48 protein-coding genes and 2 tRNA genes (1 of these 50 running past the window's edge) are annotated in these 57,671 nt (G+C 33.4%); 28 read left to right on the top strand and 22 right to left on the bottom strand.

The window, feature by feature from the left end; all coding sequences use genetic code 11:
* A protein-coding gene (gene ilvA / locus AC4FRF_RS11535; RefSeq protein WP_491159708.1) for a threonine ammonia-lyase IlvA crosses the window boundary here: on the top strand, nucleotides 1-369 show its final stretch. 876 nt of this gene lie to the left of the window's left edge; only the last 369 of its 1,245 coding nucleotides appear in the window; the start codon falls outside the window, past its left edge; its stop codon occupies nucleotides 367-369.
* Nucleotides 370-406: 37 nt separating this feature from the next.
* The gene (locus AC4FRF_RS11530) at nucleotides 407-805 is read left to right on the top strand and encodes a group III truncated hemoglobin (RefSeq protein WP_491159901.1); all 399 of its coding nucleotides are present in this window, start codon (nucleotides 407-409) and stop codon (nucleotides 803-805) included.
* Between the two features lie 16 nt (nucleotides 806-821).
* Here AC4FRF_RS11530 and AC4FRF_RS11525 read toward each other — a convergent pair whose 3' ends face one another.
* On the bottom strand, nucleotides 822-1,778 hold the full coding sequence (locus AC4FRF_RS11525) for a GSCFA domain-containing protein (protein WP_491159707.1): 957 nt from the start codon (nucleotides 1,776-1,778) through the stop codon (nucleotides 822-824).
* Nucleotides 1,779-1,811: 33 nt separating this feature from the next.
* Nucleotides 1,812-2,582, bottom strand: a complete 771-nt coding sequence (locus tag AC4FRF_RS11520; protein ID WP_491159706.1) for a hypothetical protein — start codon at nucleotides 2,580-2,582, stop codon at nucleotides 1,812-1,814.
* Nucleotides 2,583-2,938: 356 nt separating this feature from the next.
* Here AC4FRF_RS11520 and AC4FRF_RS11515 point away from each other — a divergent pair, with 356 nt between their 5' ends.
* Nucleotides 2,939-3,322 carry a hypothetical protein gene (locus tag AC4FRF_RS11515; RefSeq protein ID WP_491159705.1) on the top strand — a complete coding sequence of 128 codons (384 nt, stop codon included), beginning with the start codon at nucleotides 2,939-2,941 and terminating at the stop codon, nucleotides 3,320-3,322.
* Nucleotides 3,323-3,441: 119 nt separating this feature from the next.
* Here AC4FRF_RS11515 and alaS read toward each other — a convergent pair whose 3' ends face one another.
* A complete protein-coding gene (gene alaS, locus AC4FRF_RS11510; protein ID WP_491159704.1) occupies nucleotides 3,442-6,078 on the bottom strand; it encodes an alanine--tRNA ligase in 2,637 nt (878 codons plus the stop codon).
* A 222-nt stretch (nucleotides 6,079-6,300) separates the two neighbouring features.
* On the opposite strand from alaS, the gene AC4FRF_RS11505 reads away from it, so the two are divergent.
* The 5 genes from AC4FRF_RS11505 to AC4FRF_RS11485 all read left to right on the top strand — a co-directional run bounded on the left by AC4FRF_RS11505 (nucleotide 6,301) and on the right by AC4FRF_RS11485 (nucleotide 9,723).
* The gene (locus AC4FRF_RS11505; protein ID WP_491159703.1) at nucleotides 6,301-7,278 is read left to right on the top strand and encodes a M23 family metallopeptidase; all 978 of its coding nucleotides are present in this window, start codon (nucleotides 6,301-6,303) and stop codon (nucleotides 7,276-7,278) included.
* A gap of 49 nt (nucleotides 7,279-7,327) precedes the next feature.
* The gene (locus AC4FRF_RS11500; protein ID WP_408081145.1) at nucleotides 7,328-7,660 is read left to right on the top strand and encodes a MerR family transcriptional regulator; all 333 of its coding nucleotides are present in this window, start codon (nucleotides 7,328-7,330) and stop codon (nucleotides 7,658-7,660) included.
* 55 nt (nucleotides 7,661-7,715) lie between these two features.
* On the top strand, nucleotides 7,716-8,309 hold the full coding sequence (locus AC4FRF_RS11495; RefSeq protein ID WP_491159702.1) for a LemA family protein: 594 nt from the start codon (nucleotides 7,716-7,718) through the stop codon (nucleotides 8,307-8,309).
* A gap of 98 nt (nucleotides 8,310-8,407) precedes the next feature.
* Nucleotides 8,408-8,845, top strand: coding sequence for a TPM domain-containing protein (locus tag AC4FRF_RS11490; protein ID WP_491159701.1), 438 nt, complete (start codon nucleotides 8,408-8,410; stop codon nucleotides 8,843-8,845).
* A gap of 8 nt (nucleotides 8,846-8,853) precedes the next feature.
* Nucleotides 8,854-9,723: a TPM domain-containing protein gene (locus AC4FRF_RS11485; RefSeq protein WP_491159900.1), complete on the top strand. Its 870-nt coding sequence runs from the start codon at nucleotides 8,854-8,856 to the stop codon at nucleotides 9,721-9,723.
* A 70-nt stretch (nucleotides 9,724-9,793) separates the two neighbouring features.
* Here AC4FRF_RS11485 and AC4FRF_RS11480 read toward each other — a convergent pair whose 3' ends face one another.
* On the bottom strand, nucleotides 9,794-12,571 hold the full coding sequence (locus AC4FRF_RS11480; RefSeq protein ID WP_491159700.1) for an outer membrane beta-barrel protein: 2,778 nt from the start codon (nucleotides 12,569-12,571) through the stop codon (nucleotides 9,794-9,796).
* A gap of 217 nt (nucleotides 12,572-12,788) precedes the next feature.
* Here AC4FRF_RS11480 and AC4FRF_RS11475 point away from each other — a divergent pair, with 217 nt between their 5' ends.
* From AC4FRF_RS11475 to AC4FRF_RS11460, 4 genes are all read left to right on the top strand, one after another.
* Nucleotides 12,789-13,202, top strand: coding sequence for an RrF2 family transcriptional regulator (locus tag AC4FRF_RS11475; RefSeq protein ID WP_073241047.1), 414 nt, complete (start codon nucleotides 12,789-12,791; stop codon nucleotides 13,200-13,202).
* A gap of 238 nt (nucleotides 13,203-13,440) precedes the next feature.
* The gene (locus tag AC4FRF_RS11470; protein ID WP_491159699.1) at nucleotides 13,441-15,984 is read left to right on the top strand and encodes a TonB-dependent receptor; all 2,544 of its coding nucleotides are present in this window, start codon (nucleotides 13,441-13,443) and stop codon (nucleotides 15,982-15,984) included.
* A gap of 161 nt (nucleotides 15,985-16,145) precedes the next feature.
* Entirely contained in the window at nucleotides 16,146-16,394 is a 249-nt protein-coding gene (locus AC4FRF_RS11465; protein ID WP_491159698.1) for a DUF2798 domain-containing protein, read from the top strand.
* A gap of 55 nt (nucleotides 16,395-16,449) precedes the next feature.
* Nucleotides 16,450-17,016, top strand: coding sequence for a Crp/Fnr family transcriptional regulator (locus AC4FRF_RS11460; protein ID WP_491159697.1), 567 nt, complete (start codon nucleotides 16,450-16,452; stop codon nucleotides 17,014-17,016).
* Between the two features lie 20 nt (nucleotides 17,017-17,036).
* On the opposite strand, the gene AC4FRF_RS11455 is transcribed toward AC4FRF_RS11460, so the two are convergent.
* Nucleotides 17,037-19,769: an outer membrane beta-barrel protein gene (locus AC4FRF_RS11455; protein ID WP_491159696.1), complete on the bottom strand. Its 2,733-nt coding sequence runs from the start codon at nucleotides 19,767-19,769 to the stop codon at nucleotides 17,037-17,039.
* A 232-nt stretch (nucleotides 19,770-20,001) separates the two neighbouring features.
* Here AC4FRF_RS11455 and AC4FRF_RS11450 point away from each other — a divergent pair, with 232 nt between their 5' ends.
* Entirely contained in the window at nucleotides 20,002-20,247 is a 246-nt protein-coding gene (locus tag AC4FRF_RS11450; protein WP_491159695.1) for a hypothetical protein, read from the top strand.
* A 491-nt stretch (nucleotides 20,248-20,738) separates the two neighbouring features.
* Here the strand turns inward: AC4FRF_RS11450 and AC4FRF_RS11445 are convergent, their stop codons facing one another.
* The 5 genes from AC4FRF_RS11445 to era form a co-directional block, all read right to left on the bottom strand.
* The gene (locus AC4FRF_RS11445) at nucleotides 20,739-23,162 is read right to left on the bottom strand and encodes a TonB-dependent receptor (RefSeq protein ID WP_491159694.1); all 2,424 of its coding nucleotides are present in this window, start codon (nucleotides 23,160-23,162) and stop codon (nucleotides 20,739-20,741) included.
* Between the two features lie 90 nt (nucleotides 23,163-23,252).
* Nucleotides 23,253-24,287: a helix-turn-helix domain-containing protein gene (locus AC4FRF_RS11440; RefSeq protein WP_491159693.1), complete on the bottom strand. Its 1,035-nt coding sequence runs from the start codon at nucleotides 24,285-24,287 to the stop codon at nucleotides 23,253-23,255.
* A 159-nt stretch (nucleotides 24,288-24,446) separates the two neighbouring features.
* Nucleotides 24,447-24,992, bottom strand: a complete 546-nt coding sequence (locus AC4FRF_RS11435; RefSeq protein ID WP_491159692.1) for a hypothetical protein — start codon at nucleotides 24,990-24,992, stop codon at nucleotides 24,447-24,449.
* 285 nt (nucleotides 24,993-25,277) lie between these two features.
* Nucleotides 25,278-26,588 carry a ribosome biogenesis GTPase Der gene (der, locus tag AC4FRF_RS11430; RefSeq protein WP_491159691.1) on the bottom strand — a complete coding sequence of 437 codons (1,311 nt, stop codon included), beginning with the start codon at nucleotides 26,586-26,588 and terminating at the stop codon, nucleotides 25,278-25,280.
* Between the two features lie 268 nt (nucleotides 26,589-26,856).
* Entirely contained in the window at nucleotides 26,857-27,741 is an 885-nt protein-coding gene (gene era, locus AC4FRF_RS11425; protein WP_491159690.1) for a GTPase Era, read from the bottom strand.
* A gap of 119 nt (nucleotides 27,742-27,860) precedes the next feature.
* On the opposite strand from era, the gene AC4FRF_RS11420 reads away from it, so the two are divergent.
* The 4 genes from AC4FRF_RS11420 to AC4FRF_RS11405 all read left to right on the top strand — a co-directional run bounded on the left by AC4FRF_RS11420 (nucleotide 27,861) and on the right by AC4FRF_RS11405 (nucleotide 28,726).
* Nucleotides 27,861-27,933 (top strand) — tRNA-Met (locus AC4FRF_RS11420).
* Between the two features lie 35 nt (nucleotides 27,934-27,968).
* Nucleotides 27,969-28,041, top strand: a tRNA-Met gene (locus AC4FRF_RS11415).
* Nucleotides 28,042-28,101: 60 nt separating this feature from the next.
* Complete coding sequence (locus AC4FRF_RS11410; RefSeq protein ID WP_491159689.1) at nucleotides 28,102-28,356, top strand: GIY-YIG nuclease family protein; 255 nt, start codon at nucleotides 28,102-28,104, stop codon at nucleotides 28,354-28,356.
* 115 nt (nucleotides 28,357-28,471) lie between these two features.
* Nucleotides 28,472-28,726, top strand: a complete 255-nt coding sequence (locus AC4FRF_RS11405; protein ID WP_491159689.1) for a GIY-YIG nuclease family protein — start codon at nucleotides 28,472-28,474, stop codon at nucleotides 28,724-28,726.
* Nucleotides 28,727-28,922: 196 nt separating this feature from the next.
* Here AC4FRF_RS11405 and AC4FRF_RS11400 read toward each other — a convergent pair whose 3' ends face one another.
* A complete protein-coding gene (locus AC4FRF_RS11400) occupies nucleotides 28,923-30,602 on the bottom strand; it encodes a GH39 family glycosyl hydrolase (RefSeq protein WP_491159688.1) in 1,680 nt (559 codons plus the stop codon).
* Between the two features lie 228 nt (nucleotides 30,603-30,830).
* On the opposite strand from AC4FRF_RS11400, the gene AC4FRF_RS11395 reads away from it, so the two are divergent.
* Together AC4FRF_RS11395 and AC4FRF_RS11390 are read left to right on the top strand one after the other, a co-directional pair.
* Nucleotides 30,831-31,403, top strand: a complete 573-nt coding sequence (locus tag AC4FRF_RS11395; RefSeq protein WP_491159687.1) for a helix-turn-helix domain-containing protein — start codon at nucleotides 30,831-30,833, stop codon at nucleotides 31,401-31,403.
* Nucleotides 31,404-31,688: 285 nt separating this feature from the next.
* Nucleotides 31,689-34,304 (top strand): beta-glucosidase, encoded by a 2,616-nt coding sequence (locus AC4FRF_RS11390; RefSeq protein ID WP_491159686.1) that lies wholly within the window; start codon nucleotides 31,689-31,691, stop codon nucleotides 34,302-34,304.
* A gap of 103 nt (nucleotides 34,305-34,407) precedes the next feature.
* Here the strand turns inward: AC4FRF_RS11390 and AC4FRF_RS11385 are convergent, their stop codons facing one another.
* The 8 genes from AC4FRF_RS11385 to AC4FRF_RS11350 all read right to left on the bottom strand — a co-directional run bounded on the left by AC4FRF_RS11385 (nucleotide 34,408) and on the right by AC4FRF_RS11350 (nucleotide 45,652).
* Nucleotides 34,408-35,388, bottom strand: a complete 981-nt coding sequence (locus tag AC4FRF_RS11385; RefSeq protein WP_491159685.1) for a pectinesterase family protein — start codon at nucleotides 35,386-35,388, stop codon at nucleotides 34,408-34,410.
* A 27-nt stretch (nucleotides 35,389-35,415) separates the two neighbouring features.
* Nucleotides 35,416-36,399, bottom strand: coding sequence for a pectinesterase family protein (locus AC4FRF_RS11380; protein ID WP_491159684.1), 984 nt, complete (start codon nucleotides 36,397-36,399; stop codon nucleotides 35,416-35,418).
* Nucleotides 36,400-36,412: 13 nt separating this feature from the next.
* The gene (locus tag AC4FRF_RS11375; protein ID WP_491159683.1) at nucleotides 36,413-37,222 is read right to left on the bottom strand and encodes a rhamnogalacturonan acetylesterase; all 810 of its coding nucleotides are present in this window, start codon (nucleotides 37,220-37,222) and stop codon (nucleotides 36,413-36,415) included.
* A gap of 8 nt (nucleotides 37,223-37,230) precedes the next feature.
* The gene (locus tag AC4FRF_RS11370; RefSeq protein ID WP_491159682.1) at nucleotides 37,231-38,220 is read right to left on the bottom strand and encodes an alpha/beta hydrolase fold domain-containing protein; all 990 of its coding nucleotides are present in this window, start codon (nucleotides 38,218-38,220) and stop codon (nucleotides 37,231-37,233) included.
* 509 nt (nucleotides 38,221-38,729) lie between these two features.
* The gene (locus AC4FRF_RS11365) at nucleotides 38,730-40,337 is read right to left on the bottom strand and encodes a RagB/SusD family nutrient uptake outer membrane protein (protein WP_491159681.1); all 1,608 of its coding nucleotides are present in this window, start codon (nucleotides 40,335-40,337) and stop codon (nucleotides 38,730-38,732) included.
* Between the two features lie 4 nt (nucleotides 40,338-40,341).
* The gene (locus AC4FRF_RS11360) at nucleotides 40,342-43,704 is read right to left on the bottom strand and encodes a SusC/RagA family TonB-linked outer membrane protein (protein ID WP_491159680.1); all 3,363 of its coding nucleotides are present in this window, start codon (nucleotides 43,702-43,704) and stop codon (nucleotides 40,342-40,344) included.
* Nucleotides 43,705-43,802: 98 nt separating this feature from the next.
* Entirely contained in the window at nucleotides 43,803-44,966 is a 1,164-nt protein-coding gene (locus AC4FRF_RS11355; protein WP_491159679.1) for a FecR family protein, read from the bottom strand.
* A gap of 101 nt (nucleotides 44,967-45,067) precedes the next feature.
* The gene (locus tag AC4FRF_RS11350) at nucleotides 45,068-45,652 is read right to left on the bottom strand and encodes an RNA polymerase sigma factor (RefSeq protein WP_491159678.1); all 585 of its coding nucleotides are present in this window, start codon (nucleotides 45,650-45,652) and stop codon (nucleotides 45,068-45,070) included.
* 264 nt (nucleotides 45,653-45,916) lie between these two features.
* Here AC4FRF_RS11350 and mgrA point away from each other — a divergent pair, with 264 nt between their 5' ends.
* The 3 genes from mgrA to AC4FRF_RS11335 all read left to right on the top strand — a co-directional run bounded on the left by mgrA (nucleotide 45,917) and on the right by AC4FRF_RS11335 (nucleotide 49,352).
* Complete coding sequence (gene mgrA, locus AC4FRF_RS11345; protein ID WP_491159677.1) at nucleotides 45,917-46,906, top strand: L-glyceraldehyde 3-phosphate reductase; 990 nt, start codon at nucleotides 45,917-45,919, stop codon at nucleotides 46,904-46,906.
* A gap of 448 nt (nucleotides 46,907-47,354) precedes the next feature.
* Nucleotides 47,355-48,392 carry a tyrosine-type recombinase/integrase gene (locus AC4FRF_RS11340; protein ID WP_491159676.1) on the top strand — a complete coding sequence of 346 codons (1,038 nt, stop codon included), beginning with the start codon at nucleotides 47,355-47,357 and terminating at the stop codon, nucleotides 48,390-48,392.
* A gap of 162 nt (nucleotides 48,393-48,554) precedes the next feature.
* Nucleotides 48,555-49,352, top strand: coding sequence for a hypothetical protein (locus AC4FRF_RS11335; RefSeq protein WP_491159675.1), 798 nt, complete (start codon nucleotides 48,555-48,557; stop codon nucleotides 49,350-49,352).
* Nucleotides 49,353-49,585: 233 nt separating this feature from the next.
* Here the strand turns inward: AC4FRF_RS11335 and AC4FRF_RS11330 are convergent, their stop codons facing one another.
* Nucleotides 49,586-51,130 (bottom strand): IS1182 family transposase, encoded by a 1,545-nt coding sequence (locus AC4FRF_RS11330; RefSeq protein WP_491159674.1) that lies wholly within the window; start codon nucleotides 51,128-51,130, stop codon nucleotides 49,586-49,588.
* A 131-nt stretch (nucleotides 51,131-51,261) separates the two neighbouring features.
* Here AC4FRF_RS11330 and AC4FRF_RS11325 point away from each other — a divergent pair, with 131 nt between their 5' ends.
* Nucleotides 51,262-51,963, top strand: coding sequence for a DUF2225 domain-containing protein (locus AC4FRF_RS11325; RefSeq protein ID WP_491159673.1), 702 nt, complete (start codon nucleotides 51,262-51,264; stop codon nucleotides 51,961-51,963).
* A 156-nt stretch (nucleotides 51,964-52,119) separates the two neighbouring features.
* Nucleotides 52,120-53,205 carry a hypothetical protein gene (locus tag AC4FRF_RS11320; protein WP_491159672.1) on the top strand — a complete coding sequence of 362 codons (1,086 nt, stop codon included), beginning with the start codon at nucleotides 52,120-52,122 and terminating at the stop codon, nucleotides 53,203-53,205.
* Nucleotides 53,206-53,429: 224 nt separating this feature from the next.
* Here the strand turns inward: AC4FRF_RS11320 and AC4FRF_RS11315 are convergent, their stop codons facing one another.
* Nucleotides 53,430-53,918, bottom strand: a complete 489-nt coding sequence (locus AC4FRF_RS11315; RefSeq protein ID WP_491159671.1) for a transposase — start codon at nucleotides 53,916-53,918, stop codon at nucleotides 53,430-53,432.
* Nucleotides 53,919-54,051: 133 nt separating this feature from the next.
* Between AC4FRF_RS11315 and AC4FRF_RS11310 the strand changes: the two genes are divergently transcribed.
* Both AC4FRF_RS11310 and AC4FRF_RS11305 read left to right on the top strand, forming a co-directional pair.
* The gene (locus AC4FRF_RS11310) at nucleotides 54,052-55,020 is read left to right on the top strand and encodes a hypothetical protein (protein ID WP_491159670.1); all 969 of its coding nucleotides are present in this window, start codon (nucleotides 54,052-54,054) and stop codon (nucleotides 55,018-55,020) included.
* Between the two features lie 564 nt (nucleotides 55,021-55,584).
* On the top strand, nucleotides 55,585-55,932 hold the full coding sequence (locus AC4FRF_RS11305) for a hypothetical protein (protein ID WP_491159669.1): 348 nt from the start codon (nucleotides 55,585-55,587) through the stop codon (nucleotides 55,930-55,932).
* A gap of 257 nt (nucleotides 55,933-56,189) precedes the next feature.
* On the opposite strand, the gene AC4FRF_RS11300 is transcribed toward AC4FRF_RS11305, so the two are convergent.
* Nucleotides 56,190-56,678 (bottom strand): transposase, encoded by a 489-nt coding sequence (locus tag AC4FRF_RS11300; RefSeq protein ID WP_491159668.1) that lies wholly within the window; start codon nucleotides 56,676-56,678, stop codon nucleotides 56,190-56,192.
* A 102-nt stretch (nucleotides 56,679-56,780) separates the two neighbouring features.
* On the opposite strand from AC4FRF_RS11300, the gene AC4FRF_RS11295 reads away from it, so the two are divergent.
* Both AC4FRF_RS11295 and AC4FRF_RS11290 read left to right on the top strand, forming a co-directional pair.
* Nucleotides 56,781-57,038 carry a DUF7660 family protein gene (locus AC4FRF_RS11295; RefSeq protein WP_194096790.1) on the top strand — a complete coding sequence of 86 codons (258 nt, stop codon included), beginning with the start codon at nucleotides 56,781-56,783 and terminating at the stop codon, nucleotides 57,036-57,038.
* Entirely contained in the window at nucleotides 57,031-57,468 is a 438-nt protein-coding gene (locus AC4FRF_RS11290; protein WP_491159667.1) for a hypothetical protein, read from the top strand. The genes AC4FRF_RS11295 and AC4FRF_RS11290 overlap by 8 nt, the downstream gene beginning before the upstream one ends.
* Nucleotides 57,469-57,671: the final 203 nt, after the last annotated feature.

Raw genomic sequence — 57,671 nt, 5'->3', positions numbered from 1 at the left:
AAAGAAGAAATCAAAGGCAAAACTGTAGTTTGCATTGTAAGCGGAAGCAACAACGACATTGAACGCACAGCCGAAATCAAAGAACGCTCCTTACTCTACGAAGGATTGATGCATTATTTTATGATTCAATTTCCGCAACGTCCTGGAGCCTTAAAGGAGTTTGTAAATGATATTTTGGGTCCTGATGACGATATTACTTATTTCCAATTTACTAAAAAAAACAGTCGCGAAGTAGGTCCAGCTGTAGTGGGTTTAGAACTTAAAAATAAAAAAGACATCATTGCAATTAAATCTAAAATGGACCAGAAAGGTTTTGAATACAAATATCTGAATGAAAAACAAGACTTATTCAACCAATTAATCGGATAAAAACTGCTTAACTTTGTCATTCAACATCACTAAAAACATGACTCCTTTAGAAGACATTAAAACTCTTGACGATATCAAATTATTGGTAGATACTTTCTATGCAAAAGTGCAGAAAGACGATCTAATTGGCCCTATTTTCAATGAAAAAATTGGCAACCAATGGCCATCACATCTAGAAAGAATGTACCGTTTTTGGCAAACTATTTTATTAGAAGAGCATACTTATTCAGGTAGTCCATTTCCTCCGCACAAACATTTGCCTGTGGAAAAAGCACATTTTAACCGATGGATGGAAATTTTTACCGAGACAATTAATGTCCTTTTTGCTGGAAAATTAGCTGATGAAGCCAAACTTAGGGCTAAAAACATGGCTGAAATGTTCTTTTATAAAATTGAATATTTCAGAAATGGAGGCCGTAATTTTTTCGAGAACTAAATCCTTCTTTTTATAATCAAAATTTCATAAATGGATATTGAGAACAGATTGCTTCAATTTTGCTTTGAAGTTTTAGAACAAATTTTTGATGATTTTCTGAATTAGGATTAAAGGGACGATGATTCAAACTATTTTGAATATGCTCCACTTTATCTAACGTAATCAAAGCCGTTTTAGAAATAGCAACTTCCTTAAAACGTTCCCAAATATAATCTATCGCTACTAAGCTTGGATGCAACATATCTTCAGCATAAAAACGATAATCGCGAAGTTCATCCATCATGATTTCGTAACTGGGAAAATATTGAGTATCGTTTAAACAGTGTTCCGCATTCAATACTCCGTGCATTGCAGAAATCAAATGCGCCTTACTTAGCTGATTTTCTACAAAACCATCTTTAATATGGCGCACAGGCGACACCGTAAATGTAAAATTTGCTTTTGGATTTATCGATTGAATTGCACTAATAGTACTATGCATCGCTTTTTGAATTGCTGCAACCGAAAACAATTCTTTAGTAAATTGTTTCTGAGGTACTTTATGACAATTAGCAACAATCTGCTTCGTTTCAATATTTCTATATACCCAGGCCGTTCCATAGGTAATTAAAAAATGGGTTGATTGTAGTATTTGCTGATTTGTTTCATCCACTAATTGATTTAGCAAATCTAAAAACACTTCTTTATTTGGATTTGATAATTCCGAATGTACGTCAAAACTATGCCACAAATCATTATGAAAAAAAACATCTTTTTCCGTAAAAAATTCCTTCTTTACGGCTCTTCCAACTAATTTTTCAATGGAAACAGGATTAAAAATAATCCCAAAAGGATTGCAGTTATTCTGAAACTTGTAATAATCAAATTTAGCAGCCATATTCACTGCAAAACAAGAGCCTAAACTTAGTATTCTTGAATGATAATCAATAGGAAAAGGACTCGCTAAAACAGGAATTATGGTACGAAATTGCATTACTACTTTTTTCCAAAATTAAGTATTATAATATTAATACAAATACTGGATTTTAGAATAATTTGGATTATTCAAACTTGCTTCAGAAACTTGCTCAGTTGGATAATTATCCGCATCGTATTTATAAGTCGTTACAAACATCTTAGCCGTAGAAATCGTTTGATCTTCAACTACAGTAGTCGTTTCAGCAACCGTTCTTACTGGATTATTTTTAGAGACAGAAGTTCCTTGATCTAATAATTTATCATATCCTAAAATATTTCCATACGGATTATTGTAAGTATCGTAATCAAAAGTTGTTTTAGAAGTTGTTATTTGATTAAGAGCTACATTATCAAAAGCACGTTCATCCTTAATCAAATTCTTGTTTTTAAAATACAAACTTCCATGATAAACTATTTGCTCTGAATCTTTCGTATCTCCATTGTATTTTTCATAAGAAACGGTTCCATCTGTATTGTGCGTATAATAAATAGTATAATCATCAGATGAGACTACTTTTACCATTTTTTCTTTGGAATATGTATAGTCTAAAATAGTGCTTTGTTGTGATTCTTTATTATATATTACAATTTTAGAAATCAATTGATTTTTATAAGTATAATCAATTCTTTGCTTAGAGTTCTCAGCACTGATAATTTGATTCTCATGATAAGTATAAACTGAATTCTCAGCAACGCCATTCTCAGTAGATTCAATCATCTTGATGAAGTTCTTCCCTTTATCGTCTTTGTCATTTGCACAAGAACTTGAAAGAAGGGCAGCAATAGAAATAAAGAAAAATATTTTAATTAAATTTTTCATGGGGTATAGGTTAAATGAACTTGAATATATTTGGGATTCCAAATCTAAATATTAAATACAGCCAAGACAACAAAACAAGTCCAATGACCTAAAAACTCGTTAAAAAGGATGTTTGGCAACTAGTACTATCTTAAACCAATTGTTTTAGTTATGGAGCATACAAAAACAATTCTTAAAGCTTAAAAACGAAGCTAACAGCAGTAATTGCTCAAAAAAAAGACTTTATTAAACGACCATTTTTAACGATAAAAAACACTCCATAAGCGGTTTAAAGATTATTTTTCCCTTTTAACGATTTTAAGTGGTTTCCTTATCAATTGCTTCTACATTTGAAAAGGATACTAGTAAAATATATCATGAAAAACATATTCAACCCTATTTACAGACAAGATTACTTAGAAGGTTATTCTAATGGTCTAAATCCTTTTTCGGAAGCAAAAAGCAATACCGCTAATTCGGCTTTTAACGATGGTTTTAATTCAGGCCGTCTTGATTATGAAAGTCTAAATGGTAGTATTCTGGATGGAATTCCGAAAAAAATAATAACTGAAAAAATCCTAGAAGAATTTCTATTGGCTGGTTTATTGGGAATCAATGTAGATACCGAAGGATATACACATTTCCAAATCGGCAAACTGCTTACTTGGTACCAGAGCGGAATAGAAAAATACGATCCGGAACAAAATAGCTATTTATTAGATATTTTAGAAGAAAACGAAATTGAAATAAGCAATTCCTAAAAACAAAAACCCCTTTTTTACTTTTTTGCCCTGTAAAAATTTATCATACTTAAAAAGAAAAAGCCTTTTAGTTTGCATTGCATTCTAAAAGGCTTTTTTATTGTTCAGTAAGGCAAAAGTTATTTCACAAAATCTATTGCTTTAGCTAATGCTTCAGGAATTCCAGCTGCGTTTTTCCCTCCGGCAGTTGCAAAGAACGGTTGTCCTCCTCCTCCACCTTGGATAAATTTACCTAATTCTCGAACTACTTGTCCGGCGTTTAAGTTTTTCTCAGCTACTAATTCTTTAGAAATATAACAGCTTAACATTGGTTTTCCTTCTTCGGCTGTAGCCAAAACTAAAAATAAATTGTTTCCTAAACTCCCTAACTCATAAGCCAAATCTTTAGCTCCTTCTGGGTTTAAATCCACTTGTTTGGCTAAAAATTGTACTCCGTTTACTTCTTGAAGTTCATTAGCCAATTCCGCTTTCATATTTTTAGCTTTCTCTTTCAACAAAGCTTCTAATTGTTTTTTCAATTTGGCATTTTCATCCTGTAAAGAAATCACTGCTTTAACAGTATCTTGCGGATTTTTCAAAGCCGTTTTAATTTCGCTTAACAATTCTTCTTGCGAAGCAAAAAACTGTCTTACGCCAGCACCTGTAATCGCCTCAATACGACGAATTCCTGCCGCAACTGCTCCTTCAGAAACAATTTTGAAAGACCAAATATCAGCAGTGTTATTCACATGAATTCCTCCACACAATTCCATGCTGTCTCCAAATTTAATTGCACGTACATTATCTCCGTATTTTTCTCCAAACAAAGCCATTGCACCTTCGTCTAAAGCCTGTTGAATTGGAATACTTCTTCTTTCAATTAATGGCAATTGCTCCTGAATTCTCGCATTTACAAAATCCTCTACCTGTTGTAATTCTTCGTCCGTTACTTTTGAAAAATGCGAAAAGTCGAAACGTAAATTTTTTGGATTTACCAATGAACCTTTTTGCTCCACATGTGTTCCTAAAACACTTCGCAACGCCTGATGCATTAAGTGAGTCGCCGAGTGGTTTTTAGCGGTAGCTCCTCTTAAATCAGTATTTACTTTTGCTACAAAAGAAGCATTTACATTTTCTGGCAATTTTTTAGTAAAATGCAAGATTAGGTTATTCTCCTTTTTAGTATCTATAATTTCAATAGTTTCGTTAGCCGAAACCAAAGTTCCTTTATCTCCTACTTGTCCTCCTCCTTCTGGATAGAATGGTGTTGCATCTAAAACAATTTGGTACAAAACCCCATCTTTTTTAGAATCTACTTTTCGAATACGGGTGATTTTCACTTCATTTTCTGTTTGGTCATAACCTACAAAAGATTCTATATTTCCGTCAACCAGAATTTTCCAGTCATCCGTAGAAACTTCAGAAGCTGCACGAGAACGTGATTTTTGTTCCTGCATGGCTTTATCAAAACCGGCTTCATCTAAACTATAACCTCTCTCTCTTAAAATCAAAGCGGTTAAGTCAATTGGGAAACCAAAAGTATCGTACAATTCAAATGCTTTAGCTCCTGCCACTTCTTTCCCTTTCGTTTCAGCAATTACATTCTCTAACAACTGTAATCCTTGGTCTAAGGTTCTTAAGAAAGAAGCTTCTTCTTCACGAATCACATTGGTAACCAAGGTTTGTTGCTTTTTGATTTCCGGGAAAAATTCGCCCATTTGGTCGGCTAAAACAGCCACCAACTGATAAATGAAAGGCTCTTTGGTATTCAAGAAAGTAAATCCATAACGAATCGCACGGCGTAAAATTCGACGAATTACATAACCTGCTCCGGTGTTAGATGGCAACTGTCCGTCGGCAATAGCAAAGGCTACCGCACGCACGTGATCCACAACTACACGAATCGCAATATTGATTTTGTTTTGCTCGTCGCTGATATTTTTAACTTCGTTTGAAGTATATTTCAATCCTGTAATTTGCTCCACTTTTTCAATAAGTGGTGTAAATACATCGGTATCATAATTTGAAGTTACGCTTTGCATCGCCATACACAAACGTTCAAATCCCATTCCGGTATCTACGTGTTGTGCCGGTAATTTTTCTAAAGAACCATCGGCTTTACGGTTGAATTCCATAAATACATTGTTCCAAATTTCCACTACCTGCGGATGATCGGCATTAACCAAACTGAAACCTGAAATTGCAGCTCTTTCAGCATCGCTACGCAAATCGATATGAATTTCGGAGCATGGACCACAAGGACCTTGATCCCCCATTTCCCAGAAATTATCTTTTTTGTTTCCAAGGATAATACGATCTTCTGATACAAATTGTTTCCAAATATCAAAAGCTTCTTGGTCAAAAGGAACATTCTCTGCTTCGTTTCCTTCAAAAACAGAAACATACAAACGGTCTTTGTCTAATTTCAACACCTCAGTCAAAAACTCCCAAGCCCATGGAATAGCTTCTTTTTTGAAATAATCACCAAATGACCAGTTCCCTAACATTTCAAACATGGTGTGATGATAGGTATCAAAACCTACATCTTCTAAGTCATTGTGTTTTCCAGAAACACGAAGGCATTTTTGCGTATCGGCAATACGATTGCTTTTGGGTGTGGCGTTTCCTAAAAAATATTCTTTAAACTGTGCCATTCCCGAGTTGTTAAACATCAAGGTAGGATCGTCTTTTAGAACAATAGGTGCCGAAGGGACAATTAAATGCCCTTTACTTTCAAAGAATTGTAAATACGCTTTGCGAATGTCTTGTGATTTCATTTTTATTTTGTTTTGCCACTAAGGCGCTAAGGCACAAAGTTTTTAAGTTTATTTTTTATCAAAATTAGAAATTCAACAATCTTTCAATCATTAAATTTTTAAATCTTTCAATCAGCTTTATATTTATTTATTATCGAAAAAAGCAGTGGTACAAATAAAACATTTATTAAATTTGTTGCAATGTGCTTTTTTAGAAGCTGCAAAAATAGGGTATTTTAAAATATGGCGAAAGTAAAATATTATTACGATTCTGAAAATCTGGCATATCGAAAAATTAAAGTCAAAAAAAGACGAAAATTTGGCTTTGTCGCCTTATTTTTATTGGCTTCGGCCTTATTTGGTTTCTTTAGCTTTGTGGTTTTATTGAATACTCCTTATTTTGATACTCCAAAAGACCGTCTTTTGATTCGAGAAATAGAAAATTTAAAACTGAATTATGCCGTTTTAAATAAAAAAATGGATCAGGTTGACAATGCCATTGAAGCTATCGAGGAAAGAGACAACAACTTATACCGCACCTATTTTAACACTGCTGCAATTCCTGAGGAAGAAAGAAAAGCAGGCTTTGCTGATGTAAACAGATACAAAGCATTAGAAGGATATGACAATACGCAACTGGTTTTGCAAACCACCAAAAAAGTAGATGTATTGACTAAGGAATTAGCTATTCAATCTAAATCATTAGATTATATTTTAAAATTAGCCAAAGAAAAAAACAAACTTTTAGCTGCCATTCCTGCCATTCAACCTGTCAGAAATGAAAATCTAAAAAGAATGGCTTCTGGTTTTGGATACCGAACAGATCCTTTTACTAAAGTAAGAAAAATGCACGAAGGCATGGATTTTACAGCCAAAGTTGGAACACCCATTTTTGCCACTGGTGACGGAGTAGTTACCCAAGCAGATGACAGAGCTTCTGGTTTTGGTAATCACATTGTGATTAGGCATGGTTATGGATACGAAACGCTATATGCGCATTTAAGCAAATACAATTGTAGAGCAGGACAACGCATCAAACGTGGAGATATTATTGGTTATGTAGGAAGCACCGGAAGATCCGAAGGACCTCATTTGCATTATGAAGTTCATAAAGACGGTCGCGTGGTGAATCCGCTTAATTTTTATTACGGCAATATTTCGGCGGTGGAATATGTAGCTATTTCAAAATTGGCCAACCAGGAAAATCAATCGCTGGATTAATCATTTCAGAATTTAGATTTCAGATAAAATACATTCAAAAAATATTAATATGCATATCGAACTTTCAAAAGACAAAAGGTATTATAGCATAGGCGAAGTAGCCAAAGCATTTGACGTAAACGCATCGCTAATTCGTTTTTGGGATAGTGAATTTGACATTCTGAAACCAAAAAAAAATGCCAAAGGCAATAGAATGTTTACTCCCGAAGACATCAAGAATCTCCAACTCATCTATCATTTGGTAAAAGAAAGAGGTTTTACATTAGAAGGAGCTAAAACCCATTTAAAAGAAGGGCAAAAGAAAACTTTAGACAAATTTGAAATTATTAGCAAGCTGGAAGCCATAAAAGTACAGTTGACTAATATCAAAAACGAACTGTAATCAATTTTGAAATAAATTAAAATAATAAATATTAAACTTTAAATTAAATAGAAACATGGATTTTAAGAAATTTTTACCTTGGATTGTTGGTGCTGTTATTATTTTTGGAATTTACGGCTGGGTTAAAGGAATCAATAATACTGCTGTAACTCTTAGTCAAGATGTAGAACAATCTTGGGGAAATGTACAAACAGCTTATCAAAGACGTAATGACCTCATTGGAAACTTAGTAAATACCGTAAAAGGGGCAGCTGATTTTGAAAAAAGCACTTTGACAGCAGTAATTGAAGCTCGCGCTAAAGCAACTCAAACTACCATTGACCCAACTAACATTACGCCTGAACAATTAGCAACTTTTAACTCTGCTCAAAGCGGATTAAGCAGTTCATTATCAAGATTATTAGTAACGGTTGAAAAATATCCTGATTTAAAAGCTAATGAAAATTTCTTAAAACTACAAGATGAATTGGCTAGTACAGAGAACCAAATTTTAACTGCTAGAACTCGTTTTAACGAAGCGGTTAAACCATACAATACTCATATTAAAACTTTCCCAAATTCGTTATTTGCTGGAATGTTTGGTTTCAAAGAAAAAGCCTATTTCAACGCTGTTGAAGGTGCAGACAAACCTGTTGAAGTAAAATTCTAAAAACAAAGAATTCAATATTTATGAGTAATGATTTGTTGATTCAGATGAAATACTGCTGACAGCAACAAATCCTTACTTTTCATCCAAAAATTTTTCCCATGTCAAAAGTAGAAGATTTTTTAACCGAAGTAGAAGAACGCGAAATTGTAGACGCTATTTGTAAGGCCGAAAAAAACACTTCGGGTGAGATTCGAGTTCACATAGAAAAAACCACTTCAATCGATGCTTTTGACCGAGCTAAGGAAGTTTTTCACGAGCTAAAAATGGATGAAACCCAACTTAAAAATGGAGTTTTAATTTATATAGCAGTAGAGGACAAAACTTTTGTTATTTGTGGTGACCAAGGCATTAATGACATTGTTGAAAATGATTTTTGGAATACAACCAAAGAAATAATGGTCGCTCATTTTAAAGAAGGAAACTTCAAACAAGGTTTGATAGAGGGCATCTTAAGTGCTGGAGAAGAATTGAAAAAACATTTTCCATGGGCCGAAGACGACACCAACGAATTATCAAACGAAATCTCAAAAGGATAATGAAAATAATGCAAAAAGCAATTAGCAGAAGGCAGGAAATAGAAAACAAAAAACAGAAGGCAGGAAAAAAAAATCAAACGGCATGGAATCTCTTTTTATGTTTGTTTATTTTACTCAACAGTAGTTTCCTATTTGCGCAATTTACCATTCCTGAAATCCCAAAATTTCAAACTTCGGTTTATGATTATGCCCATCTTTTTAGTGCTAATGAAAAAACACAATTAGAAGAAAAACTCGTTCATTACTCTGACACCACTACAACCCAAATTGTAGTGATTACAGTAGAGAGTTTAAAAGGTGAAAATGTTAACCAATTGGCAACTAACTGGGGACAAACTTGGGGCATTGGAGGAACAGCCAAAGACGACAATGGAGTCATCATTCTTATCTCTAAAAACGACCGAAAAATTGCCATTAATCCTGGTTACGGATTAGAAGACCGCTTGACAGCCGGTATTGGAGGAGAAATTATTCGAAACATCATTCTACCTGAATTTAAAGCAGGTAGTTATTACAACGGAATTGACAAAGGTACCGATGCTCTATTCGATGTCTTTAAAGGCAAATACAAAGGCAGTAGAAAGCAAGCGCAGCAAAAACAAGATTTTCCTTTTTTCCCTTTTATCATTATCATCGTTTTTATTTTGATTTTAATATCTAGAAATAAAGGCGGTGGCGGTGGCAACTCAGGAAATCGCGGTGGTGGACCAAGCTTATTAGATGTTATTATTTTAAGTAACCTAGGTCGAAATAGTGGAGGTTTTGGTGGAGGTGGCTTCGGAGGCGGTTCTTCTGGCGGTGGTTTTGGTGGAGGCGGTTTCGGTGGCGGCTTTGGCGGAGGAGGATTCTCCGGCGGAGGTTCCAGCGGAAGTTGGTAAAACGAAGTCTCTTTCCATAAAATAAATCAAGAAAACAAGCCACTTCGTATTGAAGTGGCTTTTTGTATACCTAAAAACGTTCTTTGTATTTCTTTTCTTTAGCACCAAACTTACTAATCTTATAGGCTAATGAAAACATCATATATCGTTTTAAAACAGTGTTCTCATAATCATAAATGCCATTTGGACCAATGTATCTCATTGCACTTTGATTCTGATTCAACATGTCATAGACTTTAATCTTAGCCGTTAACTGATTTTTATAAAAGCTATACGCCAAACTGGTGTTCCATAAATAAAATTCTTTATTAAAACCCGGGGCAATATTAGAATTATAAGTATAAGAGAAATCATTAGCAAAAACCCAATTTTTACCCCAATAATTAGTAGTTTGCAATTCTACTTTTTGCAATGAATTAGACCTTGAATCTACAGTGTAATTCTTATATTTTGAAATATTATAAGTAGGATTATAATTGGCTGTAAGTGTAATAACCTTATCAATTTCATAGGTAAAACTAGCTCTCGGGTACAAAGAAATAGTGTTCGATTCAAAAATTTCACCATCAATATATCCTTTGTTAAAGCGGTAATTACCATAACTACCTAAAGCAAACTTATACAAATTACTTTCTTTTTTTATCGATTTATCCCAACTTAATCCTCCACTAATCGAATAATTTCCCGAAATATTCTCATAAGTACTAGAGGTTTTTAAATTAACTTTATCATACATCGTGGAGTAAACCGATTGATTGTCGTAATAATTTCCATATACATAAACATAAATACCAGAACGACTTGCATAATCATAATTACTAAAATTCAAGTTTACTGAATGTGTCTTATTAGGATTCAAATTTTCATTTCCTATAAAAGTTCTCAATGGAGTAGAAATGTCTATTACCGGCAATATTTGACTGGCTGAAGGTAAATCAACTCGATAATTATAATATATACCAATAGATTTAGATTTATTTATTCGGTACCTGAAATTTAAGCTTGTATATGGCACAATGTAGTTTTTTTTCAAATTTGTACCCTCACCCATATAACTGGAAAAAGCATTTTGCCTCATGACAGCAGGGCCTGCATCCAAATTGAAATTGAATTTTTTCTTCTGTATTTTAATACCTGACTGAGGTCTTATTGTAATATTTTCATTAGAAAAATAATTAGATTGCGCGGCATTTAAGTTACTATACTCCCCTGTTTGCGTGTTAAAATCAAAATTTTTCCTTTCGGTCAAATTGGTATTCGCACTTAAATCCACTCCAAGATCAATACTTAAGGAATCTGATATTTTATTAGAAAACTCCACATTAGCATGATAATTATCTGTTGTATTTTTACTTACAACATTTTGATTTCTTTTCACATCCTGATCCGTAAGGTTCACATATAAAACAGTATCCTTTCTTACCCCATAAGAATCATCTTTATTGTTTTCGTTATCCAAATGAATGGCTAAAAATTGCTTATTGCCTTTGAATCTTTTATTCAAAAAAACAGAGTTTGAAAACTTATTATTGTTGGATTTATTGGAATAAGTACTAGAACTAGTATTCACTAAATCGCCGTTGAGATCCTTAGATATACCTGAAGATTCATTCCAATCGTTAGACATAGTGCTATTGAATTTTGGAGACACTACAACTGTTGTCATCGAATCTATTTTATATTCAAATTCAAGATTTAGATTGTGTCCATTTGTTTCATTATTGGATTTTCCATTTGATTCTGAATATAAATTTCCTGTTGGTAAAAAAGTAGTTGACTTATTAGAAGATTTATTTTCAGTATTGGAATTGGTAAAGAAATAACTACCACTAGCATCCATTTTTTTTATGATTTCATCTGTATAATTTAAACCTAGCATATTGGATTTAGTAATCCCATTTCCTCCTCCAAAACGAACTCCATTTGTAGAAAACGAACTCCCTCCATACGAAATACTGCTTCTGCTTCTGCCTCCAGCCATATTATCAAAAATTTCATTCATTGAAAAACCCGGAGAATTAATATTGTTAGAAGAAGTTAACACACTTACTTTTCTTTTTCCCTTAAAATAATTAATCAAACCGTTGCTTTCATAGCGGTTATTAGTCCCCATTCCGACCATAACTTTACCAAAAAGCCCTTTATTCTTATCTTTATCAATTGTCAGGTTGATACTTGCGTTCTCAGATGTAGCAGCCTGTTTATTTAATTCCTGTTGTTTTGTTTTGGTATCTGAAACCTGAACTTTATTGATAATTTCGGCGGGTAAACTCTGCAAGGCAATTTTTCCGTCCTTATCAAAAAAAGGTTTACCGTTTACTAAAATCTGGTTGACCTCTTTTCCATTTACAGTAATTTTACCTTCTTCATCCACCACAACTCCCGGTAATTGTTTCAGCAGCGTTTCCACATTAGCATCGGGTCTAACCTTAAAAGAAGAAGCGTTAAATTCTAAAGTATCTTTTTTAATTCGAATGGGTGGCGCTTCGGATTTAATAACCACTTCATTCAAAACATTTTCATTTTCTACTAAAAGTAAAGTACCAAAATCTTTATCTTCAGTAAGCATATCCAATTCTTTCTTTATTGATTGATATCCCAGATAAGAAATTTTCAAGAAAAATGCTTTAGTGATTTTTTTTGTTTCCAATTTAAAAATTCCGTTTTTATCTGAAATCGTGTAATCAATTACGGTAGAATCTTTTGCCGATGAAAGATAAACAGTAGCTGCCTCAATAGGAACTTGCGTATTTTTATCTAACAATTTCCCCTTAACAATAATGCTATTTTGGGCAAATAAAGAAACAGAAAAAAACAATGAAAAAAGAAATAGTAAAAATCTTCTCATGAACAAAATTATTTGGTTGGTTATAAAAATAGGAGCGCAATCTAAGTTTTTAAAACAAATAAAAGTTATTTCTTACTAAAACTTTAACATATTAATTTTCTTAATAAATAATTCCTTTAACAAGAACACAAACAGATTTGGAAAACTATTCTAAAATTACTTGACTCCTTTCTAAAATTATTTATCTTTATCCTGATTTTAGCTGAACCCAAACAACATGCTTTCACAAAAAACCAAATACGCACTTAAGGCGCTACTCTATTTAGCACAACAAGATGCCAATCATATTTCTAAAACTACGGATATTGCTGAATCAGCGAATATTCCTAAAAAGTTTTTGGAGCAAATATTATTGGACTTAAAACGCGGACATTTAGTAGGCAGTAAACAGGGGAAGTTTGGCGGCTATTATCTTTTAAAATCAGGAAACGAAATTACATTAGCCGATATTCATCGTTTATTTGATGGGGCTATTGCCTTATTACCTTGTGCTTCCTTAAATTTTTATGAGCGCTGTTCAGACTGTATAGATGAGTCGGAATGCCTGCTACGACACGGATTGATGACTATTAGAGACGAAACCTTAAAAGCAATGCAAGGCATTACTATTGCTTCATTAGTAAAAAAATAAAAAAATATATTACTAATTCTACTAATCTTATAGAATTAATAATATATTTGTATCCGATTTACGATTACAAATATAATTTTTAAACAATGAAAACAAATCAATCGCAATTCTCCACAGAGAAGCCTGACTCCAAAACAAAGCTAAATTCCAATATTTCATTTCATTATTGTATAATGTGTATGTGCCAGTAAAAAAATTTAATTTTAAATTCTACTAATCATATATAATTAATAAAATAATGAAAACTTCTATAAAAAAATTATTCACAACTCTCTTGTTACTAAGCGTTTCAAGCACATTTGCTCAAATTATTAATGGACACGTAAATAATCCAGAAAACATCCCATTAGAATCAGCCAATATAATTATTAATGGAACTAGCCTAAACACAACAACTGACCTGAACGGCGATTTCAGTATCGATTTACAAGGAAAATTGCCCGTAACCCTATTGGTACAATATGCTGGATACAAACCTGAGCGCCTAGTAATTCAAAGTCTTCCTGAAACTTCACTAAATATACTATTAGCAGAAGACAACCAACTTGCCGAAGTAGTTATTTCTTCCAGAAGAAGAATTGAAAAAACTCAGAATGTTCCAATTCCTATTTCGGTTGTAAGCGGAAAACAAGCCGAACAGGCAGGAGCCTTTAATGTAAACCGTATTAAAGAATTAATTCCATCCGTACAGTTGTATTCATCCAATCCCAGAAATACGGGAATAAATATCCGTAGTTTAGGTTCTCCATTTGGATTAACCAATGATGGTATCGACCCGGGAGTTGGTTTTTATGTTGATGGCGTATATTATGCTCGCCCGGCAGCGACTACATTAGACTTTATTGATGTGAGTCAGATTGAAGTTTTACGCGGACCACAAGGAACGTTATTTGGCAAAAACACTACTGCCGGAGCTTTTAACATTACTACACGCAAACCCAGTTTTAAGCCGGCTGCTAATTTTGAAGTGAGTTATGGTAATTATAATTATCTGCAAGCCAAAGCTTCTATTACAGGAGGATTGATTCAAAAAATTGCTGGACGAATCTCATTTTCTGGCACACAACGTGATGGATTAATTGATAATGTGGCAACAGGAAGAACTACAAACACCTTAAACAATCAGGGGATTAGAGGACAATTGCTTTATACTCCTTCAGAAAATACAAACGTATTGTTTTCGGCGGATATTACTACACAACGCCCAGATGGCTATGCCCAAGTTGTTGCTGGTGTCGCTCCTACTCAAAGAGCAGCTTACCGCCAATTTGATGCAATTATTACCGATTTAGGATACCAATTACCAAGCAATAATGCTTTTGACCGAAAAATAGACCACGATACCCCTTGGCGTTCCAATCAGGATTTAGGAGGAGCTTCTCTTACTGTTGACACTAAAATTGGACAAGGAACACTTACGGCAACAACGGCTTGGCGTTTTTGGAATTGGGATCCATCAAATGATAGAGATTTTACAGGATTGCAAGTACTGGCTAAATCGCAAAATCCATCCAGACAAACGCAATTTACACAAGAAATACGTTATGCAGGACAAATTGCTTCTAAACTAAGTGGTGTAGCTGGTATCTTTTTTATTGACCAAACCTCAAAAACAAATGGTACTGAAGAATCAGGAAGTGCTCAATGGCGTTTTTCTCAAAGTACCACTAGCGAAAAGTGGAAAACTCCAGGTCTATTTGAAGGCTATGGGATAAAAACTGATGCGAACATCCATTCCGTAAGCGCAGCGGTATTTGGACAATTAGACTGGGAAATTACCGAACGCTTGCATGTTTTACCAGGTTTAAGATACAATTACGACAGAAAAGATGCCTATTACAACCGTACTACTTACGGTGGTCTGGAAACAACCGATCCTGAATTAATTGCCTTAAAGAAATTAGTATACAGCGACCAAAATTTTGCTAAAAATACAGATGCAACTGACTTATCAGGAAACCTAACGCTGTCTTACAAAGCTTCTGAAAAAATTAATGCGTATGCCACTTATACTAAAAGTTATAAGCCTGTTGGTGTAAATGTGGCTGGACTTCCTACTGTTAACGGTCAACCCGCTCTTGATCTTGCTGTTATTAAACCCGAAAAAGTAAACCATTATGAATTGGGTGCAAAAACAGCTCCTTTTGAGAATACTATATTGAACGTAACTTTCTTTAACACCAACATTACTAATTATCAAACGAATGTTCAAGCAGCAGAATTAGGTGTAAATCGTGGGTATCTTGCTAATGCGGATAAAGTACGAGTACGAGGGGCTGAATTAGACGCAAGCTTTGTTATCAATGAACATTTCAGTTTCAATGCTGCTGGAACTTACACTGATGGGAAATATATAAAATTCACTAATGCTCCATTACCACTAGAAGAAACAGGAGCAGCAGTTTCTTTTAAAGATGTTTCTGGAAGTGAATTGCCAGGTGTTTCAAAATGGGCAGGAAGTCTGGGTGGAGAATATACTAAAAAAGCTAAATTATTTGGAAATCTAGGTAAGTTTTTTGTCGCTGTTGATTCGTATGCACGTTCTAAATTCTCATCCAGTCCATCGGCTTCAAAATACTTAATTGTTGATGGTTACGCTATTTTTAATGGTCGTTTTGGTTTCCGTGCTGCAGAAGGATTATCCATTAACTTCTGGGGTCGCAACATTCTGAACAAAGATTATTACGAACAATTATTGCCTGCCGGAGGCAATGCAGGACACTATGCGGGAGTTTTAGGAGACCAAAGAACCTATGGAATTACCCTGAAGTATTCGTTGTAAATAATTAATCCTTTAGCTAAAACTCCCTTTAATAGCAGTTGCAAGACCAGTTAACAAAGGGAGTTTTTCAATTATTTTTCATATTTAATTTATTGACTTACATCAATTTTTAACCACAGTATAAATTTCATCTTTGCTTATAACATTTAAAATTCAAAAAGATGAACAAAAAACATTTTAAGTACATCAATACCCTATTTGTGGTTTTGCCAATGACTTTGATCATGGCATTTGTGGGATTGATTCGGAATTATGGTTTTGGGGAAGATTGGTTTTTCAAATTCTTAAATGCCTGGAGTGTAATGCTTCCTGTTGCCTATATGGCTGCATTTGTTATCATTCCAAAAGCAAGAAAGCTAGCCGAAAAAACAACTACTACAACTAAAAAAAGTCAAAGCATCCGATTTTAGTATCGGATGTTTTGTTTGTCTTGAATCCTAGTTTAAATTTGTAAAAAACAGCAAGATGTACCAACAACTAACCCAATTTATTAGAGATAAAGTGAGCATTTCTGATGAAGATTTAGACAGCATATTGCCTTTCTTCAAGCCCCTTTCGGTTAAAAAAAATGATTTTCTGGTAAACCACGGTGAGTTTAGCCGACAGTTGTACTTTGTCAAAAAAGGCTGTCTTCGTGTATTTTTTATCAATGAAGAAGGACAGGAATCTACCCGACATTTGGCTTTTGAAAATTATCTTGTAGGTGCACTTATTTCTTTTATAACAGATACTACTGCGGTGGAATATGTTCAGATACTTGAAGATTCGGAACTGCTTTACATTGACCGTAAAGATTTCTTTTCTTTGGTTGAGCAATATCCTGTTTGGGAGAAATTCTACAGGCTTTTTTTAGAATATGCCTATGTAACCAATACCAATCGCTTAATGTCGTTTCTCACTATGGATGCCCGAACACGCTATGAAAATTTATTGAAAGAAAAACCTATTATCGTAAAAAGACTCCCTAATAAAGTGGTGGCTTCATTTTTAAATATCTCGCAAGAAACCTTAAGTAGATTGAAGTCTAAATAAGATTAGGAATGGCTTTTTTTTTATCTATTTTTTTTAGAAGGTGGTTTCAATCCACCAAAATTCTTGATTTTATAGATTAATGAAAACATAGCATAGCGTTTTAAAACGGTATTTTCTTCATCCCGAATGGAAGTATCAGTTATAGACCTTGAATAGCCTTGATTTTGGTTTAAAACATCATATACTTTTAATCGAGCCGTCATTGTTTTGCTTAAAAAAGTGTACCCCATGCTCATATTCCATAAATAATACGAATTATTATAAGCTCCTCCTCCAGAATTTGACCTGTAACTATATCCAAAATCATTACTAAAAACCCATTTCTCCACGATATAATTCGTCGTTTTTAAGTTTATTCTATGCACAACATTAGAACGTGAATCAATAGAGTAATTTCTATACTTTGACTCATTATAATTAAAATTATATGACGGAGCAATATTAAAAAACTGCCCCATATTATATGAAAAATAAGCTCTAGGAGCTATCGACAAAGTATTGGCATCATAAAACACATTGTTTACAAAACCTTTATCAAGTCCGTAAGTGGTGCTAATCCCTAAACCATATCGATAAGTATTCCCCTCTTTTTTGATATAATTATTCCAATTTGCTCCTACCGAAGCTCTATAGGTATCATTAATATTTACAAATGTGGTTTTACTTGTTCCATCTTCAGCATATACTCTTGTTGAAATTACATCACTATCCACAATATCTGCTTTCATATAAATAGAATAACCAGAGCGTTTTTTGACATTGTAATTTCTAAAATTAAAATTCAAGCTATGTCTTTTTATAGGATCTAAATCCGGATTACCTATTACAGTGTTTACGGTACTACTAATATCTAAAACAGGCAACAACTGGTATGCATTGGGTAAATTTACTCGGTAATCGTATTTTAATAAGGCATAATTAGACTTATCTATTTTATACTTCAATTGAGAATGCCATTCTGGAATAAAATAATTCGATTTCAAATTGGTTATTTTACCCAAATACAAGGAATAGTTATCATAGTTAACTAAAGAAGTATTGTTTCGAATATTAAATGAAAAAACTTTATCATCATAAAAAAAGCCCATTTTAGGTGCTATTGCATATTGTTTTGAAGCTACGTAACTGGATTGCGCATCATTAAAAAGAGAATAAGATTGGGAAGCCTTATCGTAATTAAAGTTTTTTTCATCAGTCACTTTATTATCCCATCGGTAATCTACACCTACTCTTATACGCACTACATTAGAAACAGGCTCTGTATATTCTGTCCCTATATAATAATAATCACGTTTAACCTTATTATCATTCATTTGCTTACGCAAAATAGTATCCCCTTTTGTATACGAAATGGTGCTGGAATTATTAAAAGCTACATTCTTATTATCTGAATTACTATTCGTAATAGAGAAATTCAAATTCCTGCGCTTTTTTTCAAAATTATGATTGATGTTAATTTGATTGTCCAAATTAATTCCAGTACTATTGCGCATGGATTTTCCTGAATTCTCATTCAAAGCATTCCCATTTTCATCCTTGGTAGCACTGGAAGAGCTTCCGTTGTTCTTATAATTAGTAGTACGTAATTTTGGCTCAATAGAAATTTGAGTAGACTTACTGGGTTTGTAATTCAATTCAAAATTCACCTTATGATTATTATTCTCTGCTCTCGCTTCAGAATCCGATTGTGTAACTAAATTTCCTGTTGGCAAAAAACGCTGCAAAGTGGATTTCCGTGCATTTCGATTAACACTATTATTAAACGAATAATCGCCGGTTGTTTCTAGTTTATCCGACCATTCGTTAAAATAATTTACTCCCAACAAATTAGATTGTGTGATTCCTTTTCTGGAAATTGTTGTACCTACATCTTTACTTTTATCACCATCCCCAAAAGCCTCATCAATAGAAAAACCCGACATATTAATATTATTAGTCGAACCTACAGCACTAATACGCTGTTTTTGGTCAAATTGATTCACTAAAAAACTGCCTTCATAACGATCATCCGTTCCATAACCCGCTAGAAATTTCCCAAAATAACCTTTATTCTTTTTTTCGTCAATGGTTAAATTAATACTTAAAAAATCAGAACTAGCATCGTCTCCTGCTAATTCCTCTTGCTTGGTTTTAAGATCCGAAACCTGAATTTTATTAATAATCTCGGCGGGTAAATTCTGCAAGGCTACTGCGCCATCTTTTCCAAAAAAAGCTTTCCCATTCACCAAAATCTGATTCACTTCTTTTCCGTTAACGGTAATCTTCCCTTCATCGTCAAACTCAAAACCAGGCAATATTTTTAATACTTCATCAATATTATCATCTGGACGTACTTTAAACGAAGCCGCATTGTATTCTAAGGTATCTTGTTTAATAACTAAAGGTGCTGCCGCCGATTTGACAACTACATCTTGCAAAATATTTTCGGTACTAAACAAATAGATGGTTCCAAAATCTTTATTCTCATTGATGTCAGTTAGCTCATCTTTATACTTTTCGTGCCCCACATAACTTATGTTTAAAAAAATAGGGGTTTCATTCTTTTTTAGTAGAAACTTAAATTTACCTGTTTTATCAGAAGTAGTAGCGCCTATTTTCAATGAATCTTTAGCCGCTGTAAAGTACACATTAGCCGACTCTAGTGGCAATTGTGTATTAATATCAAGCACCTGACCTTGAATCAAGTAGCTATCTTGTGCATAATTAAAGAACGAAATAAATAGAAAAAAAAGTAATAGTTGTTGTTTATACATGGTTAATTATTATAGACTTTTAAGACAGTCTTAACTATAAAAGGTTTAATTCAAAAAAAAACAAATAGCAATTGGATTCCAAATCAACGCAATCCGTTGAACGAGACATTTTGTTATATCCGATTATATCCGAGCAATCAGGACACTCTTTTAAAAAACACACCTGTCTAATTACCAGATATTTAACACTTTTTACCGAGTTAAAAGCGTAACTTTAAGAGAAAATACCGTTATGAAAAATTTCACTATGAAACTGGTATGGATAACAACAATATATGTTTTCGTATTTGCGGCTTTGAACCAAACCAACATCAACATACGAATACTGTTGTTTATGCACAGTATAGGATTTATTTTAATACCCTTTATGACCTATACTGTTTTGACTGATAATTACACGACCAATAAAACTTTTAAAGATTGGTACGAAGATCATCCAATGGACACTTTGGACGAAGATGAAGACAAAAACAATTAAATTTTTAAGTCGTTAAATCAAAAATCCCTTTACTAACTGGATAGGACAGTTTGCAAAGGGATTCTTTTTTGGTTCTTATTGAAAGCTGTTTTGCGTTCCGCCCAATACAATAAGGCCTCCGAAGCAAAAAGAATGCCCTCCCATGAGCTTCGGACTCCTATTTATATGCTTCGGATAGGCACTTGTTAGCTTCTGAATGGTTTTCGCACTCCTCGGACTTCCTTTTCATTGCAACTGAATGCTTTACTGACTGAAGTTTAGAAAACAAAAAAGCTACAACTTTTAGGGTTGTAGCTTTTTAAATGTATTATTTGCTATTGTTTGCTGGCACAGATTGCTAATTGCTATCTGTTGTACAAGATATTTAGTTATATCCGAGGGATCGGATTTACCAAATCATTCCAAATACAAGATCATCTTTCTATTAAGCCAAATGCCTAAATTGCCTGTAGGGAGTATAGCTGTTGGCGTTTTTAGGATCTTCTGTTTCGTTAAAATTTATAACTATATCCAAGTCTTATTACTTGTGTTTCGTAATAGTCGTTGCTTGTATAATTAAAACCTTGTCCGTTTATTTCTTTTTTGATAATCATTGTGTTTAGCAAATCTGCAGCGTTAAAAAATAGTTCTCCTTTTCCTTTTTGAATTGCTTTTTTAAGCCCAAGGTCTAATGAAAAACGTGATTTAATTTTTCCTTGTGGAATAATATCGGGTGCTAAATAAATACTTGTTAATTGCACATCTATGTTTTTGGGAAAATGAAACGTATTGTTCCATTTTATGTTTCCTGAAAATATTTCTTGTTTGTCTGCTGAAAATAAATGTGTAGTTGGATATTTATTTTCAACGGTAAAGGCATCTATTTGATTTCTGTATACGTTTAGATTAATATTGAATGCGTACAATTTAGAAATTTCTTGTGCTAAAACTATTTCAATTCCTGTGTTGTAACTTTTATTTACGTTTTGAAATGTTGCATAAATTAAATTACTTGGTGGAACAGTACTAGAAATTCTTGTAATCGTTCCATCAGCAAATCTGTGATAAATAGCATTATATAAACTTCCTTTTTCCCAACTTTTTTTATAGCCCAATTCTATCGAATTTGTAAATTGTGGTCGCAAAGCAGGATTCCCAACTTTAATTATTTCAGCATCGTCATATTTTGGGAAAATACGAATATCAACTTCGTTAGGTCGATCCACTCTTCGATTGTAGAAAATGGATAGTTTATTATTGTCGTTAATTTTGTATGCCAAACGTAAATTTGGAAATGGTTGTGTGTAATTATAACCATCACTTTTATAAACTATATGATTAGGATTAACGTCATATTGAATTTTCACATACTCCATTCTTAAACCTAGTTCGGCTTCCCATCTTTTGTTTTCAAAAATGTAGTTTCCATAAACGGCAGGAATTAATTCTTTGTAAGTTGCCCAACCACCTGCATTGGTGTCTAAAACTGAATTTACACCAGGAATAAATTGCATATTTGTCGGTATATTTCTGTTGCGAAGTTTTATGCCTGTTTCAATTCGTCCGTATTTAAGTGGTTTTATGTAGTCAAAATTAAAATCATAAACTTGTTCGTCAGACAATAATTTAAACGCATCGGTTCCTGTGGAAGTTGGCAAATAATTGTCGTAAAAATATTTTTCGTCTTCTCTGTGAAAAGTGTAATTGAAACCAATATTTAGCAAATGTCCTGCTGCTGCAAATTTATGTTGATAGCTAGCAGTAGCCATTATGGTTGTTTTTAATTCATCTTCTAAAAACTGCCAAAGTCTATTTCGTTGTGAAAAGTCTCTATTAAAAAAGGGTTGGTCTCCTCTGTCAATTATTTTTTCACTTCCAAAAAGTCCTGAAATAGTCAATGAATTTTGGTCGTTAATTGCATAATCAAAACCACTTTTCAATGTCGTAAAATGGGTGTTTCTGTTGCGTTTTAATTGTGAATTAATCACATCGCCATTGTCGTAATTTCTTGTTACAAATTCATTTTTGTTAAGCGTTTCAGTATATAAATAATCGCCTTGAAAAAAGACATTGACTTTGTTTTTTCTATAATTGAGTGAAACGCTTGGATTGATTTTTGGCGTAAAAGTATATTGTGGTCTTATAGTTGGTAAATTTTCTTTGCGCACCCAAAGTGAACCGACACCTGTTGTAAAACCAATCTTTCCATTAAAACCATCTTTTTTGTTTTTTTTATAAATAATATTGATAATTCCTGCGTTTCCATTTGCATCATATTTGGCAGAAGGATTGTTGATGATTTCAATTTTTTCAATCGCAGATGCAGGAATATTATCTAACCCTGTTTGGTTTCCAAAACCTGTCAATGCAGTTTGTTTACCATCAATTAGGACAATTACTTTGTCGTTTCCTCGAAGTTGTACTTTTCCGTCTTGTACTGTAACACTTGGCAAGTTTTGCATGGCTTGTAACACCGAACCACCACTTTGACTAATATTGTCTTTTAGAGCAAATGTTTTTTTGTCCATTGCAGCACTTAATTCGGAAGTTTTTCCTGTTACAACAACTTCTTGTAATGTGGTAGTTTCTTCTTCCAATTCAATAGTCTTGATATCTAAAAAATCTGTAAGATTACCCACAAACAGCGATTGTTTTGATGTTTTGTAGCCGATAAAAGAAACCTCTAAATAGTAGTTCCCAGATTTTATTTTTGATAAAGAAAAACGTCCTTCTTCGTTGGTTACTGTTCCACTAATAAATGTGCTGTCTTTCTCCGTTTTTAACACCACGTTTACAAAAGGTAAAACTGCTTTGTTATTTTTGTCCTTTATAATTCCCGAAACGGTTACACCTGTTTGTGCGTTTGAGATTGAGAAGAATGAAAGTTGTAAAATCAAAAAGTATAGTACTTTTTTTGATGCATTTTGTAGAAACATTTTTGATCAATTTTAAATTATACTGCAAATAACGTGAGTAACAACGAGTAAATAAATAAAGACAAGTGCAGAATAATTTTTTTGTACAAATTACTTGTTTTGTGCAAGATTTTTTTTGAATTGAGTTGGCGTTAAACCTTTGAATTTCTTAAATATAGCATTAAAAGAAGATTTAGAATTAAAACCCACATCTGTGGCAATTCCTAAAAGTGTAAATTGATTATTTTGGTCATTTTTTAGGCGCTTTATAAATTCGTCTACTCTGTATTCATTGATGAAATCTTGGAAATTGGTGTTCATGTGTTCGTTTAAAACTTCCGAAATATACTGTTTTGGAATATTGAGTTTTTCTGAAACATCTTGAATGGATAATTTTCCATTCAAGAACAATTTATCTATTTCCATGGCATAAATTAAATCCGACTTATATTGTTCAATCAGTTTTGTGTTCAGATTAGAATTTTTGTATTTGCTTATTTCGTTTTTTGGTAAAATGTATTTGTTATTAGTTAGTAATTTAAAAGAAATAAAGTAGAATAAAAAAGCGACAATTAATAAAAGATAGGAGTTAAAGTTTTGACTGCTAAAAAATGACAATTCTTGGAATCCAATTATTTTAAGAATATCATTTATACAAGAAAATACAAGTAAAATAACAATTGGAATAACAAAATAAGTAGTCCAAATTCTTCTTTTATCTGTAAAAACAGAATGTATAATTAAGGCTAGATAAATCACGAAAGTTAATTCTAAAATCACTTCTAGAATTTCAATATTCAAGTTTTCTTTGGGTAATTTTATTTCAAATACTTCAAGAATAAAATAAAAAATGTTGGGAAGAAAAAATAGATAATTGGATTTTATAAATTTTTCTCTTTCGTTTTTGTAATACTTGAAAAACAAAAAGAGAAAGGTTACAAATAAGGTGTTATCAAAAAGAAACCAATCTGTATTTTCAACAAACAGATTGTTTTTGTCATCACCCAAGATGTAAAGTAAAATAGAAATTAAACTTCCAAAGAGCAACCAAAAAGTAGTTTTTTTGTAATCTTTTCGATTTGTAAACAAGACAAAAAGAACAAAAACCCCTTGAATTAGAGCAATGATTTGAATGGTTTGGAGCATCGTTTTACTTAAGTTTTTTGGGCAAAAGTAGTGAAAATTTCGTTGTTTTTTTTCTGATGTTCGTGTCGTTAGGTAACTAGTATATAGGTACTATAAAACGACTCCAATCTACCACGCCCTACAATATGTGCTGTGTTAGCGGTTCGGCTTTTATCATTTTCAATCTTTCATTTTTAAGTAATAGTCCCAATGGTTAATATCTTTAACTTGTCTTCCTTCTTTTTGGCCAACAAAACCATTTAATATTTTCTTCGCTTGCTCTAAATTTTCAGCAGTGCACCGTCCTTTTCTCCATTCTTGATTATTGTCATTAGGAGTCCAAGGAAATTCTACTTTTTGTTTGTTTTCTTTGAACAAATCTAAAAGCTTAAAGTAGTCATTTGAATCTGGAATTATTGCTTTAAATGTAAAAGTCAGAATGTTAGAAGATTTATACAGTTCTATTGCTCGATATTCATTAATTTCATCATCACGAAATAATTGTTTCCCTATCGGTCCTTTAACTTTAACCACATCTTTATAAAAGAATCCTGTTTCTGGTTTTGGAATTCTTTTAAGAAGTGCCATATCCTTTTTTATTATTCCATAAACTTGTTCTTTCTCGTCATTTAAAATAATTGCTGCGAAGTAACAATCAGGATTTCTCCAAAAGTTATTTTCTTTTTTCTTCTGAATGTAAGTAGATATAGATTCCCAAAAACTCATTTATTTCTTTGTCTGTATATTATTGTTCTGTTTTTTTAAGCTGACCGCTAACTAGTAAATAGATACTATAAAACGACTCCAATCTATCTAAATATAGATGACTTTGTGCCATTATAATAGTTTTTTTCTCAAATATAATAATATTCCTAAAAACATAAATCTACAAAAAACCAATAAATCTGTTAATCGGACAGCGTCAAAACAAAAAAGCCCAAGAATCTAATCTTGAGCTTTTAGTATCTGTAGTAACCAAAAAATCACTCCTTTACGAAGTGGTTTTTAGTATTATTTCTCTCTAATATAAATATCTATGGGAACACCGGAGAAATCCCAGTTTTCTCTAATTTTATTCTCCAGGTAACGTTTGTACGGTTCCTTAACGTATTGCGGCAAGTTAGCAAAAAACACAAACTGCGGTGTTGGCGATGGCAACTGCATGCAATATTTAATTTTTACATACTTTCCTTTAGTCGCTGGCGGCGGATAAGCTTCAATTACTTTCAACATGAATTCGTTGAACTTTGAAGTTGGAATACGTTGTTGTCTGTTTTCAAACACTTTTACCGAAGCTTCCAGCGCTTTCAGCAAACGTTGTTTCGTCAATGCCGAAACAAACAAAATAGGCACATCAGTAAATGGCATTAATTCTTTCTTGATTTTCTCTTCGTAATCTCTGGTAGACATGGTGTCTTTCTCCACCAAATCCCATTTGTTTACTAAAATCACCAAACCTTTACGGTTTTTTTGAGCCAACCAGAAAATATTTTGATCCTGACTTTCAAAACCACGAGTGGCATCAATCACCAAAATACAAATATCAGCATGCTCGATAGCACGTACCGAACGCATTACCGAATAAAATTCTAAATCTTCCTTTACCTTAGCCTTACGACGAATTCCGGCAGTATCAACCAAGTTGAATTCGAAACCAAAACGGTCAAACTTCGTATCAATAGCATCACGGGTAGTTCCCGCAATATCAGTTACCATAAATCGGTCTTTACCAATCAAGGCATTAATAAAACTCGATTTCCCAGCATTAGGACGTCCTACCACTGCAAAACGTGGCAACACTACTTCTTCCTTAACTGGCTCTGGTTTTTCAGGGAATGCTTCAATTAAAGCATCCAGCAAATCACCAGTTCCACTTCCTGAAATACTGGCAAAAGTATAATAATCACCTAAACCCAGGTTGTAAAATTCCACCGCGTCTTTCTCACGCATGGCATTATCCACCTTATTAACGGCTAACAAAACCGGCTTTGTTACTTTGCGCAACAGTTTAGCCACAGTTTCGTCCATAGGTGTAATTCCTTCTTCTACATCTACTACAAAAACAATAACATCAGCTTCATCAATAGCAAGTTCTACTTGTTTACGAATTTCGCCTTCAAATACGTCGTCTGAACCACGAACATATCCGCCCGTATCAATCACAGAAAACTCTTTTCCGTTCCACTCGCTTTTACCATAGTTTCTATCACGGGTAACCCCAGATACTGAATCTACAATAGCTTCTCTTCTTTGTATCAGCCTATTAAACAGGGTCGATTTCCCCACATTAGGTCTTCCTACTATCGCAACAATGTTATTCATTTTTTTGAATTTTAGATTTTAGATTTCAAATTTTAGACTTTAGTTTCCTAAAAATCCATCACTTATAATTCCAAAATACAGTATTTTAATTTTTTGCAAAGGTAGTTAAAAAAGGGACTAAGCCGCTAAGTTTCTAAGTACCTATGCTTTTTATGTTTTTTAGGAGCTATTTACTTCGTCAGTTCGCTATCGCTCGTGTCCAGCTGGGCTAGGGTTTTAAGGTATCAAGAACTTCTTGAGTTATCAATTAAACAAATAACCCAATCAACTATTTTTGATTATACCCAAAACGCTTCAACATATTGGCATTACTTCTCCAGTTTTTATTCACCTTTACATACATCTCAATATGAATTTGTTTCCCAAAGAATTTCTCTAAATCTTCACGAGCTTCCATTCCTACTTTTTTCAGAGCTGCTCCTTTATGACCAATGATGATTCCTTTTTGTGTATCTCGCTCCACCATAATCAAAGAGCGGATACGGATAATCGTATCGGTTTCAATAAATTCTTCGGTAACAATTTCTACAGCATACGGAATCTCCTTGCTATAATTCAATAAGATTTTCTCTCTGATGATTTCATTCACAAAAAAACGCTCCGGTTTATCGGTCAATTGGTCTTTTGGATAATAAGGCGGTGAATCTGGCAATAACGAAATGATTCTTTGGAAAACTTCAGGCACATTAAAATTTTGCAAAGCCGAAATAGGGTAAATTTCCGCATTAGGCACTTTCTCTGTCCAGAAAGCCACTTGCTGTTCTAATTGCTCCTGATTGGAATTGTCAATTTTGTTCAACAATAATAAAACCGGAATTTTAGAATGGATAATTTTATTAAAAAAAGCTTCATCTTTTAATTCCTGCTCTCCTATTTCCACCATATAAATCAACACATCAGCATCTTCAAAAGCCGATTTTACAAAATCCATCATCGATTCCTGCATTTCGTATGCCGGTTTGATAATTCCAGGCGTATCCGAAAGCACCATCTGAAAATCTTCACCATTTACAATTCCCAAAATTCGGTGACGGGTTGTTTGCGCTTTGGAAGTAATAATAGACAATCGCTCCCCAACAAATGCATTCATCAGTGTTGATTTCCCTACGTTTGGATTTCCTATAATATTTACAAAACCTGCTTTGTGTGTCATTTTCATTATTTTTTATGCTGCAAAGGTAGTCATATCAGGCCAATAGTTGAAATAAAAACATTTTTTAAAATTCATCATTGGATATGTCGAATTTATTTGTATCTTTGCACCCGAAACATCGCGGGATAGAGCAGTAGGCAGCTCGTCGGGCTCATAACCCGAAGGTCACAGGTTCGAGTCCTGTTCCCGCTACTAAGGTAGCCTTATTGAGATTACAAAACGCACATCGCGGGATAGAGCAGTAGGCAGCTCGTCGGGCTCATAACCCGAAGGTCACAGGTTCGAGTCCTGTTCCCGCTACTAAGAAAAGCTTCAGAGAAATCTGAGGCTTTTTTTGTTTATATTTATCTGTAAAAAATTATGGATGAATTTGTCGTTTACATTCTATATTCTGAAAAGTTCAGTAAAACTTATACAGGTTTTACCTCTAACCTCATAGAAAGATTCAAATCACATAACAATTTATCGACCAAAGGATATACATTAAAATTCAGACCTTGGATTGTAATTCATATTGAATTTTTTAATTCCAAAATCGAAGCCATGAATAGAGAAAAATATTTAAAAACGGGAATTGGAAGAGAGTTTATTAAAAATCTAATTCATAAGATTTAACTCATCGGGCTCATATCCGCCGCGGCGGACACAGGTTCGAGTCCTGTTCCCGCTACTAAGAAAAGCTTCAGAGAAATCTGAGGCTTTTTTTGTTTATATTTATCTGTAAAAAATTATGGATGAATTTGTCGTTTACATTCTATATTCTGAAAAGTTCAGTAAAACTTATACAGGTTTTACCTCTAACCTCATAGAAAGATTCAAATCACATAACAATTTATCGACCAAAGGATATACATTAAAATTCAGACCTTGGATTGTAATTCATATTGAATTTTTTAATTCCAAAATCGAAGCCATGAATAGAGAAAAATATTTAAAAACGGGAATTGGAAGAGAGTTTATTAAAAATCTAATTCATAAGATTTAACTCATCGGGCTCATATCCGCCGCGGCGGACACAGGTTCGAGTCCTGTTCCCGCTACTAAGAAAAGCTTCAGAGAAATCTGAGGCTTTTTTTTATGCTCTAAAATCAAAGAATTCACATTACTTACAAATTTCGAATCAATCCCAAAAAAAGCTCCAGATTTCTCTGAAGCCTTTATAAAATTCTTTTACCAATAGTTTACCAATCCAGTTTCACCAAAGCTACCGCCTGACGTTCCAACTGTACAGGCACTATGGTTTTACCCGAAGTTATTTTTATTTTTTGAGTCGAAATACTTTTTAATTTCCCTGATTCTTCTAATGTATCTATTTGTTGTTGCGTAGGATTTTGAGGTGAACCCATTTTTTTCCAGACTTCATACGAATTGCTGTTTTCTTTATCAATCATATAAACTGTAAGCTGAGCCTTTTTTACAGGAATATTTTCAATTGTTACATTTGCCGTTTCAGTAGCTCCTGGTTTGTCATTATCATGGTAGTTCCAAACCATCACCGCTGCCGATTTTGTATCCTTAGTTGCCAAAACTCCAATATCTGATTGCTCTCCTCGAACACTGGATTGAAGTACTTCTTCCAGAGAATACATACGGTTACTTTCAGCTTCTAATCTTGTACCAGTCATCATACCGAACATTCTGAAAACATTCAACACAGGTTTATCCACTCCATTAGTAGCTAAATCTCTGTAACCATAAAACCAAGGCTGATTTTCAAACTCAAACGACCAGGATACAGCTCCCAGAAAATTAGCCTTTGTTTTATCTGCTAATAAATACTTCCTGGCAAAACTTGCAGCGGTATAACTGGAATACATGGTTCCGTTTCGATACGCATTTTCCGGATTGGTAGCCATACCACAAGCCGCACAACCTTCAGGATCAGACTCCCCTATTATTAGCGGTAGGTCTTTAGTTTCAGGATAGGACATCGCCATATTGAATCCGGTTTGAATATCATTTAGTTGAGGTGCCATGTTCATTCTTACTGTACCATCCACTAATTTTGGCGAACCTTTAGCATGAAAAAGAATAGCATCCATAGGCGAACCTGTTTTACCCGTAGCATAGTTAGTGCCGCTGATACAATGTTTTATAAAATCATTAGTCCATTCCTGAGCGCCTTTGCTTCGTGTTCCTGCAATATTGATCCCTCCTATTTTTGCTGTAGGCAAGGCCTTTTTTAAACCATCGGCGGCATAATCATATAATTTATAGAATTCTTCGCGAGTTCCTTTCCAGTAATGTCCATTAGGTTCGTTCCAAACTTCCCAATACCAGCTTTCTACTTCTTTCTGACCGTAACGTTCTACGGAATGTTTTACCCATTCGTAAACCAGAGTACGCCATTTATCATAATCTTTTGGCGGATAAGCCCAACCCGTAATAATATCAGTGTATGGATCACCCGGTTTCCAATAATGACGGTAAGGAGCCGGATGTGTCGAAAGCGCTTCGGGCATAAAGCCTATTTGCGCCAGGGGTTTCATGCCGCGTGAAACATAAGTATCAAAAATACTGTCTACAATTCTCCAGTTATAAATCGGATTTCCATCAGCGTCTTCTGTATACGCATTTGTTGAACCCCATTTAAGCGCTGCAATACCATCGCCACTTACCAGCAGACTATGTGTTCGCACATATACTGGCACAGGACTTAGTTCTGCAATTTCAGTAAGCAGTTTTTTTCCGTCTTTCATATAAGTATAATTAGGCTCATCATAGCCAAACCATGCCCATACGGGTTTCATAGGCGCAATTTCTTTAGTAAGATCTACCTTGATTTCAGGATTTTGAGCGTGTAGTGCTGCTGTATATACGGTCAAAATAACAGCCAGACAACGTTTTAGTGGTTGATACATAGGTTAGTTTATTGCTCACGGAATTTCCGCAAAGTTTCTAATTTTACAAAATGTTTACTTTTGTTCAACAAAGTTGATAAAAAATTATCAGACAACATTGTAATCAGTATCTTTATTTTCGAATTTAATTTTGGCACAAAAAACAGTAAGCCTGGACTATGTAAGCTTTAATTGTCTTTTATTTGTGACGAAATTGAGTTTTAGACAAACTAATTGAATATAAGCATTTTGAAAAACAAAGCACACACTAAAAACAAAACAGACAACAATCTTGAAGTAGGTGAAAGGATTCGCATGCTACGCATCAGTCAAAAACGCACTTTGCAAGAAGTGGCAGATAGCTGTGACTTATCTAAAAGCATGATTTCTAAGATAGAAAACAACAAAACAATACCATCAGTAGCAACTCTGGTAAAAATAGCTTCTGTTCTAGGCACTACTATATCGGGTTTACTGGAACAGGATGGCTGGAATAAAGCCATTGTTACCAGCCGTAAAGATGCCGTTGAAAAACTGGTTAAAACCGAAAAAGGCTATATGATATTTCCTTACGCATCAGAATACCACCAAAAAAAGATGCAGCCTTTTCTATTTGTAGCCCGAAAAGGCGAAGTCATTCCACACCAGTTATCACACGATGGCGAAGAGTTTGTGTTTGTGGTCGAAGGCGAAATGAAAATGCAGGTAGCCGATACTGAATACATCCTGAAAACAGGAGACAGTCTATACTTTAACGCCTTACAAAAACACGGAATTACGCCCATAACCGATGAGGTTAGTTATATTGATATTTTTGTTTAACAAAACTAAACTTCTGCTTATTTTATCAAAATACCTCTTTAATTCCAAAAAGTTAAGAGGTATTTTTTGGCTGCAAGCAAAAAAAAAATTCAACGTAATATCGTCTATGTCTCTACAAATTTCCTATAGTAAAACAACCAGCTGAATCAGGAGTATAATTTTCTGTTAGAATACTTTTTATATAGCTAATAAATGTTCTTTCAGTAAGAAAAAAAACTAAAAAATGCCTTGCTTGTAATTAAAATTTTATATTTTCATTTATTAAAAATCTTTAAACAGAAATCAATGACAAAAAAAAATATTGGGGTATTACTATTGAGTCTATTTGCACTAAGCTCCTTTGCACAAAAACAATTGCCGTTTAAAAATCCAGATTTACCAATTGAACAAAGAGTAAACGACTTGGTTTCGAGAATGACTATAGATGAAAAAATCAGCCAGTTAATGGATTCTTCGCCAGCTATTGAGCGCCTCGATGTCCCAGAATACAATTGGTGGAATGAAGCCTTACATGGAGTTGCCCGTGCTGGTTATGCCACTGTTTTTCCACAATCCATTTCTATCGCATCCTCATGGGATCGTCAGTTAATTTTAGACGTTGCCACTGTCATTTCGGATGAAGCACGCGCCAAACACCACGAATATTTAAGAAATGGACAACATGGTATGTATCAGGGATTGACTTTCTGGTCACCCAATATCAATATATTCCGTGATCCTCGGTGGGGTCGTGGACATGAAACATATGGAGAAGATCCTTATCTGACAGGACAACTTGGACTAAATTTTGTAAATGGCTTACAGGGTACTGACTCTAAGTATCTAAAAGTAATTGCAACTGCTAAACATTATGCCGTTCATTCTGGTCCTGAACCATCACGCCATCATTTTAATGCTGAAATCAGCGACATTGATTTATATGAAACTTATCTTCCGGCATTTCGCACTTTAGTAAAAGAGGGAAAGGTTTATTCTATAATGGGTGCTTATAACCGTTTTAGAGGAGAATCAGCCAGTGCGAGTCCGTTTCTATTTAATATTCTTCGAAAAGACTGGGGCTTTAATGGATACATTGTATCTGATTGTGGCGCTGTTACCGATATCTGGAAATACCACAAAATCACTAATAATGCAGCATCGGCATCGGCATTAGCTGTAAAAAGTGGATTAGACTTAGAATGTGGAAGCAGCTTTAAAGACTTAAAAAAAGCATTAGATCTTAAATTACTAACTGAAGCCGATATTGATATCACGATAAAACGTCTTTTTACTGCCCGTTTTAAGCTAGGTATGTTTGATCCAGACGATATGGTAAAATATGCTCAAATTCCTTACGCTGTCAACAACAGTCCTGCACACGATTATCTTGCCAGAGTAGCTTCTCAGAAAAGTATTGTTTTATTAAAAAATCAGAATCAGACACTTCCTCTTTCTAAAGAAATAAAAACTGTTGCCGTTATTGGTCCAAATGCTGATGATGTTCAATCTTTATGGGGCAATTACAGTGGTATTCCAAGCAACCCCATCACTGTATTAAAAGGCATTAAAAACAAATTAGAACCCAATGCAAAAGTGCTTTATGCCAAAGGAACCGATTTAGCTAAAGGAGTTCCTGAAATGAAAGTGATTCCATCAGTTTATTTTCAAAATGAAAATGGTAAACAGGGTTTAACAGCTCAATATTTTGACAATAAAGAATGGGAAGGAAAACCTCTTTTTAGTCGTACAGATGATAATATCGATTTTCACTGGGATATAAATACTCCTGACCCACGCATGAAAATGGGTAATTACAGTGTAAAATGGACGGGATATATTGTGGCACCAAAAACCGGAACTTACAGTATATCTGAATGGTCAAAACCTTATATGACTGTAAACATTGAAGGAGGAGAAACTAGCGGCGGAAAAAACAATCACCATCCCCGCATTCGTGCACAAAAAATAGCATTAGAAGCAGGTAAAAAATACAAAATAGAAGTAAAATACCAGAATTTCTATGGTGATGCTATTGCTCAGCTTTTATGGGCAGAACCAGAAGAAAATTTAATTCAGCAGGCTACGGATGTTGCTAACCAAGCAGATGTCATAGTGCTAGTTTTGGGATTGAATGAACGCTTAGAAGGTGAAGAAATGAAAGTTGAAGCTGATGGTTTTGCAGGCGGAGACCGTACCAGTCTTGATCTGCCTGTTAATCAAAGAGAACTAATGAAGGCGATGGTTGCTACAAAAAAACCGGTAGTTCTAGTACTAATAAACGGAAGTGCTCTGTCTATTAACTGGGCAAACGATAATGTTCCTGCAATCCTTACTGCCGGATATCCTGGGCAACAGGGCGGAAATGCAATTGCCGATGTACTTTTTGGAGATTATAATCCTGCAGGACGATTAGCTGTTACCTATTATAAATCGGTTGACCAGCTTCCTGATTTCGAAAATTATGACATGAAAGGCCGTACTTATCGCTATTTCAACAAAAAACCATTGTACCCTTTTGGTTTTGGCTTAAGTTATACCACTTTTAAATACAGCAACTTGCAAGTTCCAAAAATCAATAGCCCCGAAAAAGATTTTAAAGTATCAGTTGACATAACTAATACAGGGATGTATGATGGTGATGAAGTGGCTGAACTGTATCTTAAAGATGAAAAAGCTTCTACTCCCCGACCAATATGGCAATTAGAAGGTTTCGAACGCATTCAGCTTAAAAAAGGAGAAACTAAAACTGTTCATTTTACAATCAGCCCCAGACAACTTTCCCTGATAAATAAAAAAGGACAACGCGTAGTTGAACCCGGATGGTTTACTATTTCCGTGGGAGGAAAACTTCCTGATGATTCTAATGATACTCAAAAAATTCGTTTCAATATCATTGGTAAATCAGTGCTGCTAGAAAAGTAATTTTTTTTTAAGACTTTACTAATAGAAACAGTCCCAAATAGTATGACACTTTTTGGGACTGTTTTATTTGTAGTCATTTTAGTTTTCAGAATAATTTCCAAAATTACAACTCATACCATTCCTTTTCTGCAAACTTTAGATTCCCTAATATATTTTTAAGCGAATACTTTTCAACTTCGGATTTTTTTAATTGATGCGTCCATGATGCTCTTTCTTTTGGATTAAAACCTTCTCCTTTATTTTCATATTCGGCAAAATAAGCCGTTTTCTCGTTTTCAACATTTCCCCAATTATCCCAACCTTCAGCAGCAATCTCCTTAGACAACTCGCATTTTATAAATACTGATTTTGCCCAAGCTCTCCAAGGACGGCCTAAATACATTTTAGTTACTTCATCAGCTAATGTAACTTTACAATCTAAAAACACAAAACCAAAGTCTTTGTCTTTGGGTGTATTGGGAGCTGTAATATAAGAATTAGACTTACAGTGAATCACACAATTTTTAAAAACAGCCGTTGCTGGTCCAAAAATAAAATCGGTAGTTCCTTCTATATAACAATCTACAAAAAACTGTCTTGAATATTCCCCGCCACAGTAAATTGTATCTTGATTTCCTAAAAATTTACAGTTCTTAAAAATAGCTTTATCAGCATCAACAAACAAAGCAACCGCCTGACCTACTCTTCCTGCTGAATTTTCAAAAGTAATATTCTCTGCTTTGAATCTATTTCCAGAAATTTTCACTGTATACGAATCAAAAGTATCCATTTTTCCTCGTCCTGAATAATCGTTTAAACTAATAATAGTTTTATCTAGACTTTCTCCGATAAAAGTTACATCGGTGTTTACAGCTTCTAATTCCACTTTTTCATTATAAACCCCGTTTTTTATATACAAAGTAATAGGTGCCAATGGAAAAACGCGCATGGCATTGATAGCATCCTGAATGTATTTGTAATCACCACTTCCATCTTTTGCAACCACAAAATTGTATTTGTATTTCCCGGGATTAGAAGTTTGTGCAATTAAAATCTGAGTATTATTAAAGAGACACAAAAAGAGTAAAAAAAATATTTTTTTCATAACAACTAATTTCTATTTATTAAAATTTTAGTTAGGAATCCAATCTTTAAAAATGGCATTAAGAGTATAGTCAGTTGCAACTTGTTTGGCTGTCAACAAATGAGACCAGCTCACACGTGATGCTGTGTTACCTCCATCTCCACTAGATAAATATTCGGCGTAAAATGTCGTAGCTTCTGCATCTGGTTTGCTCCAATTGTGCCAGCCTTCGGGCTTTATGTGTCCGGCCATTTCGCATTTAACAAATACTGTTTTAGCAAAATTTCTCCAAGGTCGTCCTAAATAATAACTGTTATTTTCTGAGTTTGTGGTCAACTTGCAATTCAAAAACACAAAACCATAGGTACTATTTTCTGGTGTACTTGCTGCCGTAACATAAGAACCTCCCGGCTTTGCAAAAATCTCACACTGGTCAAAAACAGCAGTGGAAGCTCCAAAAATGAAGTCAGTTGTTCCCTCTATATAACAATTTTTATAATACTGCCTGCTAGTGGTACTTCGCGGATACAAGGTGTCCTGAAACCCCATAAATTTACAGTTATCAAAAATGATTCTATCTCCATCAACTCTAACCGCTACAGCCTGACCCACTGGTCCTGCTGCATTCTCGAAAGTAATATTTTTAGCTTTAAAATCATTTGCTGTAACAATAAAACTAGACGATCCTGATGTTCCTATATTTTCTCCAGCACTATTTTTTTTGGATGCAAAATCATCATAAGTAATAATAACGCTATCCTTATCTTCTCCTATAAAAGTGATGTTATTCTTGTTTTCCGGGATTTCCAGTTTCTCTTTATAGGTACCATTTTTAATCAAAATTTTTGTTTCTGTTGTTTTCAAAAAAGGAACAGCATCAATAACTTCCTGAATCGTTTTAAAATTACCACTTCCGTCTTTTGCAATCACAAAATCATATTTGTCTTTTTTTGAATTTGCCGTTTGTGCAGTAAATAATTGCGTTGCAAATAGCAAAATCATTATAAAAGCTAGTCTGAATGTATTTTTCATGTAAAAGATATTTTTATTTTTTAATTGCAGTATTTAATTCTTTCATTCCTTCAAAAACAAGCCGGGCGACTTCTATTGCTCCCTTAGTTTGAAAATGCGTGTTGTCTTTTTGACCTTCCGGGTAGGCTTCATATTTTCCGGCTGGTAAATTCATAAAGTAATTTTCAGCTGAAAAAGTTTCTCCTTTTTGGGTAAAAAAGTCCATTGATTTTCTATTTAAATCAATTAGCATCACATTTAATTCTTTCGCCACATCTTTTGCCGCCTGATCGTACAGTCCATGCACATTTTGCAATTTCCCATCTGCCCATGGATAATTTCTGGCTACCGGCGTTAAGATAATGGGTACAGCTCCTTTAGATCTGGTTTGGTTAACAAACAATCTTAAAAATTCTTTGTAGCCTTCTATTGGCACATATCTTTCAGTCATGGTTTCAGCGGCATCATTATGACCAAATTGCATCAGAACCAGATCATCTTTTTTAAGATTTTCATATACTGCACGCCATCTTCCTTCCTGAAAAAAGGTTCGCGTACTGCGTCCGCCTCTTGCTCTGTCATCTACAAAAGCACTATCGGTTTTAATAAGTTGATTCACTTTCTGTAAACTGTCTTTTACCAGGTATCGTTGAAAAACCTGTCCCCAACCCGTAACAGGATATCTGGTTTTCATATAATCTTTACCAGGCTCATAATTATTTGCATAATCCGCCATAGTGGAATCGCCAATTAAATAAACCACCGTCGTGTCGTTTTGCTTCACACTAAAAGCCATAATAACTATGCTAGCTATCGCGCAAAAAATTGGTACTAAAACTTTCATTTTCATGTTTATTTATTTAAAACTTTAGTTAAAAAATTATTCATATAATCGGTAGTTGAATTAATCCAGGGTTCAAACAGCCAAAATGTATGGAGCTGAATGTCAAATTTATGCACTTCATTATAAATTCCCCAATCTTTCATCATCCCCACTAACTCATCCTGTCCGGCATGAAATCTTGGAAAACCACTATTGACAAACAATATAGGACATGATTTTTCATTAGCCCAGAAAATAGGTGAAGCTTCTTTCCAAATTTCCGGTTTTTCATAAAAAGAACCTCCTAGCCATTGTACATCAGCCGATTCTGGTGTTCTGTTCAAATTAAGAGATCGTGGTGCCATAAAATCGACCACCCCATCCAAATCTATGATAGCCTGTATATCACTTGAAAAACCTGAATTTCCCTGATTTCCTTCCATTGCTTCCACTCCGTTTGTCAATCCAGTCAATAAAGCCAATTGTCCACCCGCTGAACAACCCGAAATAGCTATTTTATTCGAATCAATTCCGTATTTATCTGCATTGGCACGCGTCCATCGCACTGCCGATTTTATATTAAAAACCGCTGCGGGATATTTGGCTTCCTGCAACAATTGGTATTCTACACAGATGGTTACAATTCCTTTAGATGCCAGTTTTTGAGCCAAGGGTACTTGTAATATTTTATCACCGGCTTTCCAGCCTCCACCGTGAATCATAATCAATGCGGGATATTTTCCTTTTTTCTTTGGAGAAAAAACATCAAGATGTAAATCCCGGTCTCCAAAAGGAGTGTTTTTTAAGGTAGTATAGATTATATTTCTGTTTTCCTTTATATTTTCCGGCAAAGAATCCTTAGCAGGTTTTATCTGCGGAAATTTTTTCAGGTATTTTTTATACTCATTTTTTACGGTGAAAGTAGTGTCTTTTGGAATCTGAATTGGTTTCTGTTGCGCATTTGTATAAAAAGAAACGAAAAGAGTTCCTAAAAGTATATTTCGAAAAAACTGTTTCATTATAGTATTATTTTAATTATTAAAAACTTTAGTCAAAAAAACGTCTATATATTGAATTGTGGTATTAAACCAAGGCTTATACAAACAAATGAAATATTGAATTTACCATAGAAACAGCTAACTAAAAAGCGCTCAAATTGATAAACACTTTACTACAAATTAAACAAGAAAAAACCATATATCCAGAATTAATCAGTAATTCTTAGGTATATCGTAGCAGTTGTATCTAAAATTTCAATTTACTTATTCCAGCAACTTGTTTTCTTTTACGGTGAAATTAGAAATTATTATCTACGAATCACTATTACCATGTACCAACTATTTTGCTCTACACTATTTTAAAAACAATCATCAACCCTTTTAGTTTTCATGAATAGTTTCAACTAGAAAAGCTTTATAGAAATAAAGCTTTTTATACATTAACTAAAACCTAAAAATAATTGGATCTAAAAAATCAAAGGCAGATCATAAGATCTGCCTTTGACACCAAACTAACCAAAAGAAACAATTTAATACCCTGGATTTTGAGGATAATCCCCGCTATCCAAAGATATAACCGCTAATGGTATTGGGCGCAATATTTTTAATTGCCCACCAACACCTACAAATGGATTCGTACCTCCATCAAAAATTGTTTTAATATCTGGATTTCTTACCTTAGTATAATCCACTAATTTTCCTGTTCTTTTTAAATCAAGCCATCTAAATCCTTCTCCAGCTAATTCTCGTGCTCTTTCATCTAAAATAAAATCAAGATCAACACTAGAAACAACAGAAGCCCCAGCTCTTTGTCTTACTGTATTAACGCGGTCAATAGCATTTCCGGGATTATTAGATTGCAAATAAGCTTCTGCTGCAATAAGATAGGTTTCACCTAACCTAGCTATATAGATATCATGTGTATATTGAACAGAAGGTGTAGCCGTTTGAACCCTATCAAATTTCTTTAAAGCAGGAAAATCAACTTGATTTAAACCATCCCACCAATGTGGTCCAATTGGTGAAATAATTGTATTTGTTCTATTAACTGGATCTGCAGCTCTCCAATTTGGCACATCAGCAATTTGAGCAGCTGTGCGTGGATAATAAAATTCAACACTTGATGCTGCTGGATTTAAAATATATCCAGTATATGGAGCTGTTTTAATATTTAAAAAAGTTCCTTCAAATCGAGAATCATTATCTTCAAACAAAGTGAATAAATATTCTGTTGGGTGTAAAGCATTTTTCTTAATAACCCCATCATTTGACCCTTGAACTAATGGTCCCCAAGGATAATCCCAATTATGGGAAACTTCGCCAGAATTAGATTTATTATATTGTACAGACCATAAAATCTCTTCATTTTTATCATTTTTATACTTAAATAAATCTCCAAAAGGTAAATTAAGTGCTTGTCCGTTTATAGCAGCATCTGCCAACGTAGCAGCCATTTCAAAATCAGCAGTTCCTTTTCCATAAGCTTCATACCCCCTAGTTAAGTATACCTTAGCCAGAATATGCTGCGCAGCACGTTTAGTTACTCTTCCAAAATTTGTTTGTGTTACTGGTAGAACATCTATTGCCTGATTTAACTCGTCAATAATGAATTGATAGACCTCACTAGCTGGTTTTCTTTCAAAATGTGTAATGGGTTCGTTTACTAAATTTTGAACAATAGAAACATCCCCAAATTCTTGAACCAACAAGAAATAATAATAAGCTCGTAAAGTTTTTACCTCTGCTATTCTACTTTCTAATTCTGGAAAATCTTCTGTTTTAGCTGCATAATACAATGCCAAATTTGAAATCTGAATACTCTGATACAAGCTTCTAAACAACTTTTCTACATTAGCCTCTCCAGGAGTTAAAGTTTGATAAGAAGCTAATCCTAAAGGCACTTCAGCATGAGCTGCAAAAAACAAATCGGTACCTGCACAAAAAACATAAGGGGTAGGTTCATAAACATCGCGTAAAGTAGCATAAGTTGCATTTACAAGTCCTTCATAACCATCTTTTGTTCCATAAAAATTTTCAGCAGTTGTATTTCCTAAATTTTCTTCATCCAGATACCCTGAACAACTTACAATTAATAATCCTATAAGAATTGTATATATTTTTGATTTTAACTTCATCATAATCTTAAAATTTAATATTAACACCAAGTTGATAAATAGCATAAGCTGTATTTGACGCATCAACACCTGACATATCGGCTCCTGCCCATTCTGGATCAAAACCATCATATTTAGTAAATGTAAAAGGGTTCAATGCATTTACATACATTCGCATGCTTGACACCCCTACTTTAGACAATAACTTAGGCGTAAAATTATATCCTAAAGTTATATTTTGAATTCTTACAAAAGAGGCATCCTTATTAAATCCAGGGTAACCATATGATCCCGCATCTTCTCCCCAATATTGTCCCATATATGAAGCTTGTGGATACGTATTGGATTTTCTTGAAGGAGTTACAGGATTCTCTCTCACATAATATGGTACATCCAAAATTACTTTACTATTAAAATCAGTAAATTCTTTATGGAATGGACTAAACTGACAAACTCCTTGTTTAGTATAAACGGTAGCCGAAAGATCCCAATTTTTGTAGGTGAAAGTAGTTGAAAAAGTCCCAATCCAATCTGGATTTGGAGAACCTAACACTTTCATATCATGATCAATATCAATTTTACCATCGCCATTTAAATCTTTTACTCTAGCAGTTCCTTCAAGTGCTTGTTGATCTTCAGGAGCCAACTCATCTTTCTGCCATATCCCATCAAAAACCATTGCATAAACAACATTTACTGGCTGACCAATAAACCATCTATTAGGGATATCATCTTCTTTTTTTCCATATAAATCAACTATTTTGTTTTTATTTGAAGAAAAAATAAAGTTAGTTTCCCATTTAAAGTCTCCATTATCGATGTTTATCGTTTTCAATTGCAATTCAATACCTTTGTTACTAATTGAAGCCACATTATCAAACATAGATGTCCAACCAGTTGGTACAGCTAACTTTCTACTCAAAATTGTACCTTTTGACAATCGATCATAAAGATTAATTTCTCCTGTTATCCTGTTAGCAAAAAAACCAAAATCAGTTCCAAAATTCCATTCTCTTGTACGTTCCCATGTCAAATTAGTATTTGCTAATTCACTTGGTACAAAACCATTAGCTGTAGTTCCATCCCAATCATAATATTTTTGTTTGTTTAAAGATGACTGAGTTGAATAAGCCCCAATTGGGCCATACCCACCAGTATAACCGTAACTTAAGCGAACTTTTAAATTATCTATTTTAGAAAAATCTTTCAAAAATGATTCCTCGTTCATTTTCCAAGCAACAGCACCAGAAGGAAAAGAAGCCCACTTATTACCTTCGGCCAATCTGGAAGCTCCATCCCATCTCATAGTTCCGGTAACTAAATATCTCCCTTTATAAGAATAATTTACACGATTAGTATAGGATAAAATTGTGCTTTTACTATAGCCCGTTTCAGCATCACGTTGTGGAGCACTTTGAACATTATAAAAAGAAGAATTAAAAGGAACATCCCTACCATAGGAAAAAGATCTTTCCATACGATCAAAAGTTGCTGACTGAACAAAATCATAAGAAATATTATGATCTCCAAAATCCTTAGTATAATTTACTTGATTATCCCAAACATAAGAAAGCCTATTATTTGTCCAGAATCTAGCTATAGAAATAGATCTGGTTGCAAATCTGTCTTTATATTCACCATCCCTTTGGATTCTAGCATTTGGAGAAAATGTAGATTTAAAAGTTAAACTTTTAATAGGATTAAATTTTAAATAAAAATTAGAAATAATGTTAAACTGTTCAACATTCCATGCCGATTTACCATCTGCAAATGTATACGGACTAACATTACTTGATATCCCTAACATTGGAGATTGAATAACACTACCATCATCATTAAAAGAAGGCGCAAACGTAGGCATTCTAAATAATTGTTGTGTATAACCTTGTCTAGATACCAATTCTTGTTGAGAAAATGCTAAATTGATATTGGTTCCAATAGAAATTTTATCATTAACCTTAGCGTCAACACTCGCCTTAAAATTATATTTTTTATACGATTGCCCAACTGCATTCCCATTATCACCCTGATACCCAAAACCTACCACATAACTAACCATATCAGAACCTCCATTAGCAGAAATAAAATGATTTTGTTGTGTACTATTTTTTAAAAATGCTCCTAACCAATCGGTTCCATTTTTCTCAGCAAGATTTTTTTCCCAATAATTTTCCCCATTAACAATTACATTTGGAAAACCATATGTTGGCGAATTCACAATAGGCACTCCTTGAACTAAATCACGAGCTACCTGTCTGTCTTTTGCCCATAAAACACTTTCGTCATAGCTATTGAAAAAATCAGGCATATTAACCACTTTTCTCACACCTACATAACCTGAATAAATAATGGATGGTTTACGGTTTTTAGCACTTTCTCCTGATTTAGTTGTAACTATAACAACACCATTAGAACCACGAGAACCATAGATAGCCGTTGATGAAGCGTCTTTCAAAATATCAATTTGCTGAATGTCTTGCGGATTTAAAAAATCAATACTTTCTGTCACGATACCATCTACAACAAACAGCGGTTGCTGACCTGCAAAAGAATTTATCCCACGAATACTAATATCAAAACCAGCTCCAACAGAACCCGTTTTTTGTGAAATATTTACTCCTGCGGCATTAGCTTGTAAAGCCTGCATAGGACTAGTACCTCCCACCTTATTTATATCTTTATTACCTATAGAAACCACAGAACCTGTTAAATCACTTTTCTTAACCGTTCCATAACCTACAACTACTACTTCTTCTAGGTTTGCGGTTTCTGGAAGCAGTTGTAAATTAATATTTGATTGATTATTTATCTTTATTTCTTTGGTCCCATATCCAATAAATGATATGACCAAAACACTCTCTTTAGAGGGTACTTTTATGGTATAATTACCATCAAAATCAGTTTGTGTCCCTATTTGAGTCCCTTTAAGAAGAATACTTACTCCTGGAATAGGCTGATTGTTTTCATCTGTAATTGTACCTGAAACTTTTATTTCTTGAATTGCATTTTCTTTTACATCAGTACTCAAGATTTCTTTGATAATAATATTTTTATCAGCTGTTAGCTCAAAATTCAAATGACTTGATGCAACAATCTGATTCAATAATTTTGATACTTCAATAGAGCCTTTTTTTAATTGAATTTTTGGAGCATCATTAAATAAATCATTTGGGTAAATGAAACTGTAATTGGTTTGTTTTTGAATTATTTTAAAAACTTCTTTTACGGATACCAATTGATTTTGTTCAATAGATATTTTTACCTGCGAAAATGTAGTTTCAGTATTGAAACTAAAGACGGTTGTGCAGAAAAGGATTAAAAATGTTCTCATCATAATCAATAGAAGCCGATTTCCAAATTGGAAACCACAATTAATAGAATTAATTTTCATAATTTTGTTGGGTTAGTTGAACAATTGTTTAATTAATGTAGAAGGAGGGAAGTAGCTAGGACACCGCAAAATATCTAAACTACTACCCCTCTTTTTTTTTATTTGAGTATCAAAGTTTTATTTTTAAATTCATATTTATGTATAATTCCTGTATTTTTAATAGATCTTAAAATCTCATCAATATTTCTATCTTTGATTAAAACCCCATTAAACTTTTCTTTTTTGATGGATTCTTTTTCAAAAACAACATCTATATCATACCATCTTGATAACACTTTCATGATTTCGTCCAGTGGTTTATCATCAAAGCTAAAAACTCCCTCTTTCCAAGAGATTTCATTATAAACATCTACTTTAGCTATGTTTACTTTTTTAGTTTTTAAATCTAAATTAGCTCGCTCGTTTGGAACTAAGTTTTGTTTAAATTGATCCACTTGCATTTCTACTTTTCCTTCTACCAAGGTTGTATAAATGTTAGCATCATCTTTATATGCTTTAATATTAAATTCGGTTCCTACCACATGAATTTCCTGGTCTTTTTGGTAAACCGTAAAACCTGCTCCCTGATGAGCCGTACTTGGAGATACATCAAAGTAAGCTTCTCCATAGACCAATTCGACCCCTCTGGTTTTTCCTTCTACAAAATCAACAGGGAACTTTAACTTGGTCTCTGAATTCAACCAAACTTTTGTACCATCAGAAAGTGTTAATGCAAACTGCCCTCCTCTTGGAATGGTCAAATAATTATAAACCATAGCTTTAGAGCTTGAGTTAGATTTTGAATACTGCAATTCTTTACCGGTACTTTTTACATTATTACGATTATAGGCTTTGCCTTTTTCTAAAACAACAGTAGTTCCGTCTTCTAAAGTTAAAGTTGCTTTATCTGTACCTATTTCAACTTTATTAGAAACCCCATTAGTTATTGGAGCAACCACTTGTTGCTGTTCTTGAAATTGAAAAATAGTTGCAAATGTTACAAACAACACTACTGAAGCAGCAATAGCGTATTTAAAGAAAGGCTTTTTATATAATGGAATTACTTTGCTTGTAGTATTTTTATCAAAATCCAATTCTAATCGGATTTTTTTATACATTTTTTCTTTTACTTCATCTTTTGAGCCCAGGTGTTCAGGCCAATTCTCAATTTCTTGATTGTTTATAAAGAAGTACAATAGTTTATCTAACTCTTCTTTGGTTATAGAACCATCAAAAAGCTTAGCTACTAACTCAGTAAAATATGATTTGGAATTGAAACTCATTATCGTTTTTTAAATGCTTATATATACTAAGTCTCTAAAAAAACGATTCACACCTGCTCTATTTGTATTTTTTTTTACTTTTTTTTATACATTTCATTTTTTTATCTTAAAAAAAATAAAATAAAGTCAATACTCACGGCCACTCCAAGGGATTCTTTTATAATTTTCAAGGCTTTAGAAATATGTCCCTCAACAGTACGTTGGGAAATACCCAACTGCTCTGCAATTTCTTTATTAGACAACATATTTTCTCGGCTAAGCTTATAAACTTCTTTACATTTATCAGGTAAAGCATCAACAATCGAGTCTAAATACGAAAGCAATTCCTGATGCATTAACTTGGTTTCAGGATTTGAAGCTTCTATTTTATTTTCAAAACCCTCAAACAAACCTTCTTGAAGCATTTTTTTATTTTTATTAAAATGGTCGTAGACTTTGTAAACCGTACTGGTATATAAATAACTCTTCAAAGAAGCTTTAATCTGTAACTTTTCTCTTCTTTGCCATAACGAAATAAAAACTTCTTGAACTATATCTTCACACACAGACCTATCCTTTACAAGATTATAGGCCGCTAAAAACATAATTTCCCAATATTTATTATAGATAATTGTTAAGGCATCTTCCTCATTCCTTTGGAGGCGCTTAACAAGATCTACATCAATATCTTTATTTTCAAATGTCATTCAAAACACATTTTAAGAGTTACAGGGTCAAATCTAAAAATAAATAATTGAATTTTGAATATCTTAAAATTTTAACAGAATTATTTATTATTCAAATAAACTAAACCCTACAAAAAATATTCTTTTAAAAAAGCGATAATTAACACCGCCTTGCTTCAGCTCACTTTTCTGTTACTTATGGTCTATTTAAGAATATCAAATTCTTTCCAAATGATAATAAATAATATACTATTTTCGTAATCTTATACCTAAAATTTCAAAAAAATGACATACATACCAGCAGCAAATAGATATGACAACATGGAATATCGCAGATGTGGAAATTCAGGATTAAAACTCTCTGCTTTTTCATTAGGACTTTGGCACAACTTCGGCTATAATACTAATTTTGAAAACAGCCGCAACTTAATAAAAACGGCTTTTGACAATGGAATTACCCATTTTGATTTGGCTAATAATTATGGTCCGCCTCCAGGTTCAGCCGAGGAATGTTTGGGAAGAATTTTACAATTGGATTTTAAAAACTACCGCGACGAAATGATTATTTCATCAAAGGCAGGTTACACCATGTGGGACGGTCCTTATGGCGATTGGGGTTCTAAAAAATACTTGGTTTCCAGTTTAGACCAGAGTTTAAAAAGAATGGATTTGGATTATGTGGATATATTTTACCATCATAGACCCGACCCAGAAACTCCTTTGGAAGAAACTATGGCTGCTTTAAATCTAATTGTTCAGCAAGGAAAAGCTTTGTATGTAGGCATCTCCAATTACCGTCCAGCGGAAGCTGCAAAAGCCTTTCAGTTGTTAAAAGAAATGGGAACGCCTTGCCTGATTCACCAACCCAAATATTCGATGTTTGAGCGCTGGGTAGAAGACGGACTTTTGGATCTATTAGGAAAAGAGCAGGTAGGCTGTATTCCGTTTTCTCCTTTGGCACAAGGATTATTAACTGATAAATATTTGAACGGAATCCCTGCCGATTCGAGAGTCGCCACCAGCGGACAATTCCTAAAAGAAGAACACATTACTCCTGGAAGACTAGAAAAAATCATTGCTCTGAACAACATTGCCAAAGAAAGAGGACAAAAATTAGCCCAAATGGCATTGGCTTGGATTTTACGTGATGAACGAATTACTTCGGTACTCATTGGTTCCAGCAAACCAGAACAAATAATAGATTCTATCAAAGCTTTAGAAAACACTAATTTCAGTTCGGAAGAGTTAAACAGAATCAACTTAATCTTAAAATAAATACTCCATAAAATACACAGCAAATAAGTTGTCAAGGTAGTGGCATTGCCATAGTTAAAACGGCAAAAAACAATTATAACATTAAAATAACAGCGTTTATTGAAGGTTTAGCTGAAGGGTTTGTTGCTGTTGCAATTGTTTCTGAAAAGAAATAGCATAATATTCTAAATTACACTCTAAAAAGTACAGTTTATTCTGTACTTTTTTTCTAATTACAAGATCAATAAATCTATCATATTTAATTTTAGGACGGGTCAGGAGTATGTATGGAGTATGTATGGAGTATGTATGGAGTATGTATGGAGTATGTATGGGGTATGTATGGAGTATCCCTCCCTTAGGAGTAACTAAAAAAATGTCGGTTTTTAAATACATTCTATTTTAAAATTATCTTTTTTTCTTATTGAAATTGAAATCTCTTATCTTTAAGTCACCAAATCAATTGGATATGAACTGGACAGCCAAACCGATACAACACAAGGGAGAAAATAGAATTGCCGTTTATTTTGAAAAAAATGCCGACTTGATTGCACGCATCAAGAAAATTGATGGAGCCAGATGGAGCCAACAAAAAATGACTTGGCATATTCCCGACACTGAGGAAAACAGAGTACGGTTTAAAATAACTCCTTTATCACATACCATTCCTTCGGAAGAAGCGCAAATACAAATGGAAAAATTCAAGCAATGGATGTGTTCTAAACGTTATAGCGAAAGCACCATTACTACCTATTGCGAAGCTCTAAAATCCTTTCTGGTATTTTATCGAGACAAATCCATAGTCGATATTACAAATCAAGATGTAATTATTTATAATAATGAATATATTTTGAAAAAAAATCTTTCTTCTTCTTATCAGAATCAAATTGTTAATGCTATAAAGTTATTTTTTAAAATCGTTCTTCATTCGAAAATGATAATTGTAGAATTGCAACGACCTAAAAACGCAAAAAAATTACCTATGGTTTTGAGCAAAGAAGAAACCTTTAAGCTCATTGATGTAACAACCAATTTAAAACACAAAACATTATTAGCCCTAATTTACTCAGCCGGTCTCCGAATCAGCGAAGCAATAAACATGAAAATAACAGATATCGATAATCAGAGAATGTTAATTCATGTAAAAAATGCCAAAGGTAAAAAAGACCGCTACACACTATTATCAACTAAAGTATCCGAATTATTAAAAGAATATTACGCAGTCTATAAACCTAAAACTTTCATTTTTGAAGGACAAAATAATGAACAATACAGTAGTAGAAGCGCGCAATCAATATTACAGCAAGCTGCAAAAAATGCAAGCATTTCAAAAAAAATTAGCTTACATACTTTACGCCATAGTTTTGCTACCCATTTATTAGAATCGGGTACCGATTTACGCTACATACAAGATTTATTAGGACACAGCAGCCCTAAGACTACCATGATTTACACTCATGTAAGTAGCACCTCATTAAAAAACATTACGAATCCTTTTGATATGTAAGAAATAATTCTATTTTTGTATAACGCATTAAAAATATAATGCGCAATAATAATAACAAAAACATGCGCATAACATGCCAATAAAGGATATAACTAGTCCAATTTATGCGTATATAAACTAGTTGTAGGCAATTTTACCAAACTATACTAAAATTTATATATAATGAAAATAAGTCGTCTAGGTGTAAATAATCAAGCAAGATATTTTTTCGATATACATGACAAATTAATGCAGTGGGATTACGAACCTCTTAGCGGTAAAGGATTAGTAGCTCGTTTTTCAGGCAGTGATGCTTATGCCCATATTGAATTAACAATCTCAAGGGCAACAAATGGTCAAAGTGAAATAGTTTGGAATATAGATGATAGTAAAATACCAAATAATTTTGGTCATAAACCATATATTGAAGAAGTACTAAGTTTTTTTACTTCATATTTATCAGGAATCAAAGGGAAAAATATTGATTTAAATTTTGAAATTAATAACATTAGCTTTCATATTGTCGACACAAAAGCCAGACATTTTTTTGAAGTTACTATGAAGGCTATAATCAGTTGTTTTGATTTAAATATTTTCCCTTATAATGAAATTCTTGTGGAAAGAATAAGTAAACAAACTATTGAACACAGAAAAGAAAATAAAATGTATATTCTTAGAAGTGAAATTATAAAATCATTACAAAATGATAAGATCACAGAAAGATTTTCAAAAATACTGAACAAAGAAAATGTTGAACTAAAAATGCTAAACGGTATTCATTTTAATAGTTATATTAGAGAACTTTTTGATGTTCGAAAAATATTATTCGCTGAAAATGATATCAAATTTCTTCAAGACCATAACGCGATAGATTATTACGAGCGTCTTACTGATATTGGGAAAGCTCATATCGCAAAAAGTCTAAATGACTATTACGATTTAAATTATCATTTCGACATACAAAAGCAAGATTTTATGTAGAATAAAAAAAACTGCCTACAACAGGCGTTTGGCAAGATTGCGAATTTTGTAGTAAATTCACGTTCATTTTTCGCAAGAAATTTTATCTTTAACAGAAAATAATCAGTTCCGAAGTTCGCAACCTCGCCAAGCGCCGGAACGTCAGGCTGTGAAAAAACCTCGTTTTTTCTTTAAAATCTCCCAATTTTCATAATCTACAACCCAAATAAAGCCTTTTTAGAAGGCTGTTTTTTTTAGGCTGCAAATGGAGTTTGACTATCAATCAAGTCTGATTTTAGCTTTAAATAAGTCGTTTTTATAAAAACAAAACCATTTGTTGGGTATTTGGCATTCCAACTCTTGATTTTGGCTATCAAATCAGGAATGCCCAGAATATTAATACTGCGTTTAATATTATACACCAGCATTATCAGGCTGTGCTCTCCGTTTACTTTTTCCAGTCCTATTAAATTGGTATGGTTGTATCCCCATTGCCTTTTAATGGTACCAAAAATGTGTTCGTTGATCTCCTGCCTTTTGCGGTATAATTGTTGGTTTTCCTGATAGCGCTTGTTGTTTTCTTCCACTGCATCAGCATACTGGCTGCGGTCAATTTCCCTACCGCCTTTTCTACTGGTGCAGAGATGCTTTACCGGACATTCCTTGCAGGCTGGGGTTCGGTATTTTTTAAATTGATAACCGCTGTTTTCGGTTCGGCCTGTTTTTTTATGCCAACTTCCCGTAGTTTTCAAGATTTCGCCTTGAGGACAGGTGTAAGTGTCGTCCTCTTTGTTGTAATGGAACTTTGATACCAAATACTCGGGTTGTGTGCCGTTTTCGTTGCTCTTGCCTTGTTCCTGATGGGCTACAATGGTGGTGATGTTTTGCGCTTTACATTGAGTAATTTCTCGTCCGTTATGATAACCTTTGTCTACCAAGGCGGTGTAGGTATCTATCTCCAAATTTTCTTTTGCCTCAATAGCTATAGCCGACAAAGCATTGCGATCATTGCGATTGATCGTGTGAGTAGCCACTACTAAATTATGCTTATCATCTACAGCTGCTTGAATATTGTAACTTACTTCAACTACCTGACCTTGTACCAGTAAAGCTCTGGCATCTTCATCAGTAGTACTTATCTGTGGTTCGCCACTTTCTCTTAGCTTTTCTTCCAGGAGTTCGTAGCGGATTTTATTGGTTTTTAATCGTTCTATTTTTTCTTGGATTTTGTTAATACTAACACTAGAATCGTTTTGATCGTTTTGTGCTAACTCGCTTAAATACTCTTGTGTCTTTTCTTCAATATAAGCCAAATGTTGGTCGATTTTCTTTTGACTGAAATTGGCTTTTTTACTGTTGTGGGCACGACTCTTTGTACCATCGATGGCAATGGTTTCTCCTGCAATCAAATCGGCATCTTTAAGGAAAGAAACAAAGAGTTTGAACAACTTTTTTAATCCTGATGGATTCTGCTTCCTAAAATCGGATATGCTGTGGTAATTCGGTACAATACCACACAATAACCATTGCAACTCTATATTACGAACGCATTCTTTTTCGAGTTTTCGCGAACTTCTGATTCCGTTCAAATAGCCATATAAATAGATTTTAAGGAATACTTTGATATCGAAGCTAGGACGACCTTCGCTTTTTATTGTTTTTGCTATAAAACCTAGCTTTTCAAGTGAAATATTATCTACAAAGGCTTCGATAAAACGAATGGGATTGTCCGAAGCTATTTTGTCTTCAAGACTGCTGATTTGTAACTGTTGGCGGGAGATTCCTGAAATGTGTTGCATCTTTAAATATACAACTTTTCTTCTTTTTATAAATTCTTTTACCTACTTTTGAATAACAACAAACGGAAGTTTTTTCACAGACTGACGTTAGCAGAAAGCTTGAAAAAACGAAATGTCAATAATTACAGAATATGAAAAAGAATATTTTAATCATAGTTATTTTATTAATACAAAACTTTGTAAGCGCTCACACTTGTGAAAATGAAACTGTAAAATGCCCAATAGATGGGAAGAAAGTTACTTTTTGCGTTACAATGAGTATGTCAACTTTTGGATCTTACAAAGATTTCCAACAACAAGGAGCAGTTGGAAGCCATTATGAAGAGTTAATAAATTCTTGCCCTAAATGTCATTTTTCAGGCTACGTTGATGATTTCAAAGTTAAATTAGGCAATGAAGAGAAAAATAAAATAAATGAGTATTTAGTGAAATTCAATGGACAAAAAATTGGAGAAGCAGAACAATCTCTTATTGCAGCTGGAATCAAAGAGATTCAAAAAAAAACCAATAAAGAAATAGCTTTTTGCTATATAAATGGTTCTTATCTCCTACGTGAAAGTTTAAAGCAGGATGATTTAAGAAAAGAGCTGCAATTAAAAGCCAAAGAATATTTAATTTTGGCTCTTGCAAATAATGAATATGAAGACAAAACAGTGATTGCCAATATAAATTATTTGATTGCAGAAATGAACAGAAGAATCAGCAACTTTGAAGAAGCTATAAAATATTACGATATAGCTATCACCGACGAGAATAAAAAAGAATGGGTTGAAGAAGTAGCAAAAGAACAAAAAGAACTTGCATTGAAGAAAGACAATAACAATAAAATATAAAAGCCTTCTGCTAACAGTGGTTTTGCGAAATTTGGGCTTTAAGGCTTAATTAAAGTTGGTTTTGTATTTGTAAACTTTATCTTAAAATAATACATTTGGGCTAACCATTCCCCAAACTTCGCAAAGCCACGGGACGTTATCTGTAATTTTTTGACAATGAACATATTTAAGAAACTTTTTGGTAATTCAGAAACACCGAAAAATAAAAATTCTGAAGAAAAAACATCTATTGATAATAGCAACTTTGAAAGAACTGATGAAGAATTAAATTCATTATCTGAATCTGATCAAGCTTTATTTAAAAAAATGCTTGGCAAAATTTCGAACGTTTCCAATACACCCGATTCTTTTAAGGAAGAATTGTATGATTCGCTAAATAGATATTACTCAAGTCCCGAACTAAAGATTAAACTAAATCTTACAGATGATTCTGGGAAAATTTATTCTGAGCACGAAGCGTTTGATTCAACGTATAGTGAATGGAAGCAAATTAGCACAATTCAGGATAGGAGATCGGTTTTATTTGAACTTTGGGATCAAACAGATTTTTATAAATTGCAAAAGTGGCAAATCATTGAGCGATTCGTAAAAGACAGGAATGCACTTAGCGCAAATAAATTTGAGAAACACAACATTTCTCAGGATGATTTTCAGGATATCCGATTGATTGTATCATTGTCTAAACTTTACCGTGTTTTTGACTCAATTCCAAATGCTTTACATTATGCAAAAGGTGCATTTCAATTGCGTCCAGATTTAGACATTGTCAGAATCGAATATGCCAATGTCTTACATTTAGGTGATTCAAATGAAGACAAAGAATTGGCCCATAAATTAATTACAGAAATTATCGAAAATAAAATTAAAGCAGAACAAAGCGATACATTTAACTTCTTTAATCATTTCATGTTTTCTGTTGATTATATTGATTCATCAATTTTTGCGGCCAGCTTTCTTAATGCTGAGAATTGTGATAAGGAAACATGGGAGAAATTAGCTGAAGAATATTATTGGTGCCCAGTTTTCAGATTTGAACACGCTGTATTCTTAAATAAAAATGGTGATAGTATAGAAGCTTTTGCCAAACTAAACTCATTAGCCGACGAGTTTCCTTGGTTCAAATCCGGAGTAGTAGCAAATGTAAACGCAATAAATGATTTTAGAATAAAAAATAATAATCCCCTGTTTATGGAGGAAGAAATGAGGAAAATGGATTTATATAGGTCAAAGTGGAAAAATTAAAACTACAGATAACAGCGGTTTTGCGCAACTGCTATTTCAGTTGTAAAAGTTCGTTTTTATTTTCATAACTTCGTTCAGTCCAGCCGAGCGAACTCAGTTTCAATTTCCGCAGCTGTCGCAAAGCCACAGGACGTCAGGCTGTGAAAAAACCTCGTTTTTTCTTTAAAATCTCCCCATTTTCATAATCTACAACCCAAATAAAGCCTTTTTAGAAGGCTGTTTTTTTAGGCAGCAAATTGAGTTTGACTATCAATCAAGTCTGATTTTAGCTTTAAATAAGCCATTTTTATAAAAACAAAACCATTTGTTGGGTATTTGGCATTCCAACTCTTGATTTTGGCTATCAAATCAGGAACGCCCAAGATATTAATACTGCGTTTGATGTTATACACCAGCATAATCAAACTATGTTCGCCGTTTACTTTTTCCAGTCCTATTAATTGCAATTCAATATTACGAAAGCATTCTTTTTCCAGCTTTCGCGAACTTCTTATTCCGTTTAAATAGCCGTATAAATAAATTTTCAAAAAAACTTTGTTATCAAAACTAGGACGACCTTCGGTTTTTACATCCTTGACTGTAAAACCTAGCTTTTCAAGTGAAATATTTTCAACAAAGGCTTCAATAAAACGAACGGGATTATCGAGAAAAATTCTGTCTTCTAGACTGCTGATTTGTAACTGTTGGCGGGAGATTCCTGAAATGTGTTGCATTCTTAAAAATACGAAAAATCTGCTTTTTCATAAAACTATTTTATATATTTGTTTGAAACAAAAACGGAAGTTTTTTCACAGACTGACTTTAGTGGCAAGTACAATAAAAATCGGAGAATTAAATAACATAATAATGATGAATTTTTTTAAAAGAATTTTTGGCGATAAAAAACAAAATCAAACTACTGAAAGTCAAACCTTCAAAATTCAAAGTACTGAAATTCAAAATCTTGAAATTCCAACTCCTGAAATTCCAACTCCTGAAATAAAACCTTCTGAAATTGAAAATCAAGAGAATCAAACTTTAAAAAATATCTATGAAAAATCTGTAGATATTTTTTTTGATAATTTTCGCAACCCTGACTTAATTAAAGAACAGATTTATGAATTAACTAAAAGTTATGAGGATAGTAATTTGATATACTTGTTTATTCCTCATTTTTTCTGTCGACTTTTTATTCCAGAAGTAAAATATACAAATTATTATGTTTTTGAAAATATTGACAAAACCAAAACGGAAATAAAATTTAGTGACTCAAAAATTTTATCAGAACTCTTTGATTCAATCCAATTAAATTGGGACAATTATTTAGAAAGAGACCTAATGAAAATTTTAGTTCAAAGTGGTGATTTTCGGGCTATAAACGAAATGCTCCATAAAGGATCGAAAGTTGAAGGATTAAAGGCATTACCTCCAACTGTTGCTTTGCCTCAGTCTTCTGAAAATATTAATTCCGAAGATGAAAGTGAAACAACAAAAATTTTAGAATTAATGTTTCAAAAAGCTATAAAAAAAATAAATTATAGCGAATTTCAAAACTACTTTATAATCGAAGGAAAAGATTACTCAAAAATATTCTTTAATTTGATATTTACCCGTTTAGTTCTTGAAATTCCAAAAGAAGATATTGTTATGGATATTTATTTAAAATTAGAACAAATTGAAGTTAAATATCCTTTTTGGGAAATTGATAAAATTATTGTTGGCAATAAAAAAGAAGAATTAAATGATGAAATTCTACTGTATCGAGAAATTCTGCATATGCAAAATAATGGAGCAGATTTTGAAAATATAGTTGAAACAATTAACACCAGCCACTAACAGCTAGAGTTTCGTTGGGTTCGCAGAGCCAACAATAAAACTCGTGTTGAACGGAACCGCTAAGATTCCTTCACTATGGGGTTTTCGATAAATGAGTTAGAAGAATTTCAAGAGGCTATCGAGCCTCTTTTTTTATACTTGTTTATCCGGGATTACTACTTGTCAAATTGGGATTAACTGACCTTATGATAAAAGAGTAATTTTATTTACTATCTATATTTGAAGTATGGAATGGTATGAGATTTTAGGTTTTGTTGTTGCTTGGTTTTTAGGGCTTTATTTGAGAGGGAAGATTTATGAGCATAAGAATGGGTATAAAGGAAATGATAGTTGGAGAAATAGGAAGGAATAGATGCTTCGGCATCTTTTTTTGTTTATGAACTTGTCAATTCAGGATGATTTGTAAGAAAAAATAAATATATTTGATAATTAATAAAGTCTGACAGCTGTCAGGCCTATCTACCTAAAATTGGAGTGATAGGCCTGCTTTTATCAGACCTATATACTAGTTATATGACATAGCCTCAAATGACAGCTTTGAAATTTGATTAAATAAAAATTGAAATGGATTTAGAAATTTTAAAAAAGTATAGTATCAAATTCGAGAATTCAACCGAGTTTGGAAAACTGATGTTTTCTCCTAATTTAATTCTAAACCAATTTGCTGTCGACACAATTACTCAGTATGATATAATTGATACAATTGAAGCATTAAATTCAGTTTTAAAAAGAGACGTTTTAAATTTATCCTTTTCAACAGATTCTTTTGTAACGTTGGATGTGGAAAAAGAAATTACCAAATTTTATGATCATCCAGAATTCATTAAAAATAATAATGTTCTTTTTTCTTTGCCAACAAATGACTTAAAAGAAATTATATTGTCTTGGAAAGAATATTTAGAACTAGACTAATTGCTACGTCATATAACACACGCTACAAGCAATTTGGGGATTTGGCTTAATTTGAAATTGGTTTTGTATTTGGGATGATTTGCTTCGCCTGTTCGCTACCGCTCGGGTGGCAAATCCGAAAAATAACGCTGATTTAGTCCCAAACTGCTTGTAGCGCGAGAACGTCAGGCTGTGAAAAAACCTCGTTTTTTCTTTAAAACCTCCCAATTTTTCATAATCTACAACCCAAATATAGCCTTTTTAGAAGGCTGTTTTTTTTAGGCTGCAAATGGAGTTTGACTATCAATGAAGTCTAATTTTAGCTTTAAATAAGTCGTTTTTATAAAAACAAAACCATTTGTTGGGTATTTGGCATTCCAACTCTTGATTTTGCCTATTAAATCAGGCACGCCCAAGATATTAATACTGCGTTTGATGTTATACACCAGCATAATCAGGCTGTGCTCTCCGTTTACTTTTTCCAGTCCTATTAATTGCAATTCAATATTACGAAAGCATTCTTTTTCCAGCTTTCGCGAACTTCTTATTCCGTTTAAATAGCCATATAAATAGATTTTAAGGAATACTTTGATATCGTAGCTAGGACGACCTTCGGTTTTTACATCCTTGACTGTAAAACCTAACTTTTTAAGTGAAATATTATCTACAAAGGCTTCAATAAAACGAACGGGATTGTCTAAACTAATCTTGTCTTCAAGACTGATAATTTGTAACTGTTGGCGGGAAATTCCCGAAATGTGTTCCATTCTTAAAAATACGAAAAATCTGCTTTTTCATAAAACTATTTTATATATTTGTTTGAAACAAAAACGGAAGTTTTTTCACAGACTGACGTTATAGCCAATTTTATGAACGACACAGTTAACGACTTTAAAGTAACCGACAGGCAAACTTTCATTAAGTTCCTTGACTTATTACGTAAGGACTTTTTGGACAATCCTGAAAATTGGGAAAACAAAACTTTGCCTGACTTTTTGGAAGCGTTAAGTGCATACACAAAAGACGTTCAAGGTTATTACGACAATATGAAACTTGATATTAAAGCAGACAAACCAGACTGGTCGACTTTTGCTGACATTTTTAAAGGAGCAAAGATTTATGAATAACGAATATCCGAACCCTTGGAACTTTTCAAATATTGACAAGAACCTATTATCACCAAATGGAAAATATAAAATTGAATTTGGAGAACTATATGAAATTGCAATGGGAGCACCAATTGGTGGAGAATGTTATTTAATTTATGATGGCAAGAAACTTAAACTAAACGATTGGTGTGGCGGACCAATTATTTGGAACGAAACAAATGAAAAAATTGCATTGCCAATTTGGACAAAACAAAGAAATCAAAAAATTGCTATCGTTGATTTGGCTAATTTGACAATTACGACATTTAAAAAGGAGTTTCGAGTTCTGCACTTTAATAAATTTCTTGATAACAATTTATTTGGCATTGACAGTCCGATTTATATGACAGCAACATTAAACTTTGACATTAACAAGGAAGAAATAGAAGCAATTAAACAATTGAAATAAAAACTGGCTATAACAGCAGTTTGGCAAAATGGCGGGTTCAGTACTAAATTGAACATTCGGTTTTCAAATGAAGTTTAGTACTAAATTGAAAGTTAGTGCTTCTAAATCCGCCACTTCGCCAAGCTGCAAAACGTCAGGCTGTGAAAAAACCTCTTTTTTTCTTTAAAACCTCCCAATTTTCATAATCTACAACCCAAATAAAG

The sequence above is a fragment of the Flavobacterium sp. ST-158 genome, from assembly GCF_058309975.1.
The sequence above is the reverse complement of the archived record's forward strand: the minus strand, read 5'-3'. Positions and strand labels throughout refer to the sequence as shown.

What these genes read in the sequence shown, in the direction of transcription:
- AC4FRF_RS11530 (WP_491159901.1), top strand. Translation starts at nt 407, where the DNA reads ATGACTCCTTTAGAAGACATTAAAACTCTTGACGATATCAAATTATTG.
- AC4FRF_RS11525 (WP_491159707.1), bottom strand. Translation starts at nt 1,778, where the DNA reads ATGCAATTTCGTACCATAATTCCTGTTTTAGCGAGTCCTTTTCCTATT.
- AC4FRF_RS11520 (WP_491159706.1), bottom strand. Translation starts at nt 2,582, where the DNA reads ATGAAAAATTTAATTAAAATATTTTTCTTTATTTCTATTGCTGCCCTT.
- AC4FRF_RS11515 (WP_491159705.1), top strand. Translation starts at nt 2,939, where the DNA reads ATGAAAAACATATTCAACCCTATTTACAGACAAGATTACTTAGAAGGT.
- alaS (WP_491159704.1), bottom strand. Translation starts at nt 6,078, where the DNA reads ATGAAATCACAAGACATTCGCAAAGCGTATTTACAATTCTTTGAAAGT.
- AC4FRF_RS11505 (WP_491159703.1), top strand. Translation starts at nt 6,301, where the DNA reads ATGGCGAAAGTAAAATATTATTACGATTCTGAAAATCTGGCATATCGA.
- AC4FRF_RS11500 (WP_408081145.1), top strand. Translation starts at nt 7,328, where the DNA reads ATGCATATCGAACTTTCAAAAGACAAAAGGTATTATAGCATAGGCGAA.
- AC4FRF_RS11495 (WP_491159702.1), top strand. Translation starts at nt 7,716, where the DNA reads ATGGATTTTAAGAAATTTTTACCTTGGATTGTTGGTGCTGTTATTATT.
- AC4FRF_RS11490 (WP_491159701.1), top strand. Translation starts at nt 8,408, where the DNA reads ATGTCAAAAGTAGAAGATTTTTTAACCGAAGTAGAAGAACGCGAAATT.
- AC4FRF_RS11485 (WP_491159900.1), top strand. Translation starts at nt 8,854, where the DNA reads ATGCAAAAAGCAATTAGCAGAAGGCAGGAAATAGAAAACAAAAAACAG.
- AC4FRF_RS11480 (WP_491159700.1), bottom strand. Translation starts at nt 12,571, where the DNA reads ATGAGAAGATTTTTACTATTTCTTTTTTCATTGTTTTTTTCTGTTTCT.
- AC4FRF_RS11475 (WP_073241047.1), top strand. Translation starts at nt 12,789, where the DNA reads ATGCTTTCACAAAAAACCAAATACGCACTTAAGGCGCTACTCTATTTA.
- AC4FRF_RS11470 (WP_491159699.1), top strand. Translation starts at nt 13,441, where the DNA reads ATGAAAACTTCTATAAAAAAATTATTCACAACTCTCTTGTTACTAAGC.
- AC4FRF_RS11465 (WP_491159698.1), top strand. Translation starts at nt 16,146, where the DNA reads ATGAACAAAAAACATTTTAAGTACATCAATACCCTATTTGTGGTTTTG.
- AC4FRF_RS11460 (WP_491159697.1), top strand. Translation starts at nt 16,450, where the DNA reads ATGTACCAACAACTAACCCAATTTATTAGAGATAAAGTGAGCATTTCT.
- AC4FRF_RS11455 (WP_491159696.1), bottom strand. Translation starts at nt 19,769, where the DNA reads ATGTATAAACAACAACTATTACTTTTTTTTCTATTTATTTCGTTCTTT.
- AC4FRF_RS11450 (WP_491159695.1), top strand. Translation starts at nt 20,002, where the DNA reads ATGAAAAATTTCACTATGAAACTGGTATGGATAACAACAATATATGTT.
- AC4FRF_RS11445 (WP_491159694.1), bottom strand. Translation starts at nt 23,162, where the DNA reads ATGTTTCTACAAAATGCATCAAAAAAAGTACTATACTTTTTGATTTTA.
- AC4FRF_RS11440 (WP_491159693.1), bottom strand. Translation starts at nt 24,287, where the DNA reads ATGCTCCAAACCATTCAAATCATTGCTCTAATTCAAGGGGTTTTTGTT.
- AC4FRF_RS11435 (WP_491159692.1), bottom strand. Translation starts at nt 24,992, where the DNA reads ATGAGTTTTTGGGAATCTATATCTACTTACATTCAGAAGAAAAAAGAA.
- der (WP_491159691.1), bottom strand. Translation starts at nt 26,588, where the DNA reads ATGAATAACATTGTTGCGATAGTAGGAAGACCTAATGTGGGGAAATCG.
- era (WP_491159690.1), bottom strand. Translation starts at nt 27,741, where the DNA reads ATGACACACAAAGCAGGTTTTGTAAATATTATAGGAAATCCAAACGTA.
- AC4FRF_RS11410 (WP_491159689.1), top strand. Translation starts at nt 28,102, where the DNA reads ATGGATGAATTTGTCGTTTACATTCTATATTCTGAAAAGTTCAGTAAA.
- AC4FRF_RS11405 (WP_491159689.1), top strand. Translation starts at nt 28,472, where the DNA reads ATGGATGAATTTGTCGTTTACATTCTATATTCTGAAAAGTTCAGTAAA.
- AC4FRF_RS11400 (WP_491159688.1), bottom strand. Translation starts at nt 30,602, where the DNA reads ATGTATCAACCACTAAAACGTTGTCTGGCTGTTATTTTGACCGTATAT.
- AC4FRF_RS11390 (WP_491159686.1), top strand. Translation starts at nt 31,689, where the DNA reads ATGACAAAAAAAAATATTGGGGTATTACTATTGAGTCTATTTGCACTA.
- AC4FRF_RS11385 (WP_491159685.1), bottom strand. Translation starts at nt 35,388, where the DNA reads ATGAAAAAAATATTTTTTTTACTCTTTTTGTGTCTCTTTAATAATACT.
- AC4FRF_RS11380 (WP_491159684.1), bottom strand. Translation starts at nt 36,399, where the DNA reads ATGAAAAATACATTCAGACTAGCTTTTATAATGATTTTGCTATTTGCA.
- AC4FRF_RS11375 (WP_491159683.1), bottom strand. Translation starts at nt 37,222, where the DNA reads ATGAAAGTTTTAGTACCAATTTTTTGCGCGATAGCTAGCATAGTTATT.
- AC4FRF_RS11370 (WP_491159682.1), bottom strand. Translation starts at nt 38,220, where the DNA reads ATGAAACAGTTTTTTCGAAATATACTTTTAGGAACTCTTTTCGTTTCT.
- AC4FRF_RS11365 (WP_491159681.1), bottom strand. Translation starts at nt 40,337, where the DNA reads ATGATGAAGTTAAAATCAAAAATATATACAATTCTTATAGGATTATTA.
- AC4FRF_RS11360 (WP_491159680.1), bottom strand. Translation starts at nt 43,704, where the DNA reads ATGAAAATTAATTCTATTAATTGTGGTTTCCAATTTGGAAATCGGCTT.
- AC4FRF_RS11355 (WP_491159679.1), bottom strand. Translation starts at nt 44,966, where the DNA reads ATGAGTTTCAATTCCAAATCATATTTTACTGAGTTAGTAGCTAAGCTT.
- AC4FRF_RS11350 (WP_491159678.1), bottom strand. Translation starts at nt 45,652, where the DNA reads ATGACATTTGAAAATAAAGATATTGATGTAGATCTTGTTAAGCGCCTC.
- mgrA (WP_491159677.1), top strand. Translation starts at nt 45,917, where the DNA reads ATGACATACATACCAGCAGCAAATAGATATGACAACATGGAATATCGC.
- AC4FRF_RS11340 (WP_491159676.1), top strand. Translation starts at nt 47,355, where the DNA reads ATGAACTGGACAGCCAAACCGATACAACACAAGGGAGAAAATAGAATT.
- AC4FRF_RS11335 (WP_491159675.1), top strand. Translation starts at nt 48,555, where the DNA reads ATGAAAATAAGTCGTCTAGGTGTAAATAATCAAGCAAGATATTTTTTC.
- AC4FRF_RS11330 (WP_491159674.1), bottom strand. Translation starts at nt 51,130, where the DNA reads ATGCAACACATTTCAGGAATCTCCCGCCAACAGTTACAAATCAGCAGT.
- AC4FRF_RS11325 (WP_491159673.1), top strand. Translation starts at nt 51,262, where the DNA reads ATGAAAAAGAATATTTTAATCATAGTTATTTTATTAATACAAAACTTT.
- AC4FRF_RS11320 (WP_491159672.1), top strand. Translation starts at nt 52,120, where the DNA reads ATGAACATATTTAAGAAACTTTTTGGTAATTCAGAAACACCGAAAAAT.
- AC4FRF_RS11315 (WP_491159671.1), bottom strand. Translation starts at nt 53,918, where the DNA reads ATGCAACACATTTCAGGAATCTCCCGCCAACAGTTACAAATCAGCAGT.
- AC4FRF_RS11310 (WP_491159670.1), top strand. Translation starts at nt 54,052, where the DNA reads ATGATGAATTTTTTTAAAAGAATTTTTGGCGATAAAAAACAAAATCAA.
- AC4FRF_RS11305 (WP_491159669.1), top strand. Translation starts at nt 55,585, where the DNA reads ATGGATTTAGAAATTTTAAAAAAGTATAGTATCAAATTCGAGAATTCA.
- AC4FRF_RS11300 (WP_491159668.1), bottom strand. Translation starts at nt 56,678, where the DNA reads ATGGAACACATTTCGGGAATTTCCCGCCAACAGTTACAAATTATCAGT.
- AC4FRF_RS11295 (WP_194096790.1), top strand. Translation starts at nt 56,781, where the DNA reads ATGAACGACACAGTTAACGACTTTAAAGTAACCGACAGGCAAACTTTC.
- AC4FRF_RS11290 (WP_491159667.1), top strand. Translation starts at nt 57,031, where the DNA reads ATGAATAACGAATATCCGAACCCTTGGAACTTTTCAAATATTGACAAG.